61 protein-coding genes and 2 tRNA genes (1 of these 63 cut by a window edge) are annotated in these 54,799 nt (G+C 55.6%); 12 read left to right on the top strand and 51 right to left on the bottom strand.

Features of this window, described 5'->3' with window-relative positions; genetic code table 11:
* Positions 1–715: the 3' portion of a hypothetical protein gene (locus AC3WJN_RS12565; RefSeq protein ID WP_241764835.1), read on the top strand. Its footprint begins 563 nt before the window's first position; only the last 715 of its 1,278 coding nucleotides appear in the window; its start codon lies beyond the left edge, outside the window; its stop codon occupies positions 713–715.
* Positions 716–933: 218 nt separating this feature from the next.
* Here AC3WJN_RS12565 and AC3WJN_RS12560 read toward each other — a convergent pair whose 3' ends face one another.
* The 4 genes from AC3WJN_RS12560 to AC3WJN_RS12545 all read right to left on the bottom strand — a co-directional run bounded on the left by AC3WJN_RS12560 (position 934) and on the right by AC3WJN_RS12545 (position 3,728).
* A complete protein-coding gene (locus AC3WJN_RS12560; RefSeq protein ID WP_327920326.1) occupies positions 934–1,194 on the bottom strand; it encodes a DUF2573 family protein in 261 nt (86 codons plus the stop codon).
* An 81-nt stretch (positions 1,195–1,275) separates the two neighbouring features.
* Entirely contained in the window at positions 1,276–1,719 is a 444-nt protein-coding gene (locus AC3WJN_RS12555; RefSeq protein ID WP_005828934.1) for a small multi-drug export protein, read from the bottom strand.
* Between the two features lie 87 nt (positions 1,720–1,806).
* On the bottom strand, positions 1,807–2,802 hold the full coding sequence (locus tag AC3WJN_RS12550; RefSeq protein ID WP_007784592.1) for a DUF2705 family protein: 996 nt from the start codon (positions 2,800–2,802) through the stop codon (positions 1,807–1,809).
* Positions 2,799–3,728: an ABC transporter ATP-binding protein gene (locus AC3WJN_RS12545; RefSeq protein WP_122953055.1), complete on the bottom strand. Its 930-nt coding sequence runs from the start codon at positions 3,726–3,728 to the stop codon at positions 2,799–2,801. The genes AC3WJN_RS12550 and AC3WJN_RS12545 overlap by 4 nt, the downstream gene beginning before the upstream one ends.
* A gap of 130 nt (positions 3,729–3,858) precedes the next feature.
* Between AC3WJN_RS12545 and AC3WJN_RS12540 the strand changes: the two genes are divergently transcribed.
* Positions 3,859–4,647, top strand: a complete 789-nt coding sequence (locus AC3WJN_RS12540; protein ID WP_005828940.1) for a GDSL-type esterase/lipase family protein — start codon at positions 3,859–3,861, stop codon at positions 4,645–4,647.
* On the opposite strand, the gene AC3WJN_RS12535 is transcribed toward AC3WJN_RS12540, so the two are convergent.
* The 9 genes from AC3WJN_RS12535 to AC3WJN_RS12495 all read right to left on the bottom strand — a co-directional run bounded on the left by AC3WJN_RS12535 (position 4,639) and on the right by AC3WJN_RS12495 (position 13,594).
* Positions 4,639–5,874 carry an MDR family MFS transporter gene (locus AC3WJN_RS12535; protein ID WP_492329275.1) on the bottom strand — a complete coding sequence of 412 codons (1,236 nt, stop codon included), beginning with the start codon at positions 5,872–5,874 and terminating at the stop codon, positions 4,639–4,641. The genes AC3WJN_RS12540 and AC3WJN_RS12535 overlap by 9 nt on opposite strands.
* 229 nt (positions 5,875–6,103) lie before the next feature.
* Positions 6,104–6,952, bottom strand: a complete 849-nt coding sequence (locus AC3WJN_RS12530; protein WP_005828944.1) for a YtnP family quorum-quenching lactonase — start codon at positions 6,950–6,952, stop codon at positions 6,104–6,106.
* A gap of 68 nt (positions 6,953–7,020) precedes the next feature.
* A complete protein-coding gene (locus AC3WJN_RS12525; protein ID WP_005828946.1) occupies positions 7,021–7,317 on the bottom strand; it encodes a hypothetical protein in 297 nt (98 codons plus the stop codon).
* 164 nt (positions 7,318–7,481) lie between these two features.
* A complete protein-coding gene (locus AC3WJN_RS12520) occupies positions 7,482–9,524 on the bottom strand; it encodes an oxidoreductase (protein ID WP_369750403.1) in 2,043 nt (680 codons plus the stop codon).
* Between the two features lie 164 nt (positions 9,525–9,688).
* On the bottom strand, positions 9,689–10,156 hold the full coding sequence (locus AC3WJN_RS12515) for a hypothetical protein (protein ID WP_005828949.1): 468 nt from the start codon (positions 10,154–10,156) through the stop codon (positions 9,689–9,691).
* A gap of 86 nt (positions 10,157–10,242) precedes the next feature.
* On the bottom strand, positions 10,243–10,554 hold the full coding sequence (locus tag AC3WJN_RS12510; RefSeq protein WP_005828950.1) for a hypothetical protein: 312 nt from the start codon (positions 10,552–10,554) through the stop codon (positions 10,243–10,245).
* 204 nt (positions 10,555–10,758) lie between these two features.
* Positions 10,759–12,231 (bottom strand): LCP family protein, encoded by a 1,473-nt coding sequence (locus AC3WJN_RS12505; protein ID WP_005828952.1) that lies wholly within the window; start codon positions 12,229–12,231, stop codon positions 10,759–10,761.
* Between the two features lie 217 nt (positions 12,232–12,448).
* Positions 12,449–12,586, bottom strand: a complete 138-nt coding sequence (locus AC3WJN_RS12500) for a hypothetical protein (protein ID WP_005828954.1) — start codon at positions 12,584–12,586, stop codon at positions 12,449–12,451.
* Between the two features lie 54 nt (positions 12,587–12,640).
* A complete protein-coding gene (locus AC3WJN_RS12495; RefSeq protein WP_005828955.1) occupies positions 12,641–13,594 on the bottom strand; it encodes a carbohydrate kinase family protein in 954 nt (317 codons plus the stop codon).
* 261 nt (positions 13,595–13,855) lie between these two features.
* Between AC3WJN_RS12495 and AC3WJN_RS12490 the strand changes: the two genes are divergently transcribed.
* Positions 13,856–15,073, top strand: a complete 1,218-nt coding sequence (locus AC3WJN_RS12490) for an MFS transporter (protein WP_005828957.1) — start codon at positions 13,856–13,858, stop codon at positions 15,071–15,073.
* Positions 15,074–15,156: 83 nt separating this feature from the next.
* Here AC3WJN_RS12490 and AC3WJN_RS12485 read toward each other — a convergent pair whose 3' ends face one another.
* The 7 genes from AC3WJN_RS12485 to AC3WJN_RS12455 form a co-directional block, all read right to left on the bottom strand.
* Complete coding sequence (locus AC3WJN_RS12485; RefSeq protein WP_025848964.1) at positions 15,157–17,226, bottom strand: YecA family protein; 2,070 nt, start codon at positions 17,224–17,226, stop codon at positions 15,157–15,159.
* A gap of 81 nt (positions 17,227–17,307) precedes the next feature.
* A complete protein-coding gene (locus AC3WJN_RS12480) occupies positions 17,308–17,580 on the bottom strand; it encodes a hypothetical protein (protein WP_005828962.1) in 273 nt (90 codons plus the stop codon).
* On the bottom strand, positions 17,577–18,569 hold the full coding sequence (locus AC3WJN_RS12475) for a hypothetical protein (protein WP_007784604.1): 993 nt from the start codon (positions 18,567–18,569) through the stop codon (positions 17,577–17,579). The genes AC3WJN_RS12480 and AC3WJN_RS12475 overlap by 4 nt, the downstream gene beginning before the upstream one ends.
* 204 nt (positions 18,570–18,773) lie before the next feature.
* Positions 18,774–20,330 (bottom strand): YcdB/YcdC domain-containing protein, encoded by a 1,557-nt coding sequence (locus tag AC3WJN_RS12470; RefSeq protein ID WP_005828966.1) that lies wholly within the window; start codon positions 20,328–20,330, stop codon positions 18,774–18,776.
* 191 nt (positions 20,331–20,521) lie between these two features.
* The gene (locus tag AC3WJN_RS12465) at positions 20,522–21,472 is read right to left on the bottom strand and encodes a 3'-5' exoribonuclease YhaM family protein (protein WP_007784610.1); all 951 of its coding nucleotides are present in this window, start codon (positions 21,470–21,472) and stop codon (positions 20,522–20,524) included.
* A 16-nt stretch (positions 21,473–21,488) separates the two neighbouring features.
* Positions 21,489–22,019, bottom strand: coding sequence for a YkvA family protein (locus tag AC3WJN_RS12460; RefSeq protein ID WP_005828969.1), 531 nt, complete (start codon positions 22,017–22,019; stop codon positions 21,489–21,491).
* Positions 22,016–22,642, bottom strand: a complete 627-nt coding sequence (locus tag AC3WJN_RS12455) for a DedA family protein (RefSeq protein WP_005828971.1) — start codon at positions 22,640–22,642, stop codon at positions 22,016–22,018. The genes AC3WJN_RS12460 and AC3WJN_RS12455 overlap by 4 nt, the downstream gene beginning before the upstream one ends.
* Before the next feature lie 188 nt (positions 22,643–22,830).
* Between AC3WJN_RS12455 and AC3WJN_RS12450 the strand changes: the two genes are divergently transcribed.
* Positions 22,831–23,319 (top strand): DUF2062 domain-containing protein, encoded by a 489-nt coding sequence (locus tag AC3WJN_RS12450; RefSeq protein ID WP_005828972.1) that lies wholly within the window; start codon positions 22,831–22,833, stop codon positions 23,317–23,319.
* 82 nt (positions 23,320–23,401) lie between these two features.
* Here AC3WJN_RS12450 and AC3WJN_RS12445 read toward each other — a convergent pair whose 3' ends face one another.
* The 3 genes from AC3WJN_RS12445 to nadE form a co-directional block, all read right to left on the bottom strand.
* The gene (locus AC3WJN_RS12445) at positions 23,402–23,623 is read right to left on the bottom strand and encodes a hypothetical protein (protein WP_005828974.1); all 222 of its coding nucleotides are present in this window, start codon (positions 23,621–23,623) and stop codon (positions 23,402–23,404) included.
* A gap of 66 nt (positions 23,624–23,689) precedes the next feature.
* The gene (locus AC3WJN_RS12440) at positions 23,690–24,511 is read right to left on the bottom strand and encodes an MBL fold metallo-hydrolase (protein WP_005828976.1); all 822 of its coding nucleotides are present in this window, start codon (positions 24,509–24,511) and stop codon (positions 23,690–23,692) included.
* A 1-nt stretch (position 24,512) separates the two neighbouring features.
* Positions 24,513–25,265 (bottom strand): NAD(+) synthase, encoded by a 753-nt coding sequence (gene nadE, locus AC3WJN_RS12435; protein WP_007784620.1) that lies wholly within the window; start codon positions 25,263–25,265, stop codon positions 24,513–24,515.
* Positions 25,266–25,399: 134 nt separating this feature from the next.
* Here nadE and map point away from each other — a divergent pair, with 134 nt between their 5' ends.
* Positions 25,400–26,146, top strand: coding sequence for a type I methionyl aminopeptidase (map, locus tag AC3WJN_RS12430; RefSeq protein WP_005828979.1), 747 nt, complete (start codon positions 25,400–25,402; stop codon positions 26,144–26,146).
* Positions 26,147–26,348: 202 nt separating this feature from the next.
* On the opposite strand, the gene AC3WJN_RS12425 is transcribed toward map, so the two are convergent.
* Positions 26,349–26,588, bottom strand: a complete 240-nt coding sequence (locus tag AC3WJN_RS12425) for a hypothetical protein (protein ID WP_007784622.1) — start codon at positions 26,586–26,588, stop codon at positions 26,349–26,351.
* Positions 26,589–26,941: 353 nt separating this feature from the next.
* Here AC3WJN_RS12425 and AC3WJN_RS12420 point away from each other — a divergent pair, with 353 nt between their 5' ends.
* Together AC3WJN_RS12420 and AC3WJN_RS12415 are read left to right on the top strand one after the other, a co-directional pair.
* Complete coding sequence (locus tag AC3WJN_RS12420; protein ID WP_005835467.1) at positions 26,942–27,952, top strand: LLM class flavin-dependent oxidoreductase; 1,011 nt, start codon at positions 26,942–26,944, stop codon at positions 27,950–27,952.
* Position 27,953: 1 nt separating this feature from the next.
* Positions 27,954–28,589, top strand: a complete 636-nt coding sequence (locus AC3WJN_RS12415; protein ID WP_007784624.1) for a TetR/AcrR family transcriptional regulator — start codon at positions 27,954–27,956, stop codon at positions 28,587–28,589.
* A 242-nt stretch (positions 28,590–28,831) separates the two neighbouring features.
* Here the strand turns inward: AC3WJN_RS12415 and AC3WJN_RS12410 are convergent, their stop codons facing one another.
* Both AC3WJN_RS12410 and AC3WJN_RS12405 read right to left on the bottom strand, forming a co-directional pair.
* Positions 28,832–29,005 (bottom strand): hypothetical protein, encoded by a 174-nt coding sequence (locus AC3WJN_RS12410; RefSeq protein ID WP_005835464.1) that lies wholly within the window; start codon positions 29,003–29,005, stop codon positions 28,832–28,834.
* A 198-nt stretch (positions 29,006–29,203) separates the two neighbouring features.
* Positions 29,204–29,551: a PspC domain-containing protein gene (locus tag AC3WJN_RS12405; protein WP_007784626.1), complete on the bottom strand. Its 348-nt coding sequence runs from the start codon at positions 29,549–29,551 to the stop codon at positions 29,204–29,206.
* 178 nt (positions 29,552–29,729) lie between these two features.
* Between AC3WJN_RS12405 and AC3WJN_RS12400 the strand changes: the two genes are divergently transcribed.
* On the top strand, positions 29,730–29,972 hold the full coding sequence (locus tag AC3WJN_RS12400) for a hypothetical protein (protein WP_005835460.1): 243 nt from the start codon (positions 29,730–29,732) through the stop codon (positions 29,970–29,972).
* 77 nt (positions 29,973–30,049) lie between these two features.
* On the opposite strand, the gene AC3WJN_RS12395 is transcribed toward AC3WJN_RS12400, so the two are convergent.
* The 5 genes from AC3WJN_RS12395 to AC3WJN_RS12375 all read right to left on the bottom strand — a co-directional run bounded on the left by AC3WJN_RS12395 (position 30,050) and on the right by AC3WJN_RS12375 (position 34,659).
* On the bottom strand, positions 30,050–30,676 hold the full coding sequence (locus tag AC3WJN_RS12395; RefSeq protein WP_007784630.1) for a flavin reductase family protein: 627 nt from the start codon (positions 30,674–30,676) through the stop codon (positions 30,050–30,052).
* A gap of 24 nt (positions 30,677–30,700) precedes the next feature.
* Positions 30,701–31,858 (bottom strand): homogentisate 1,2-dioxygenase, encoded by a 1,158-nt coding sequence (locus AC3WJN_RS12390; RefSeq protein WP_005835456.1) that lies wholly within the window; start codon positions 31,856–31,858, stop codon positions 30,701–30,703.
* A 24-nt stretch (positions 31,859–31,882) separates the two neighbouring features.
* Positions 31,883–32,812, bottom strand: coding sequence for a fumarylacetoacetate hydrolase family protein (locus AC3WJN_RS12385; protein WP_005835454.1), 930 nt, complete (start codon positions 32,810–32,812; stop codon positions 31,883–31,885).
* 340 nt (positions 32,813–33,152) lie between these two features.
* On the bottom strand, positions 33,153–34,079 hold the full coding sequence (locus AC3WJN_RS12380) for an RluA family pseudouridine synthase (RefSeq protein ID WP_005835452.1): 927 nt from the start codon (positions 34,077–34,079) through the stop codon (positions 33,153–33,155).
* Positions 34,080–34,161: 82 nt separating this feature from the next.
* A complete protein-coding gene (locus AC3WJN_RS12375; RefSeq protein ID WP_005835450.1) occupies positions 34,162–34,659 on the bottom strand; it encodes a hypothetical protein in 498 nt (165 codons plus the stop codon).
* Positions 34,660–34,791: 132 nt separating this feature from the next.
* On the opposite strand from AC3WJN_RS12375, the gene AC3WJN_RS12370 reads away from it, so the two are divergent.
* A complete protein-coding gene (locus AC3WJN_RS12370; RefSeq protein WP_005835448.1) occupies positions 34,792–35,328 on the top strand; it encodes a GNAT family N-acetyltransferase in 537 nt (178 codons plus the stop codon).
* Between the two features lie 17 nt (positions 35,329–35,345).
* On the opposite strand, the gene AC3WJN_RS12365 is transcribed toward AC3WJN_RS12370, so the two are convergent.
* The 5 genes from AC3WJN_RS12365 to AC3WJN_RS12345 all read right to left on the bottom strand — a co-directional run bounded on the left by AC3WJN_RS12365 (position 35,346) and on the right by AC3WJN_RS12345 (position 38,514).
* Complete coding sequence (locus tag AC3WJN_RS12365) at positions 35,346–36,044, bottom strand: MBL fold metallo-hydrolase (RefSeq protein WP_005835447.1); 699 nt, start codon at positions 36,042–36,044, stop codon at positions 35,346–35,348.
* Between the two features lie 2 nt (positions 36,045–36,046).
* The gene (locus tag AC3WJN_RS12360) at positions 36,047–36,679 is read right to left on the bottom strand and encodes a TetR/AcrR family transcriptional regulator (RefSeq protein WP_005835446.1); all 633 of its coding nucleotides are present in this window, start codon (positions 36,677–36,679) and stop codon (positions 36,047–36,049) included.
* A gap of 211 nt (positions 36,680–36,890) precedes the next feature.
* A complete protein-coding gene (gene tpx / locus AC3WJN_RS12355; RefSeq protein WP_005835444.1) occupies positions 36,891–37,412 on the bottom strand; it encodes a thiol peroxidase in 522 nt (173 codons plus the stop codon).
* An 88-nt stretch (positions 37,413–37,500) separates the two neighbouring features.
* The gene (locus AC3WJN_RS12350; RefSeq protein ID WP_005835441.1) at positions 37,501–38,034 is read right to left on the bottom strand and encodes a hypothetical protein; all 534 of its coding nucleotides are present in this window, start codon (positions 38,032–38,034) and stop codon (positions 37,501–37,503) included.
* 48 nt (positions 38,035–38,082) lie between these two features.
* Entirely contained in the window at positions 38,083–38,514 is a 432-nt protein-coding gene (locus AC3WJN_RS12345) for a gamma-glutamylcyclotransferase family protein (RefSeq protein ID WP_005835440.1), read from the bottom strand.
* A gap of 129 nt (positions 38,515–38,643) precedes the next feature.
* On the opposite strand from AC3WJN_RS12345, the gene pyc reads away from it, so the two are divergent.
* Positions 38,644–42,090: a pyruvate carboxylase gene (gene pyc / locus AC3WJN_RS12340; RefSeq protein ID WP_007784636.1), complete on the top strand. Its 3,447-nt coding sequence runs from the start codon at positions 38,644–38,646 to the stop codon at positions 42,088–42,090.
* 73 nt (positions 42,091–42,163) lie between these two features.
* Complete coding sequence (fliD, locus tag AC3WJN_RS12335; RefSeq protein ID WP_005835439.1) at positions 42,164–43,414, top strand: flagellar filament capping protein FliD; 1,251 nt, start codon at positions 42,164–42,166, stop codon at positions 43,412–43,414.
* Positions 43,415–43,483: 69 nt separating this feature from the next.
* Here the strand turns inward: fliD and ytfJ are convergent, their stop codons facing one another.
* The 13 genes from ytfJ to AC3WJN_RS12270 all read right to left on the bottom strand — a co-directional run bounded on the left by ytfJ (position 43,484) and on the right by AC3WJN_RS12270 (position 52,607).
* On the bottom strand, positions 43,484–43,942 hold the full coding sequence (gene ytfJ, locus AC3WJN_RS12330) for a GerW family sporulation protein (protein WP_005835438.1): 459 nt from the start codon (positions 43,940–43,942) through the stop codon (positions 43,484–43,486).
* A gap of 116 nt (positions 43,943–44,058) precedes the next feature.
* Positions 44,059–44,724, bottom strand: coding sequence for a DUF2953 domain-containing protein (locus AC3WJN_RS12325; protein ID WP_007784639.1), 666 nt, complete (start codon positions 44,722–44,724; stop codon positions 44,059–44,061).
* Between the two features lie 66 nt (positions 44,725–44,790).
* Positions 44,791–45,762, bottom strand: coding sequence for an S-layer homology domain-containing protein (locus AC3WJN_RS12320; RefSeq protein WP_007784641.1), 972 nt, complete (start codon positions 45,760–45,762; stop codon positions 44,791–44,793).
* A gap of 217 nt (positions 45,763–45,979) precedes the next feature.
* Entirely contained in the window at positions 45,980–46,627 is a 648-nt protein-coding gene (gene sleB / locus AC3WJN_RS12315) for a spore cortex-lytic enzyme (protein WP_025848941.1), read from the bottom strand.
* 101 nt (positions 46,628–46,728) lie between these two features.
* Complete coding sequence (spoVAE, locus tag AC3WJN_RS12310; RefSeq protein WP_005835433.1) at positions 46,729–47,079, bottom strand: stage V sporulation protein AE; 351 nt, start codon at positions 47,077–47,079, stop codon at positions 46,729–46,731.
* 16 nt (positions 47,080–47,095) lie between these two features.
* Positions 47,096–48,100 carry a stage V sporulation protein AD gene (gene spoVAD, locus AC3WJN_RS12305; protein ID WP_492329274.1) on the bottom strand — a complete coding sequence of 335 codons (1,005 nt, stop codon included), beginning with the start codon at positions 48,098–48,100 and terminating at the stop codon, positions 47,096–47,098.
* Between the two features lie 3 nt (positions 48,101–48,103).
* Positions 48,104–48,577 carry a stage V sporulation protein AC gene (spoVAC, locus tag AC3WJN_RS12300; protein WP_005835430.1) on the bottom strand — a complete coding sequence of 158 codons (474 nt, stop codon included), beginning with the start codon at positions 48,575–48,577 and terminating at the stop codon, positions 48,104–48,106.
* Between the two features lie 18 nt (positions 48,578–48,595).
* The gene (locus tag AC3WJN_RS12295) at positions 48,596–49,456 is read right to left on the bottom strand and encodes a DUF421 domain-containing protein (protein WP_197187543.1); all 861 of its coding nucleotides are present in this window, start codon (positions 49,454–49,456) and stop codon (positions 48,596–48,598) included.
* Between the two features lie 70 nt (positions 49,457–49,526).
* Positions 49,527–49,733 carry a DUF1657 domain-containing protein gene (locus tag AC3WJN_RS12290; RefSeq protein ID WP_005835427.1) on the bottom strand — a complete coding sequence of 69 codons (207 nt, stop codon included), beginning with the start codon at positions 49,731–49,733 and terminating at the stop codon, positions 49,527–49,529.
* Positions 49,734–49,888: 155 nt separating this feature from the next.
* Entirely contained in the window at positions 49,889–50,092 is a 204-nt protein-coding gene (locus tag AC3WJN_RS12285; RefSeq protein WP_005830919.1) for an alpha/beta-type small acid-soluble spore protein, read from the bottom strand.
* Positions 50,093–50,146: 54 nt separating this feature from the next.
* Positions 50,147–51,301: an MGDG synthase family glycosyltransferase gene (locus AC3WJN_RS12280; RefSeq protein WP_005830917.1), complete on the bottom strand. Its 1,155-nt coding sequence runs from the start codon at positions 51,299–51,301 to the stop codon at positions 50,147–50,149.
* Entirely contained in the window at positions 51,301–51,882 is a 582-nt protein-coding gene (locus AC3WJN_RS12275; protein WP_005830916.1) for a YkoP family protein, read from the bottom strand. The genes AC3WJN_RS12280 and AC3WJN_RS12275 overlap by 1 nt, the downstream gene beginning before the upstream one ends.
* Positions 51,883–51,956: 74 nt before the next feature.
* Entirely contained in the window at positions 51,957–52,607 is a 651-nt protein-coding gene (locus tag AC3WJN_RS12270) for a TerC family protein (RefSeq protein WP_005830914.1), read from the bottom strand.
* Between the two features lie 216 nt (positions 52,608–52,823).
* Here AC3WJN_RS12270 and AC3WJN_RS12265 point away from each other — a divergent pair, with 216 nt between their 5' ends.
* On the top strand, positions 52,824–53,993 hold the full coding sequence (locus AC3WJN_RS12265) for a sensor histidine kinase (RefSeq protein ID WP_221843266.1): 1,170 nt from the start codon (positions 52,824–52,826) through the stop codon (positions 53,991–53,993).
* 527 nt (positions 53,994–54,520) lie between these two features.
* Here AC3WJN_RS12265 and AC3WJN_RS12260 read toward each other — a convergent pair.
* Positions 54,521–54,594, bottom strand: a tRNA-Gly gene (locus AC3WJN_RS12260).
* Positions 54,595–54,606: 12 nt separating this feature from the next.
* Positions 54,607–54,694: transfer RNA gene (locus AC3WJN_RS12255), tRNA-Leu, on the bottom strand.
* Positions 54,695–54,799 lie beyond the last annotated feature (105 nt).

Raw genomic sequence — 54,799 nt, 5'->3', positions numbered from 1 at the left:
CGAGGGAGAGGCGTCCATAGCTTCCCGCAGCGTTCCGACAGGTTCAGAGGAACAAGGCGCAAACGCCAAGGCAGCCCTGGCAAAAGAGGCAAACGGAGCCGAGAACAACCTGGTCGCCGGGAAAAAAGCCAGAGCCGCCGCAGAAGACCAGCAAGCCTATGGGATTACTGCCATGGGCGAACCGGAAGCCAAACAAGCGAAACAAGCGGAAAGCAGTGACAGCGGCCTTGTAGGGCCGACGCTGGCTATGACAGCCAAGCAGCCGATCACGCTGTCGACCTTCTCGGACACGGATACAGCCGTCCAGGCATCGGATATGCCTGTTCCCGTGCTTGCGCAAAACGCGAACAGCTTTTCCTTGAGTACGATCTCTGTCCAGTACGAATCGGAGACGAGCCAAAAGGTCACGCGCCTCTCAGCGGATTACAAGCGCAACGACGACTGGATTCGCATCGAGGTAGTTCGCAATGCGAAAGGCAAACGCAGCCTGTCGATCCCCGGCACGTTCTCCGCTACCCAGCTCTTTGCCGTAAACGGCGAGCAGGCCATCGCCGTCTCGTTTGACAATCCGGACAAGAAAAGCTCTGTCGCCGAGCACGCCGTTCATTTCAACGCCCAGTCCAATAACCAGTCGCTCTACGTAGTAGTAACCGCCCACGGCATTTCCTTGGACGAATTGATCGAAACTTCCAAGCAGATGACCTGGAAGCCTTAGCCGCAACCGGAAGACGCGTTTCTGGCAGACACGACCTGTCGCATCAGGTGCGTGTCTTTTTTGTTGGCTCGCGCGCGGATTTTGCCCCCATGCGGCATCTAGAAATTCGCCTCGCCTCGCCCCGCCAGCAACGGCTGAATCGTGACGACTTTTTTTCGCAAAAAAATACGCCGTCTTTTGCCCTGCATCGCAAAAAGACGGCGTTTCTTCTTTATAAGCTAGTGAGTCTGGTTTTTCGCCTGGTTCCACTGCTTGATTTGCTCGATAATTTCCCGGATTTGATTGCGCGCAGCCTGGTGCTCCGGCTCGCTACCCCAATGCAGGATGAGCGGCGGCATCGCTTTTGCCATCGTGGTGTACAGGCACCATACTTTTACCATCTCGACGCGCTCCGGCGTCGCTTCACCCGTCAACAGCTCGGTAAACTTGTGCAGCAGTTCATCCAGTTCGGGCACCAGCGCTTCTTTTTTCTCACTCATGGATCATCCCCCGCTTTCCTTTCCTTTTTCATTTCTTGGAACATTGTATGCAAGATTTCTGCCCGGCAAAAGGGAGATTTTTCAGCCCATCGGTTTTGGTGTCAAGAACTGGAGCAGACCGTAGGCGACTGCTGCCGTAAGGATGACGCTCCAGATCACGATGCCAATCGACATCCACCACATCAGTTTGCCTGTCGGTGCGCCGAGCGAAATGCCGATCGCAGCCCCCAGCGGAGCGCCTGTCAACAGCGGAGAAGCCAATCCGAGGCCGATTACGCCGTACTTCTCCCAGATGCGGCCCATCCGGCTCTGGCGCCCTGCTTTTTTCTCCACGCGCTTCATCAGCCAGCTTCTGAGCGAACCGCCCAAATAGATGACAATCCCGGCGCTGGCAATCGCGCCAAGGGCACTGAATATCCCGGTAAGCAACGGAGGCAGTTGCAGCATGAAGCCAATCGGAATCGCTCCCCACAGTTCAAGCATACTCGTCAGTGCAACCGTCCCGCATTTCCATAACATGTCCATAATCTCACGCCAATCTCCTCTCGGTGCCATTCTTGGTCCTTCCATGAAATACGAATGAAACGGAAAAAGGTAGCGTTTTTTTCCAGATCAGGAAGTTACGTCTCTGCGGGTAAAGACGGTGTATGCTACAATCAGCGCCGCGACTGCCCAGATCGTCAGTACAGCCAACGAGAACGGCAGCGTCATTCCTTTGATCGGAGGCAGCGTGCCATTGAGGTAGTCGGTGAGCTGCAGGTTGACGACAAACAAGTATTTGGACGACTCCCACGACGAAGCCATCTGCGTCAGGATCGTCCCGCTGATGAGCGCCGCCATCATGATGCCCATGCCTGCGGCGGCGCTGCGAATGAGGACGGAGACCATGAACGTAACGGTTCCGACGACGATGCAAACAAACCAGCCGAGCCCATACTGCATGAGCAGAAATTGCCACTGCGGCAGCATGAACGCTCCCGACGTCACAAGCTCCCCGCCTGTCACCTCGAAGCCTGTGAGAATCGGCAAATCCCAGCCGGAATAGCCAAACACGACACCCGACAGCAAGTAGGCCAAGATGAGCGTCATCAGTACCGTAAGCGAGGTGAACAGCAACAGCGTGATGTACTTGCTGGTCAGCACCTTCCAGCGCCGCACGGGTCTGGTCAAAAGCAGCTTGATCGTCCCTTCGCTAAACTCGGCCGACACGATATCGACCGCCAGCACGACGATAATCATCGGCAAAAACATGGAGATCGCCTGATCCATGAAGCCGCGGGCAAATGTCGGGCCTCCGGGCGCCATCGGATTGATATTGTGGTCGAGGTAATACTGCTGCTGCTGAATCCGGATTTTGATAAAATCGCGCCATTCTTCCGGTAGACGGCTGGACGCGAGCCGGTTTTGCATGTCGACGATCTGCTGGGTCAAGAGCGGCCGCCAGTCCGTCGTGCCCATCCGCTCCTGAGCCGTCACGACCGAGCGGTACTGGGCGTATGTAAAAATCGGGATCAGAATGGCCAGGATGAGCACGACCACGAGAAAGCGGCGGCGGCGCAGCAATTTGACGGTTTCGTTTTGGACGAGGCCCAGCATGCTTTGATTCATTTCTCTCCCCCTCCCCCTGTCAGCGTCAGGAACAAGTCTTCCAGCGTCACGGTTTTCGTGGCAATCCCGATTACCGGGACTCCCGCCTGCACCAGCTTCTGGTTGACTTCGCCTACCCGCTCCATATCCATCCGCGTCTTCACGCTTTCCTCCCCGACCGCCAAAATATCCGTCACGGCGTTGTGCCCGCGCAATACATCCAGCGCTTTTGGCAGGTGGGCGTGCGGGATCGTCCATTCCACCTGGTCGGCAAACTGCTCCATCAACTCGCGCACTAGTCCGACCGAAATGACTTTTCCCTGGTTGATAATCGCCACCCGGTCGCACATCATCTCGATCTCGCTGAGCAGGTGGCTGGAAATGAAGACCGCAAGCCCCTCCTCCTCGGCCAGACGGCGAATGAACTGGCGCAGCTCGCGAATCCCTGCCGGGTCAAGCCCGTTTGTCGGTTCGTCGAGAATCAAGATTTTCGGCCGGTGCAGCAGCGCTTGCGCGATCCCCAGCCGCTGCCGCATCCCGAGCGAATACGTTTTGACTTTGTCGTCAATCGCCCGTTCCAGGTCGACGAAGCGGACGATTTCTTCGATCCGCTCCTGCGTAATCCCTCCGCTCATGCGGGCAAACTGCTCCAGGTTTTCCCTGCCTGTCAAAAATTTGTACAGCTCGGGATTTTCCACGATGCAGCCGACTTGCGCAATCGCCTCCGGGAAGTTCTCCGAGAGCGATATCCCGCCGATGCGGATATCTCCCCCGTCTGCTTTAGCCAGACCGACCAGCATGCGAATAGTCGTCGTCTTGCCCGCGCCGTTCGGCCCCAAAAAGCCAAACACTTCGCCAGCGAGCACGTCGAATGTAATATCGTGAATAATCTGCTTTTTGCCGATCGTTTTTTGCAATCGCGATACTGCGAGGACTGTGTCGCCCAAGGTGCGCCCTCCTGTCTTTGTTCCGCTTCCCGCAACTGACGGCAGCGATTCGTTTATGGTACACTGGCATAAGATGTCCCACCACATTATACCATGTCTACCCACTTCCCATCGAATAGGAGGATAGCCGATGCGCACATCCGGCAAACTTCTCTGGCGCACTACAGGGTTGTTGTCGCTTCTGTCCTTTTTATTGTTTGCCGCAGGCTTTGTCCTGGCGATGAACCCGCAGCAGTTGGCCCCGACCACGGGAGCGCCACCTGTGGAAACCGAGGAACCGCCTGCCCCTTTGCCAAAAGAAGGCGTCCACAAAGTCGTCGCGCTCGGAGACTCGCTCACCCGCGGCGCTGGCGATGCGAACGGCCAAGGCTATGTCGGCCTCGTCCGGCAAGCGCTGGAAAAAAAGGCGGGCCACCCGATTACGTTTACGAATCTCGCCATTAACGGGCAAGAGTCGTCCGACCTGCTCAAGCAAATGTCCGAAGCGCAAGTCAAAACGCTGCTCGCCGAGGCCGATCTGATCCTTTTCACCATCGGCGGCAACGACTTGTTCAGGCAAACGGGCGGGCTCTACACGATCGACAAAGAAAAAGTGGCCGCAGCCACGGACAGGCTTGCGACCAACTACGAGGAAATCATCCGGCAAATTCGCCAGTTGAACAGCAAAGCGACGATTGTTTACACGTCGTTGTACAACCCTTTTGGCAATACGGAAGCGGCTGTCGATACGGTGCAGCCCGTTCTGGACTGGAACAGCACGGCCTCCGCGATTGCCTCCCGCTATCCGCAGGTGTTCGTCGTGCCGACGTATGACATGTTCCTGCGCAAAGAGCAGGCGTATTTGTACACCGATCATTTTCACCCGAATGCAGAGGGCTATGCCCGCATCGCGGAGCGCATTTTGCAGGCGCTAGAGTGATTCTGCCCTGCTCTGATTGAGCGACTTGCCGTGGGTAGCGAAGTACACCCGTTGGCCCGCCCACTGGAATGCGCTGCTCACCATGGAAAACGCCGCTACGGTCAAGAACAGTGTCGTGCCGCCGTAAAGCCCGAGCAGCAGGCCGCCCATCCACGGGCCGATGAACTGTCCGAGGTTGCTGAAGCTTTTCGCGCCGTAATAGCTGCCGCGCATTCCTTCCGGGGCCATGCGGTCAATCAGGACGTCACCTGCGGTAAAGGTCAAGATTTCCCCAAACGTAAACAGCACCATCCCGATAATAAAGACGATCCAGGAGTTGGCGTAGGCAAAGCCGACGTCGCCCAGCGCATACATGACGTTTCCCACCACAATGGCGGTGAGAGGCGTCTTTTTTTCGGCCCATCGGGTCAGCGGCATCTGCATGAGCACGACCACGACAGCGTTGACGCTCATCAGGATGGCAAACAGTTCTGCGCCGGACGCAACGGTCATTTCCGTGAACTTGGCGAGGGTAGACGACATCTGCGAATAGCCGATCGCGCCCAGCACGCCTGCGACCATGTAGTAGCGAAACGCCTTGTCGTGCACGATCACGCTGAAGGCCCGCTCAAAGGTGACCGTCTCTTTCTTTTGCCCTTCAATTTGTTTGATCCCGAACTTGTTCAACAGCCCTTGCAAGCTGATGACGTACACGAGGTAAATGAGCGCGGTAATCAGAAACGGCAGGGCGACGGACGTCTTCGCCAGCACGGCGCCTGCGATCGGGCCAACTGCGACCCCGACGTTGATCGCGGTGTAGCGCAGGCCGAATACCCGGAAGCGTTTCTCAGGCGGCGTCACGTCTGCCATCAGCGCCTGCGACACCGGTTCGTAAAACGAGCGACAGAGCCCGCCTGCCATGTTGAGCAAAAGCAAAATCAGCGGGTTTTTGCTGAGCGCAAACCCGACGAATACGAGCGTCCAGACGTACAGCGCCCCCAGCATGACCCGTCTGCGGCCGATCCGGTCGGACAGCGTCCCGGCAATGAAGCCGCCAATCGTTCCGGCGAGCGGCCCGGCCCCGATGGTCAGGCCGATCATTGCCAGGTCCATATCGGTTTGGTTGGATAAGTATAAAAACAAAAACGGCATGCTCATCGAGCTGGCAGCCCTGACGAACACGGTCCCGACGACCAGCGACCAGACGATCGGGTGGTACTCTTGCATACGTGATTTGATCCAGCTCATTGTCTCTCTCCCCGCAACTGTTCTGCTTCGTCCTGCCTACCAGAACAGATGCTCTGTGATGTTCCTATTGTAGTGAGCCGTCTATCGTTCGTCAATGAGCATTCGAAATTTTTGGATTATGAAAAATTTCTATGAGGCTTATCGAAATTTCGATAGCTTGAAAAATGTTTGGCGTGGCTGGAGTATCTTTTTCCCGCCTGCAAGCAAAAAAACCGGGAGCATCCCGGTTTTACTCTACAATCTTTCTATAATCAATAAGTTCTCCCTTGTCGTTCCACTTCACGGCCCGGTAGACATTATCGTGGTAAAAGGTGAACCACGCCTCTTGGCGGATGCCGCCGTGAATCCATTCTTCCTTGGCGAAGATCGAGGTCATCGGGTAGTCGTCGTAAGCCATGACCCACAGCGGATTTTGGTGGGCGTGCGTCGGCATGATATCGGCGAGGTGCAACAACAGGTGGCCTTGGCTTTCCATGCGGACGATGGCATGTCCCTGGCTGTGGCCGCCTGTGTGGTGCAGGGTAATGCCGGGAACGACCTCGAAAGTGGCGCCGTACGTCTGCACCTGCGACTCGATGGGACGCCAGTTGTCCTCCCAGTATGTATTGCGCGAACGGATGTTGGGCTCTCGCATCTCGGCCCACTCCTGCTCCTGTACGTAGATCACTGCGTTCGGAAACGTGGAAAAAAGCTGGCCGTCCCGCACCGAGACGAGGCCATTCGCATGATCGTAGTGCATGTGCGTCATGATGACGATGTCGATGTCAGCAGGCGTCAAGCCTTTTGCCGCCAGCCCTTCCTGGACTTGCGATTCTTCCACCAGCCCAAAGTTGCGCTTCTGCTTCTCCGTCAGTCGGTCTTTGCCGATACCGGACTCGATCAGGATGCGTTTTCCGAAAGCTTGTACCAAAATCGGGTCCGCTCGCAGCGGAATCTGGTTCAAATCGTTCGGAGGGTAGCGTTTGCTCCAGAGCGGCTTGGGAACCACCCCAAACATCGCGCCTCCATCGAGCTGTGTCAGACCGCCTTTGAGCCATGCCAATTGCAGCTCGCCTACTTGCCATTCGTTACCTGCCAATTCATCCAGCCTCCTCGCCTGCATTTTCTGTAAAGAAAAAAAGCGAAAAGCACCCCGCCAAGGGTGCCTTACTGCTTCTCTGCCACACTCACGGTTCTGGTCGCAGGGGCGATTTCCAGCAGGAGCTCGCTCGATACGGCCTGAACGGTAACATCCGAGTCGGAACGTCTATGATGAAGCACGAGTTGAGCAACCTTTTCATTTTCGCGGTACATACTGATTAATGTCTGAAGTGGGTTTGCACTACCACCTGCAATCATCTTAAACCCCGGGGCAATCGTAAACGTCCATCCCTCCACCTCTACTACCTGCGCAGTGGAGTACAGGAAGTAACGCTTTCCTAAAAGAATGCTATTGTGGTTCATCAAGGCGAAAGCCCCCAATCACATGAATTTAAACAGTATGCCTTCATTGTGCAAGAATTTAAGTATGTTGAAAAGCGATTCGACAAAAGTTCCGAAAAGACGACATCTTTTTCTCATCATACACGATCCAGCCTATTTTCGGAATAGAAAATCTTTTGCGAACATCAAATCGCTCTGCCAACCTGTGCCCCTTCCAGGATCGCCCGCTTGGCGTCCAGCTCTCCCGCCTCTTTTGCCCCGCCGATCAGATGAACCGGGAGGCGGTTCGTCAGTGCGTGATACAGCGATTGGTTCGGCGTAGCGCCAGCCGCGATAATCACCGTATCGGCAGGCACGAGCTGCTCTTCGTCGTTTACGCTGATGTACACCCCTTCCGGAGCGATTCGCTTGTACTCGATTTGGGTCAGCATCTCCACGCCTCTTTGCTTTAATTGCGCCAATGTCGCCCAGCGGGTCGTTTTGCCCAAGCCGCTGCCGACATGCTTGCCTCTGCGCAGCATGAACACTTTTCGCTTGCTCGCTTGCAACCTGTGAATCGTCTGTTCGTCCACGATCCGGTAGGAGAGCAAATACTCCGCCGTTTGCGCGGAAATGACTTCATTGTGGACGAGCAAATGCGACAAGTCACAGGCGATTCCCCCTGCTCCCACAATCGCCACCTTGTTTCCGACCTTCGCCTTTTGCTCGAACACTTCGTTGTACATGACGACATGCCCAAGCTCCCGGCCAGGAATCTCCGGCACACGCGGGACGACTCCCGTGGCGATGACAACTTCCGCAAAGCCTTCCGCCACCAGCGCATCCGCCTCTGCTTCCGTCCCCAGCCTGATCTCTACGCCCAGCCGCGCAAGCTGCGTGCGATAGTAGCGCAGCGTTTCGTTGAATTCCGCTTTGCCCGGCACTTGCCGCGCGTAGTTGAGCTGGCCGCCAATCCGCGTTTGTTTTTCGAACAGGACGACCTCGTGCCCGCGCTCTGCCAGCACGCGCGCCGCCTCCAAGCCCGCGGGACCCGCGCCCACGACCGCCACCTTTTTCCGAACTCCCGCCGGAACAATCGCCCATTCCGCCTCTCTGCCGACCTGCGGATTGACCAGACAGGAAGCCACTTTGCCGTCAAAAATATGGTCGAGGCAAGCCTGGTTGCAGGCAATGCACGTGTTGACCTCGTCATACCGTCCTTCCACGCTCTTCGCCACGATTTGCGGGTCTGCCAAAAAAGGCCGGGCCATGGAGACGAGATCGCAATGCCCTTCCCGCAAAATTTCTTCGGCATGGCGCACATCGTTAATCCGGTTGCTGGCGATCACCGGGATGCTGACAGCCTGCTTGACCTGCCGGGCGACCCACACGTACGCTCCGCGCGGGACCATCATCGAAATCGTCGGTACTTTCGACTCGTGCCAGCCGATTCCGATGTTGAGCGCATTCACGCCTGCGTCCTCCAGCATGCGGGCGAATTGCAACGTCTCCTCCATGCTCGTGCTGTCCGGAATCAGATCGAGCCCGGACATCCGAAACACGACAGGAAAATCAGGCCCAACCGCCTCGCGCACCCGCTTCGCCACTTCGATGCCAAACCGCGCCCGGCGCAAAAAGTCTCCCCCCCAGTCATCCTGGCGATGGTTGGTGACTGGAGAGAGGAACTGGTTGATGAGATAGCCTTCCGAGCCCATGATCTCCACCGCGTCAAATCCGGCCTTTTGCGCGCGGACCGCTCCGGCGGCAAAGGCAGCAATCGTCAGTTCGATCTCCGACGCATCCAGCTCCCGCGGCTTCCAGCGATTGATCGGGGCTTGCAACGGCGACGGCGCTACCGGATCAAGCCCGGTTGCCTCCTTGTACGCATAGCGGCCTGCGTGAAAAAGCTGCAAGGCAATTTTGCCGTTGGCCTGGTGAACTTTTTCCGTAATCACCCTCAGTTGCTCGATGTGCTCATCCAAGTACACGTTGCAGTACACTTCGCCCATGCCGCCCTCTGGCAGCACAGCAGCGCCTCCCGTCACGATCAGCCCGGCTCCCCCTCTGGCCCGCTCCGCGTAAAACTCGGCGAGCCGTGCCACACCGTCCGGCAGTCGTTCAAAACCGACGTGCATCGACCCCATGATGATTCGGTTCGGCAGTGTCATCGCCCCAATTTGGACAGGTTCCTGTACGTTTGCAAGCTTCAAAATATGCCCCTCCCTCAATACGAATGAATACTCATTCATTTTCTATTGTATTCGATTCTGCACACCAGCTCGCAAATCCTGCCCGTTCTGCTGGCAAAACCAAACAAAACTCACCGTGCGGGGGAAGAACATCCAAAAAGGCCCAGGAGCACTTCTCCTGAGCCTGTGTGTCGCAGCCTGTGTGTCGCAGCCTGCCTGTCTGCCTACCCGAGCTTGACCAACTCGCCCAAATCTGCCGCGAACCTTTCCAATGTCTCGTTCAAGTCTGCTTCTTCCGCTGCGCTCTGCGGCGTCTGGACGACAAAGTGATAGTCCACCTGCACGCTCGTCTCGGCGAGCTTGCCTGGCTCTATGTAACGGCGCTTTTCCGACAGCGAGCACTCCGCCACCCGGCTTCTGGCCTGCGCCCACAACGCCTGGATCTGTTCTGCCGCCAGCTCGTACGGATACGCGATCTCGACCTCTACCTCGCAGCTTTTTTCATCTTCCAGCAAAAACAGATGAATGGTAGCTACAGGCTGTTCTTCTTCAAAGGTGCCCGCGAAGGAAATCATCACTTCACGCATTTCCTCGTCTTCGAGCAAAGAGCGGTCCGAGCGCAAGACGATATCCGTAATCATTCCTCGCGCAGACAGCAGTTGATTTAGTTTTTCGACCAATAATTGCAGCACGTAAATGGTTCCTCCTGTTAGTTGCGTTATTCCTTATCCAGCTAGAAGTATAGCACGATTGCCCCGGACACGAAAAACCCCTTCACTCAGGAAGGGGTCGGTGTATTGTTCATATTTTTTTGGTTCATAAATTCAGAGAGCCACGCGCGTCTTACTTCCTTGTTCGGGCAATAGCCTAAAATGTAGCTTTCCCCGCGCATATATTTTTCCTTAATCCACTCTTTGTGCTTGCGGAAAAAGGCGTGTTGGAAATCGATCGGCATCTGCTGATATTCTTCCAGCGCTGAGGGGTTCTGGAGGAAAAAATCTTCGTCGTACACAAGCTCTTCATTTTGTTGGCGGCTGATGAGGTACACAAAGGCAATCACCAGAAACAGGTTCACCAAGAAAATCGTCATCCAAATCCCTCCAGTCAGGTCCTTAATTATCTGATTAATCTGTCTTATCAGCATATTATTATTGTACCACGAAATTGGTGTTTTCTAAACCTTTCGTTTCATTTTTCGTAAAAAAAAATCTATTGAAAATAGAAATGCTTGGCTATGTCGAAAAAAAAGCACCCGCTCTTCCGAAAGAAAGAAGCGAGTGCCTGTTTGGCGTACTTATGATTTGCTTGTCGGGCTGCCTTGCGTCGCTCCGCTGTCCTGCCCGGTGACAGGAGGGGAAACGATGTCTGGCGGCGGCGCCGGTGTTCCGGTATTGCCTGCTGGTGCGGAAGGCGGCTGGGTCGCATTCCTATTCGAAGCTGGCGTCTGCGCGTCAGGCACAGTGGTCTGGCCTTGAGGCTGCTCGGGACTGACTACATCCGGGGGAGGAGCGGCGCCCTCTTCCGCAAGCTCCTGTCCTTCCGCTACTTCGATCGGCTCCGTCTGCTTTTTCGGCTCCTCTGTCGCTTTCGGCTTGGAAGTCGCCGGAGCCGCTGATTCTGTCGTTCTATTTTTGGTCGACTTGCTGCTGCTGGAGGCAACCGATGATTCACCCGCTCCGAGGATCGGGGAGTTGTTCAACTGTGCGACTACTTTGCCGGACAGGCCCATCTCCGCCTGCAAGGAGCTGCGGATCAGCTCCAGCTTTTCTTTTTCCAGGAACGTATATCCGCCCTGCCAGTACGCTCCGTTGTCGAGCGTGGTCAAGGTAGAAGCGTTGAAGCCTTTGAAATCATAGGCCAACCCTTTGATCTGCTCTTTGGACAGGTCGGTATGGATGTGCTTCGCGCCTACTTCCATGATGTTAAAAATTTTGGTCAAGCCGTCCAGGGAACCGACTTTGTCGACAACGGCGCGGATCACTTCCTGCTGGCGGCGGTTGCGATCGAAGTCGCTAGAGTAGTATTTCGTTCCGCGATTGTCGTGGCGGTGGCGCACGTAGCCAAGTGCCTGCTCGCCGTTCAGCGTCTGGAGTCCCGGATTCAGATTGATGTGCGTGTCGTCGGTCGGATCGTCGTACACGAGCTTGCGGTCGACGTTGACCTCGACTCCGCCCAGCTCGTCGATTACCGCCTTGAAGCCGTCAAAGTCGACAGCGACGTAATGCTCAATCGGAATCCCCAAAATTTCGTTCAACGTTTTCTTCGTCAAGGAAATGCCGTCTTCGGTCGGCGTCTGGTTGTTGCGCTCTGCCTGTCTCCGCTCTGCCTCGCCGTTGGCGTAAACCGAGTTGATCTTGTGGTAGTCGCGATATCCCGGAATTTTCACCCGTGTATCGCGCGGGATGGATACCATCGTCACTTTTTTCGTCTGTGGATTGGCGACCGCGACGATCATGACGTCCGTGTTCATCGAGCCTGTCTCGGGACGCGAGTCGGAGCCGAGCAAGATGAAGGACATCGGCTTGTCGGCGTGGTAAACCGGGTCCGCATTTTTCGAAGCTTCCGAAGCAAAACCATTTTCTACCGGCTTTGTTACTACATCCAGAGTGTCTTCAATTTTCCAATAAATTGCTCCGGCAACTCCGCCTACCAACAACAGGACCGTCAATGTGAAAATCATCAGGAACCTGCGCAGCTTGCGGCTGCGGGTCGGCTGTTTTTTCTTGCGTGGAGCAGAAGCGCGTGTTTTTACAACAGTTTCTGGCATATGTATCAATCTCCTTGTTTGCGCACGCTTTTTGACAAAAGAAAAGGGAGGCACAATTGTGAACAGTGCCACTCAACCAGATGCACTAATATTTTCTTCTGTTGGTAATCATCTGATTCAGATATTGTATCACAGGATTGTCTTCATTTGTAGAAAAATGTTCCTTACAAGAGAAACTCCCCCACCGTTTTTGTCGATGGGGGAGGCTTTTTGTTTGTTATTGCAAGCCTTTTGGCGCCTGGCTAAAACCTTGTACGGGACCCTCCGGCTGCTTTTGCTTGGAGCGGTGAGAATCGCCGCCTTGGCGCACGTGACTTTCCTGCTTGCCGTTTACGTCGTTCGATTTCTTTTCCATGTACACTCCTCCTCGCTGCTGATACGCAAGTAGTGTACGTCATCTTATGTATTCTCATTCCCGCTCGAAAATCTGCATTTCTTTACCGGCAAAAAACTCTTTTCGCTGCAAAAGCGCGCGCAGGTCGTAATCGCCCGTTTTGTGCTGGCTCAACTCGGCGAGCGCCATTCCGTAAGCCGCTTGCTCTCGGAGCAGGGGCGTCATCCGCTGCGCGTAAATAATCCCCGCGGCAAATGCATCACACGCCGCTTCGCGGATCGGCGTAGGAGGAGCCGCTACCCAGATGGACTCTTCCTGGCGGCACAGATACAGGCCAGCCTCGCCGCAGTTCACCATAAGCTGATGGAGTCCCTGCTCGAGCAGCCGCTTTGCACACGCTTCCACGTCGCTAAAGGAGTGAAGCGATTGGCCGCACAGCACCTCGACCTCGTCAATGCTCGCAATCAGCACGCGGACTCCCGGCAAAAACGGCCGCCATTTTTCCGCCTTTTTCACAGAGACGGGATCGACCACCACGATTTTTCCCAATCGGTTTGCTTCGTCTACAAAAACGCGCATGACAGCAACAGGCAGGTTCGCATCCATAAACAGCCCCGCTGCATGCGGCAGGCGCTCCAGGGCATGCTGAACCAGCTCGTCTGTCCACGCTTCATTGACTTCCATATCGGCCACGGCTGTGTACAGCTCGCCATCGAGGTCGCGAATCGCCAAATACCGTCCTGTCGATTTGCCGGCGATTCGCACCATTCCATGCGTCGCTACTCCGCTTTTGGCCGTCACTTGTCTCAACCATTCTCCGTCAGCGTCTTCCCCTACGAGAGCGAAGAGCTGCACTTCTTCCCCCAACCACCCCAGATTTTCCGCCACATTTCGAGCTACTCCGCCTGCCACTTGCTGAACATGCCCTGGATTGCTCGTCCCAGGCAGCAATCTGGCAGAAGTGACTCCTTGCACGTCCACGTTGGCTCCACCCACGCATAGCCAGTATTCGGTCATCCCTTTCAGCACTTTGGCACTCCTCCCAGCCTTTTGCTCATGGTCTAGTCCATCTTCTTTCCCATCTTTTTCGACAACGCTCTGGCATTTACCTACCGGGTTGAAAACTTCCTCGCCAGAAAGCCGTTATGTCTTGCCGCCATATGCCGTCCAGACAGTAATGACGCCTCCCTCTATTCCGTGCTACAGTGAGAAAAAGTGCGTGGGCGAACAGAGGGTACATGGTTAATTGCGCTGTTTTTTTACACTACAACTAAATGGAGATGAACTGACATGAGTGCCACATCTACGCCGCTCCAGGCATCCGGCGGGGGGAAAGCGGCACCTACCGTCTACCGCATGCTGTTTGCCATCAGCCTCGTTCATTTGCTGAACGACAGCCTGCAAGCGGTCATTCCCGCCCTGCTTCCGATCGTGGAAAAAAATCTTGCGTTGACCTTCACGCAGGTAGGGGTCATCCTGTTGGTCATGAACTTGACTTCCTCCGTCCTGCAGCCGGTAGTCGGCTACTATTCCGATCGCAAATCGCAACCGTTTTTGCCGCCGCTCGCCTTGCTCGTCTCGGGGATCGGGATGCTCGCGCTCGCGTTTGCGGGCAGTTACTACCTCGTGCTCGTCGCCGTTGCCTGCGTCGGAATCGGCTCGGCCGTCTTCCACCCGGAGGCGTCCCGCTTCGCCCATCAGGCGTCTGGCCCTCGCCGCGGCCTGGGGCAATCGATCTTCCAGGTAGGGGGAAACGCCGGGCAAGCGCTGGCACCGCTGATGACCATTCTCGTGTTCGCCAATCTCGGCCAGCCTGGCGCAGCCTGGTTTTTGCTGCCAGCCGTATTGGCAAGCTGCGTCCTGCTCTACGTGGCGCTCTGGTATCGCGGCCAGCAACGAATGAAGAAAACGGCTGCCGCCGTCGTCGCGTACACGAATCGCAAGCAGCGGCTGATCGCCCTCTGGCTGCTGATTCTGATCGTCAGCGTCCGCTCGTGGATGAACGCAGGCTATCAGAGCTTTTACCAGTTTTACTTGATGTACATCAAGCACATGGACTATTCCAGCGCCCAACTCGTCGTGTTCGGCTTCCTGTTCGCCGGAGCCGTCGGGACCTTCTTCGGCGGCCCGCTCTCGGATCGGTTCGGAAAACGCAATCTGCTGATTCTCTCGACGCTCGGATCGCTGCCGTTCACCTTGTTGACACCATACGTCTCCGGGTTCTGGGCCTTTCCGCTCTTGGTCGTAAGCGGCTTTATCATGCTTTCCAGCTTTTCGGTCACAGTCGTCTACGCCCAGGAGCTTCTGCCGGGCAAAATCGGCACCGTATCCGGCCTGATTATCGGCCTGGCATTCGGGATGGGCGGCATGGGCGCGCTCGTGTTCGGCTATTTGGCAGACATCTTCGGCCTTGGCTTCGTCATCACGCTCTGCTCCGCGTTGCCGTTGATCGGCTTCGTCGGACTTTTGCTGCCAAAAGACAAGACGCTGCGAGAATGGGCACGGTAAGCGTGTCCTGGCATCAGGAAGGAAAGAAAAAACCCGAGGAGCCTTTTCCTCGGGTTTTGTTTGTTTGTCGATCAAGCTGTTGGTTAGACCAACACGCCAGTCCGCACTCCCAGCAGTTGGGCAATGACGGGCGGGTACAGCTCAGGCGTGCCATACAGGCGCCAGAGGCCGTCCTCGCCTTTGCCGACCAGACCGGAGACGATCCAGTCAGATGTCAGCACGTCTTTCACATCTGCCGCTACAGCCAGCGTCATTTTCTCGCCGTCAGGGCGTTTGACTACCAAACCGTCGGCGTCGGCGCCAAGCACGACCAGCGCTTCTTCTGCGACATCCTTCGGCACAGTCGCCTGGCCGTACAGATTCTGGTTCGCTGCTTTTTCCAGCAGACCGCGCATGCGGTAGGCTTCCGGCAAGCTTTCTTTCAACTCGGCAAACAAGGACTGCATGTTCGCATGCAAGCTTGTCTTGCTGTGCTTGTCCAGCCATTTGAAGAAAGCGGTCATGACCGACAACAGGTTCGTTGCCAACGTCTTCGTCACGGCATCCGCGCGTGTGTAAATATCGTGCACGAGGAAGTAAGCCAGATCTTCCTTGCGCAGTTGTTCCCATGTAAACGAAGGACCGAACGCGCCTCTTACAAAAGAGCGGAAGTTGTTCATAACCTCGTCGTACTTTTTGACAGTTGCTTCCGACTTGCCGTCCGTCATCTCCTGAACGAAGCGGTTGATGTCGGCGAGCCTGTCCGGGTGGACCGTGTACACGCTCTCCGGCAAGCCTTCGATCAGCGGGCGGGTGAGCAGGTTGTTCACGTGCAGGCTGTCGTTTTGAAGCGACAGACGCGGGCGCAACATATCCATCCGAATGTAGCGCGCAAGGCCTTGTCCTACTTTATGGTCTTGCTCCAACTGCTCCAGCAGGCTCTCCAGCTTGGCGTGCAGCTCTTTGCTGTCGGTTGCCGCAACCAGGACAGGGGCCAGCTCTTCCAACGCTTCGTGTGGCGTCACCAGCCATTTTTCCGCAAAATACGTTTGCACGGCCCACTGCAAAACCTTCGGCGGCAGCGTAGGCTGGCTGGTAATAAACAAGGTGCCTTTGGACAGCTTGGAGCCGGTCGAGGTCAGGACGCGAATCTCTTCCTCCTGCTCGTAGGCAAGCAGCAACAGCAACTGCGCTACTTCCTCCAGATCCGGTGCGTATCCTTCCAGATACAGCTTGTCATCCTCAAGCAGCACCTCTGCCTGCACTTCATACAGCTCCAGGAGCGCATCCTTCAAAGCCGGGAACAGGTGCTCTTCCTTGCGCGTGGCATACACCCACACTTCTTTTGTACCGTCGGACTTTTTCAGTTCGAAAGCAGGGTTTGCCTCAATCGCCTTGAGCAGTTGCTCGCGATTTTGCAACGGATACGTGCGACGGAGCAAGGAGCTTTGGCCCGCTCCTGCCTGTCCGTTGTCCGTTCCGCCAAACTGGACAATAAAACGGTACAGCGCCGTGGTGTACACCCGTTTGCTCGTGTCGGCCGCCGCTTCTTCGACTTCCGGATGCTCCTTCAGCCATTCCAGCAAGCTGTCCTTGACGTGCGGCTGCAAAATGATGCTGCCGGAAAACAGCATGTTGCGCAGCCCCAGGTTCAAGAGACGTCCCACGATGATTTGCCCAGGCATGACGCTCAGGCTGTTGGATCGCAGGATGTAATGCTTCTCCAGCGTGAGCGGCTGTTGAACGGTCATGACATCCCGCTCAACCTCCATGATTTCGTACACATTCAGATGCAAGTCGGCAAAAGCACGGCGAAGATCAGGCTCCATCCGGCGACCGTGCTGCTTGATGTAGTTCTCAAGCAACGTGCTTCCGCCTGTTCTTACATCCAGGACACACCAGTTGAAGAAATGCGCGGCCCACTCTGGACGCGTGACCTCTTCTTCGGTCAGGCCGACTTCTGCCGCAAACCGGCTGCGCGCTTCCTGAATCGTCTCGCTGGTCACATTGCCGCCAACGAAATGATTCAGGCGCTCCACCCAGCCCGCGTATTCCTTCTGCAATTTTTGCTCGTGACGGCTGCGCAGCTCCGCAATCGGAGTGACTACCCCACAGCATTTCTTGTATTTTTTTCCGCTCCCGCAAGGGCACAGTTCGTTTCTTCCTACTGACATAGAGGGTTTGGATCTCCTTTCCATCCCACGCGGCATGCGCGGGGAATCCTGCACAATCCCCCTATTTTACCGCATTTTCCATCATGTGTTCAAGTGTTCTCGTTTTGGTTCATGAGCGATTCCCACATCACTTTTGCCTTCCCATTGGCTGATAAACAGCTCCAGGCGGTTCATCAACCGGACGATGCGCTGCTTCTCGCTCATGCATGCAGAAATAGCAGAGAGCTGGTTGGCGGCAAAAAGTTCCACCACTTCCTGCTCCATGTCTTGAAGGCGAATCCGATAACTCGCGATGACGTCGCGCAGCAAATCAAATCGCTGTTCCAACCGGATCGTGGCCTCAAGCTTACTCATTGTTGCTCACTGGTCGCCAGTACTTGCTGAATGCCAAGCACGATCTGCTCATGCTTATGTTTCTCTTTCATCAGCACTTCTATAGCTTGCATATTGCTTTGTTGAAAATGGGCGACAACCTCCTGGGACATCTCCTGGTTGCGGCCTTCCAGGCGGCTGATCGCCTGTTGCAGCAATTGTTGTACTTCCTCCAGCACTCGCGTGTTCGTAGCGTTTGTCATGTTCGTTTCCTCCTTAGTAAAAATTGGTTCCTGCTGTTCGGTTGCCTGCTGCAAAAGATTCACTGATTCGGGGGCAACTTCCTCTGTTTCATTCTCGATGATGGCTATCGATTCAGAAGAGTCTGCCGCTGCGATTTCTTCCGCAGCCAGCTCCTCATCGGTCACATCACTGCGCGCAATGATATACAGCGTATCTCCCTCAATCCGGAAACGGTCGTCCAGCATGGGCAGAAAAGCAGCATCTGCCGCTATCCTCACTTCTTGCTCCAAAAAATGAACAAGCGAGCGGGCAGCTACTTGCGTGATACCATTGTCCCGGCAAAAATCGTACACCTGGTCATTCGCTTGTGTCCACTCTGCCAAAAACCATCTGTCGTCACCTTGGTACTGCACAAAGCGAGGGTCGCGTTCCAGTTGCAACATGCGAAGGATCTGGTTCCAGCCAAACTGCGTCTGACGGCGCAGCTCTGCGACGATCTGCTCCAGCTTTTTCGGCGCTTGCGTGTCGCGCAAAAAGCGATACGCCAGGTCGTACACCTGATGAGGCTGGTAGGTGATCTCCACAATCGCCTCCGAGCTGGCAACCCGCACTGGCGACTGCTCCATCTTCAACACTTTATCAAGTAGTGTCGAACTGTCCAGATCCATCAAAGCAGTCAGCTCATTCGCTTCCATCCGGGAACAAATCTCCGTACGTGGGAGGGAGCGCTCACCGGACCGGAATACCTTCTTGACAATACTTGGTAGGGTATAGGTTGGCCGTTTCATGCACTTTCTCCTTCTCGTGATCGGCATTTTTGCCAAATCAAATGGGAATCAAGAAGTTATTCTACAAAAAGAAAAAAAATCCTACCAGCCGTGAAGTGTTTGTCTATTTTGAAAAGAAAAGCTGCAAGCCCGGCCATTTGCGAAGGAATAAGCCCGCATAGAAGAACCCGGCACGCTCTGTCGCGATGCCGGGCCACTGCCTGTCTAGTATGATGCTGTCCACTCGATCCAACTGTCCACGACTTCGCCTGTAGCCGCGTCCACCTGCATCGCTTCCGTATCGGCCGTTGGCAAATAGACGAGCTGCGGAGTGGTCGCAGTCTGTCCCCCCACCTTCGGGTAGTCGTACGCCAGGCGCAGGACCATGCTTTGCACAAAAGCTTGCTTCGCTTTTTCCTCGCCGATGACGCCCGACTGATCGATGGTCGCAGGCATGGCTGGGATTTCGTTCACCTTTGCTGCCACGACCGTTCCCTTTTTCGCGTCCACCTCGACCGTGAACAGCGGCGTTTTGGCCGGGATGTCATTGCTGTGCGGGAAGAAGGCGTAGCTGTAGATCGGCCGGACGAGATTTTGGTCTGCCCAGCCAGGCAAATTGTCAAGCTGGCTGGTTTTTCGCACCACGAAGGACTGTTCCTTGGTCAGCAAATGCTTCTCGGCAAATTCGAGCGCCAGCGCCTTCGCCTCTTCGGCTTGCAACGGCTTTTCCAGCTCTTTCTCTGCCGATCCGTCGAGCCTGAACTCGATGAGCGACTTCGTTTTGCGGTCGACCAGAACAGAGGCGCTCTGGTACATTCTCGCGTTCCACTCGTACAGATCGGTATCCCGCTTTTTCGCTTTCTCCGATGGCGCCTGGAACGTCAGCGTATTCACGCGCAGCTTGAACGTCGCCTCCAGCCACTGCTCCATTTTTTTGCGGTCGCCCCAGATGCTGTTGTCAGCCGAGCCTTTCAGCTTGAGAACCTCGCTCTCTTTGCTGTACACAGCAGGGACGACTTCTCCGGTCACGGCGTCAATTACCGGCAGCTCTGTCGGCTCGTACACCAGCTTGCCCGCGGCCGCGTCGTACACGAGTTGCATGCGAAGCTGGTTTTCCCACTCGCGTTTCGCTTTCTCCAGCGGAATCGCTTTTTTCGGGTCAGCCACCTCCGACGCCAGCGGCAGCTTGATTTTTTCCTGATGAAACTGGACAATTTGCCCGGACGCGTCTATGAACGCGCGGCCCATTTCTTTTTTCACCCAGACATCGTTGAGCAACGGGTAAAACGACACGACGGCCAACTGGTCGAGCTGCGACCTCCGATCCGTCGAGAGCATCGGTTGGGCAGCGATGACGTGGCTGACAGGCACCTGCTCGCGGATAAAATCGCTCAGCTTTTGATAGCTTTGTTTTTTGTCCCATTTTTTCGACTTGTCCCGATCTGCGCCTTTCAGCTCCAGGGACGTAATGTTGCCGTCAGCATCGACGACCAGTTCCAAAGATACCCCTGCCGTAATGACGTTTTTCCTGTCGGACAGAGAAATGATCGTCTCGGATTTGCTGCCTGTGCCGATCGAATCGACATGCAGCTCCGACAGCGCTGGCACGTAATCGTCCCGCAGCTCGACCAATAGCTTGCGCATGTCGTCTGGCAACGGAATGATGTCGAGATCAGATTTGCCGTCGTAGGCGTAAACGTGAGCCGGCGCAAACGGAACTCCCGGCGCGGCCAGTACGCTGGCTGCCAGCAAAAGCACAGCCATTTTGCTCCTTTTTTTCACAGATTCTCCTCCTTTGCAAAGCCAATCATCTAGTAAGACGCCCTTGCAAGGAAAAGGTTTCAGAAAACTTGCGCCGCCAAAGCTCCCGGAAAAATCCCTGTCCGTCCGGCGGCAAGTAAAAAGGCCAACTGTCTGATTCGCGCAGTTGGCCTTTGTCCTCGTCTCGTTTCTCTAGCAAGGCTGCGGATACGTTAATAGCCCCGCCAAACTTTTCGTCTGAGCGCTCCGGCGTACGCCCATTCTTCGTCTTCGCTCATGTCGGCAAGCGTCTGTCCGAGCGCATTCATTTTACTGTCAATCTGGTCGAGGTAGTGGAACAGGACCGCAGTCGGCGTCTTGCCGGATACTGCGCTTCCCCAGCCGTTTTCCACTTCCCCGTGGTGGCTCAGGATGCAATGCTTGAGATGCAGCACTTCGGCATCCCCCAGCGGAATGTCGAGCTTGCGGCAAATGCCGCTCACCATCTCTACGCCCATAACCAGATGGCCGATCAGTTGGCCTGGCGTGGTGTAATCCGGGGCGATCGGGTCAGACAGCTCGTACAGCTTGCCGATATCGTGCAGGATGCAGGTCGCGTACAAGACGTCCCTGTCGACCTGCGGATAGAGCGGCAGCAAGCTTTGCGCCGCTGTCAGCAACGAGACGATATGCTCCAAAAGCCCGTGATAGTAGTTGTGGTGCATCCGCACCCCTGCCGGGTAATGGCGGAGCCGGTCCCTGATCTCCTCCGTGGCGAGCGCCTCCCGGATGATCGCCTTGAGCGTGTTGCTCTTCAAGCTGTCCACTGTCGCTTCCAGCTTCGCCCACAGCTCGTCCACCGGAACAGGCGACACAGGGATGAGCGACTCCATCGCGACTTCGTCTGATGCCGCTGCCGGGCGGATGCGCTGGATCACCAGTTGCTTTTTCCCCCGGTACAACTGGACGGTGGCATCAATTTTTACGACCGATTTGACGGCGATCCACTCTTTCATTTCCGGGCTGACGTCCCACAACTTCGCCATGATCGTCCCGGAGCGATCTCCCAGCTCCAGATTCAAATACTCGCTCTGGTTGCTTGCGACCCCGGCTTCCTTGTTCTTCACCAGGCAAAAAGCGACAACACGCTCTCCCTCTTGATAATCAAGCAAATATTTTGTCATCTGTGTCCCATCCTGTTTATTTTTTTCGGAACAAAGTTTCTTCCAGCTTTTTCACGATTTTTTTGCCGACGAGGTCATCCGCCGACTTCACGACCTTGGTAATGACGGCGAGCAAGTCATCTTTGCCGTTCCAATGCTCGCGAACGATTTTTTCGTCCACGTCCACCAAAATCCGGCGCAGGGCGTAGACGGCCAAAATGACGTCGTCCAGCAGGCCAAAGCCTCCCACAAGCGCCTCCGGAATAAAGTCGATCGGCGTAATGAAGTACGCAACAGCCACTCCGGCAACCGCCTTGGACTGGACGCCGACGCGCTTGTCGAGCAGCAGGCGCGCAAGCAGCACGAACAGGTCGGGCGCGAGCAAAATATAGCTGGCGACCGTGTCGTTTACGCCCTTGTCTTTAATAAATGCCTCGATCTTGGCTCGCAGTTTATCGTAAAAGCGCTGGTGCACCTCCGGCAATTCGATCGGAACGAGCTGCTCCGGCTGGCGCACTGCCGGAAGCTGGCTTGCCTGCTGGTTTTCCTGCCGATTCTCTTCACTCATTGCATTCCCCTCCGTTTTTGCTTTTTCAAACTCGCCTGATGCCGAAAGTACGACCAGGCCGCAATGATTGCGAACACCGCGATAAAGAAGATCGCCAAATTGCGCGAGATGAGATTGAACAGCTCGTCCCAGCGCTCTCCCAATTGCCAGCCCAAGGTGACGAACAGCAGGCTCCAAAACAGTCCGCCCGCATACGTGTACAGCAGGAAGGTCGGAAATGGCAGTCTTGTAATCCCTGCAAAGTAGGCGGTAAACTGGCGCACGCCCGGAATAAAGTAGCCGAGCGGCAGCGCCCATTTTCCTACGCGGTTGAACCATTCTTCCGTTTTTTTATAGACGGTGTAGCCCATTCCGAGCCGTTTTCCGTAGCGCTCCAGAAAAGGGAAGCCCAATGTCCGGCCGATCCAGTAAGCCGTCGTCATCGCCGTTACAGAGCCCAAGAAGCAGACCAGAAAAGTAGGCCAGTATGCGAGTTGGCCAGTCGAAACCAAAAACCCGGAGAAAACAAGCAAGGTCTCTTCCGGCAGCGGCATCCCCAAAATTCCCAGAAAAAACAAGCCAAACAGAGCTCCATAACCGTACTGCGCAATATAGTCGCCAAATGTTCCCATAACCTCTGTCATGAAAGTCCACCACTTTTCTTGCAGATCTGCCCTCTCCATTATGCCAAAAGATAGTACCATTCACAAATGATACGCTTTTGTTGGCGGCGGGGACGGGGAAAGCTATGAATCTATAGAAAACTGGACATACTCTTGTTGATCCGACGAAAACGGCAGCACATGACCACACGACAAACGAGGGACAGCGGATGTGGACCAAACTGTATCGAAAACTGAAACTCGAATACTACAAGCTGATCCGCATGAAGGGTGCCCCGTCTTTTGTCGCCCGCGGCTTTTCGGTAGGAATTTTTGTGGAGTTTATCACCTTGCCTACCTTTGGCCTCGCCTTTTTGCTGCTCTTTCCGCTGGTCAGGCTGTTTCGCGCCAGCTTGCCGGCCGGCTTGATCGCGTTTGTCATCGGAAAGCTCGTCCTGCCGATCTTCATGGTCATCAACTACAATATTGGGTACGCTTTAGTCGGCAAACCGTTACAGCATCCCACAGGCCCGCATCAGGCCGCCTGGCGGGAGTGGCTCGTCTGGATGCAGGACAAGGGGCTGGCTTACTTCACGGGAAGCGCCGTAATGGGCCTCTTCGTCGCATTCGCCAGCTACTTTTTGGTGCACGGAGCTTTGCAGTTGTATCGCCGGAAAAAAGGGCGCCGCTCGCTGTCGCAAAGCCGCACGTCGCCTTGACGGCCACAGCGCTTCGCTTCGGACAAATAAAAAAGGCCGGTACCGACAAATGCTTGTCAGTCCGGTCTTTTTCCTGTGCAGCTTATGCGAAGTAGCCTTTATTCCGCAGTTCCTCAATGATTTCAGCAACAGTATAGCCTTGTGTCAAGAGCTCCATCGTAACTTCCACTTGTTCTGGGGACAGGCCGTTCGCTCCGAGGCTTTCCTTTACCAACACGTCGTTAGGACGGCGGAAATACGTTTGCAACGTACGCTTCACGCGGCCTTCCAGACTTGTTCGCAGCATCAATTCAGTCGTCGACATCTGTTCCACCTCTTTCCTCGAAAGTTTTGTGCGTAACCTCTATTATCGTACAAAACCGCCCAATAATCAACCCGTAAGCGACTTGGCTTCCTTCATCAGTTGCACCCGGTTCTGCTCGTGGGCATCGCGCAAATGTTCGTTGATCGGCTGGCCGTCGTAACAAATTTGCCCAAAACGCTCGGTCAAGGTCTGTTCGTCCAGTCCGGCTGCCACCCCTTCGAAGATGAGCGTTCGCGTATCGTGCAGATACTGCTGGTCGCGCCTGATCCGGTGCATGATTTCCTCGCGCCCTTTCGCCGGAACGCCGTGCCCCGGCACGACCTCCGCGATCTCGCCGTCCTCCACCAGCTTCTGGATCGCGGCCAGACTGGCTGCATAGTCGCTACTGTCCGCAATAAAAGGAAACTCGAGATTGGAGAGCATGTCGCCTGCCACGAGCAGCTTTTGCGCGCAAAAAAGCGTCGCCAACTGGTCTTGCTTATGCCCGGGCACGGGGAGAAATTTTACTTCCTCCCACGCTTCCGTCTGCTCGACCAGCTTGTCAAACAGAGGGGGAACCAGCTCGTACGGGCGATGCACATAGTACGAGCCGTCAAATCGGTTTGTTTTCCGCAGTTGTTTGGCAAGCCGCTCAGGCGACGCAATCTGTTTGTGCCCGATCAGCCTGGCGTCCGGGAAGCGAGGGTAGCCCGCGATGTGATCCCAGTCGCCGTGCGTCAGGACGAGAACGAGCTCCCGCCCGTCTCGCACGCTTTGCACGTAGTCGGCAATCGCCTCGATCTCGTGCGGAAAATAGGCCGGGTCAAACAGGTAGAGCCGATCGTCCGTCGAAACGACGGCGCTGGTCGTCTGCCACAGGCAACTGGTAAACAGCTTGTAGTCGGCCATATTAAATACCTGGCATCAGATTGCGCTTGTGCTCCGAGATGCGGTGCAGGTAGTCGATCCGTTCTTTTGCTTCCGGTCTGGTCTCGCCTGTAATCAGCAGGCGGTCGAGGTCCTCGTACGTAAAGCCCATTTCCTGCTCATCTGTCTGGCCTTCCCACAGATCGGCAGAAGGTGCTTTGGTAATAATCGACTCCGGCACGCCAAGCTCGGCTGCGAGGATGCGCATTTCGTGCTTCGTCAGGCTTGCCACCGGGTTGAAGTCGGCCAGGCCGTCTCCGCCTTTGGTCATATAGCCGACGTGAATTTCGCTGCGGTTGCACGTATCCGCGACGAGGTAGCCTTTTTGATTGGCAATCGCGTACAGCACGGTCATGCGCAGACGGGCTTTCGTATTTCCTTTTGTCTTGTCGCCAAGCGCAAGCACGCCTTCAATGGCGGGCACGAGCGCATCGTAGGCAGGGCCTACATCGACGGTGTGCAGGTTGAGTCCGATCGCTTCCGCCAGGCGCTGCGAGTCTTCCGCATGGACGTTTTGCGAGTACGCGGGCAACCACACGCCAACGACGCGATCGCGGCCGAGAGCGCGTACACACAGCGCAGCCGTTACCGCGCTGTCGATACCGCCGGAAATGCCGACAACCACACCGCCGAGCCCGTTTCCGTCAATTTGCTCGCGAATAAACGCAATCCGTTTTTCGATATCGTCTTTTACATGAATCTGGTAGTTCGCCAGATACTCTTGAAACTTGTCCACGCTACCTACCCCCCGGTTGTTTCGTTCTTCCTCATCCTACCATGCGGTTTTGCCTGTGGCAATTAGCCCCAAACAGGTCTACACTATATACTGTAGAGAGCAAGAGAACTAACGCGAGGACAAGGAGAGAGTCGATGATTATCCTCAAGACACCCGAAGAAATCGAACTGATGCATGCCGCAGGCAAAATTTTGGCCGCCTGCCATCGCGAAATCGCGTCGATGATTCGTCCCGGGATCACGACCTGGGAAATTGATGAATTTGTAGAAGAATTTTTGGCCAGCCATGGCGCCACTCCTGAACAAAAAGGCTTTCACGGCTATCCATATGCCACCTGCGCGTCGGTGAACGACGTGATTTGCCACGGCTTCCCGAAAAAGGAGCCGCTGCGCGACGGAGATATCGTCACCATTGACATGGTCGTGCGCAAAAACGGCTGGCTGGCCGATTCCGCCTGGTCGTACGAGGTGGGCACCGTCTCCCCGGAAGCGAAAAAACTGCTTGAGGTCACGGAAAAGTCGCTGTACCTGGGGATTGAACAAGCTGTTGTCGGCAACCGGATCGGGGACATTTCCCACGCGATCCAAACGTACGCCCAGGCGCAAGGCTACTCGGTTGTCCGCGACTTCACGGGCCACGGGATCGGGCAGGAAATGCACGAGGAGCCGTTCGTTCCGCACTTCGGTCCTCCGGGCAGAGGCCAGCGCCTCAAGGAAGGCATGGTCATCACCATCGAGCCGATGCTCAATATCGGCACTTACCATGCGACCATCGACGAGGACGGTTGGACGGCGAGAACGCGCGACGGCAAGCTGTCGGCCCAGTACGAGCACACGATTGCGATTACTGCGGATGGGCCGCTTATTTTGACCAAGCAGTAGGCACCTGCAAAAATGTGCGGTTGCGCAGCTTGGCTTGCGCTTGAAAGGGGCTGTCTCAACAGTCGATTTTTCGACTTTGAGACGCCTCTTTTTGTATTTCGGAAACGTTGCTCCGTCATCGACCGATGATGAGGTGGACAAGACCGCCCGTTTTCCCAGACGATACGCGCGTGTAAAAGAAAAAAGCACCGCATGGGTGCCTTCACTCGTTATGTTCATTAGCCATTGCATTGAAAATGATTAAATACTCATTGTTGTCTATTTTCACTTCTTGAGATACCTCCACTTCTGCGTATCCATCCTCTTGGAATGTTTGGATCATCTCTCTTAGCAAATCAGAAAATGGACCCGTTTTTCTGTTCATTTTCAAATCTACAAACAGTTGCGTCCGTTTCATTCCCTCACCTAATTCTTCACATATAGTGGAAATTGCGTTATTCATTACTACCCTATGGCCCCTTGCAGGAATGTCATTCTTCCTAATTTTACCACCAAACTCTTTGGCTTCGCCAGCAACGCTCCAAGTCTTCCTTATATGTTGAAAGACTTTAGACAGTTCCTTTTAGCTTTTTTTATATTCTTTTTAGATCAGCAAAAACTCAGAGTTCGTCTTATTTTACAAATAATGGAATATAGTACTAAAGAAAGGAATGGTTTAACGGCAAACTTTATAAAGGACGCAAAGTGCCGCCACAGCCGATTGAAACATTGACAGCCCCCTTCCCTCTTCGTAAGATGCAAGTACGTTTGTTACCGATCAGTAACAAAATTGACCCTCAGAGGAGGTTTCTTTTCATGACAAAAGCATTGCGCGACATCCCGCTGTCTGTTCTGGATCTCGCTCCTATCGTAGAAGGCAGTACGGCTGCCCAGTCGTTTCAAAACAGCCTGGACCTGGCGCAAAAGGTGGAAAAGTGGGGATTTCACCGCTACTGGCTCGCCGAGCACCACGCCATGCCCAGTGTCGCCAGCTCAGCCACCGCTGTGCTGATCGGCCACATCGCGGGCGGCACCTCGACGATGCGCGTCGGCTCCGGCGGGATTATGCTGCCCAATCACGCCCCGCTGATTATCGCCGAGCAGTTCGGCACGCTGGAGTCGCTCTATCCGGGACGAATTGACCTCGGATTGGGACGGGCTCCCGGCGCGGACCAGCGCACGGCCCGGGCATTGCGGCGCGACCTGCGGATCGGCGGAGACGATTTTCCCGAGCTGCTGGAAGAACTGCGCGAGTATTTGCGTCCGCGCACCAGCGACAATGCCGGCGCGCTGCGGGCTATTCCCGGCGAAGGCTTGAACATCCCGATCTGGCTGCTTGGCTCCAGCGATTTTTCGGCGCGTCTCGCAGGGCTGCTCGGACTGCCATTCGCGTTTGCCGGTCATTTTTCGCCCAATTACACCTTGCCTGCGCTGCAAACGTACCGCCACTGCTTCCGTCCATCCGATGTGCTGTCCGAGCCGTATGCCATGGTGGGCGTCAACGTCATGGCGGCCGACACGGATGAGCTTGCCGAGCGGCTGGCGACCTCGCACTACCAGGCGTTCCTCAACCTCATCCGCGGCGATCTGAAACCGATCCAGCCGCCTGTAGACAATATGGATGAGCTGTGGAGCGAGTTTGAAAAAATGTCCGTGCAAGCCCAGCTTCGCTCCTCGATCATCGGCAGCCCGGACACCGTCAAGCAAAAGCTGCAGGAGCTACTGGAGGCGACCCAGGCGGATGAATTGATGATTACGACCCAAATGTACCGCCACGAGGATCGCGTGCGCTCCTTCGAGATCGTCGCAGACGTGTGGAAAGCGTAAAATGGGGTCTGATTCGCCGATGACGTCCACGAAGCGAGTCCGGGTCCCCCGCGAAAAAGCGCAGGAAATGATTTTGCAGGCGGCCGAGGAGCTTTTTTACCAGGAAGGCATCCACGCCGTCAGTGTCGACGCCATCGTGGAGCGGGCCGGAATGAACAAAATGAGCGTCTACCGCCAGTTTTCCTCGAAAACAGCGCTGATCCTCGCCTACATGCAAAAAAAGCAGGCGGCCTTCTGGCAAGAGTGGGAGGAAAGCATGGCGAAGCATCCGGAGCGGCCGCGGGAACAGCTCGTCCAATTTTTTGCCGATCTGGCGGCCCGCGCGTCCTCCAAACAGTTTCGCGGCTGCTGCTTCCTCAACGTCGCCGTAGAGTTTCCCGACCCTGCCCATCCTGTGCGCGAGCTGGTCTGCGCGCATCAAAAGCGGATTTCCGACGCCTTTTTGGAGCGCGCTGTCGCCCTCGGCGCAGCGAATCCGCGCGAGCTGGCCTACACGCTGATCTTGCTGATGGAAGGCACTTATGCGGACAGCCAGACGTACGGAACCGACAGCGCCGCGATTCAGTTGCTCCCCGGGATCGTCGAGAAACTGCTCGCTGCCGCTGTCTGCACGGACGCGGGTGCAGATGCGAATTAGCGAAACGCCAAAACGCCGTGATGCCGCCGTCCCGCTTTTGCGCGGCGGCGGCGGGCAGCTTTCGGGGGCAAAAAGGCTCGATTCCGTTGCCCGAGTCTCTCTTCCTTTTGCGCAGCAGCCTGTAGACAGGCAAGCTTTTGCTTTCCCCATCCGGGACCAATGTAAAAAGTGGCCGTCTGCCTTTTGCGCAGTCGCCACTTTTTGCTGTTTGGGGACCTTCTGTCGTTGTCAGCGATCGGTTATCACTGGCCGCTGGTTGCGTACTTTTCTTTGTTCGTCATCGCTTCCAATGCCTGGACATCTTTCTCAAGCTCTTGGATGTCTTCTTCAATCAGCTTTTTCAGGTGCTGCTTTTCCCGCAGCATTTTGCGGGTTTGCTCCAAACGCTGATTCAAATCGAACACGCCGAGATACACTGCTTCTCCCTCCCTATGTACATTCTCCCACCTTACAAGTTATGCCGAAAAGCGCAGAAGTTGCCGATTTCGTTCCGCTGATTTTTCGCCGCCGACAACGCCAGGAAGGGCTTCTTGTGTCGGCAAAAAAGAGACGTGCCTTGTCGGCATAGGAAAAAGGCCCCCCGCACGCGGCAGGAAGCCTCTCCCCTCGACTTTCTACAAGCCTTTGTACTTGCTCAGTTCTTCCCGCAGGCGATAAACTTCCTGCACCAGCGCCCGCTTTTCCAGGCGATCGATTTCCGAATCGAGGTCGTTCATGCGCGCACGTCCTGCCATCGGAGCATCGTACATGCCGAACCCGTCACCCGCGTAAGCCCAGTGCGGTTCTTTTGGCATAATCATCGCCAAAAGGATGTAGAGCAAAATCGGGATTCCCGTGCAAACGGTCAAAATGACGACCCCTACGCGCACGAGCGTCGAGTCCACGCGCAAAAACTGGGCGATCCCTCCACAAACCCCAAACAATCGTTTATCTTGCGAAGAGCGATATAGACGTCTTTCCATCGTACCATTCCTTCCTCTCTGCAGTGTCCGCTTGCCTTCTATGTCTTTAAGGATACCCGAGAGCGCCCAGCGGCAAAATGGCCCGCAGAGGGATTTGTCCTCCGTCCCTGGACGGATATGCGCTTCGCCCGTATGAAATCGGGACAGAAAAGTCACGCTACATACGAGGTGATCGACTATGCCGCTACTTGTGCTCCTGTTGCTGGTCCTGTTCACAGGCGGATGCTCCCCGGCTGGCTGGCAGGACCGCTCCTACATTCAAAGCGATCGCGAGCTGTACTACCAGCAAAGCGTGGTTCATCCGCTCGGGCTGGAGCCGAACGCCACCCCTTACGGCACGCCTGCCAATGCCGGGACCGCCTCCGACTACAACAGTTGGATCAGGCCGGACGCCATTTCCCGCTATCCCGGCCTGAACTAGCGATCGCGAGCGGACACGAGAAAAACCGTTCCAGCCGCACACCGGAACGGTTTTTCTCTGTTTGCACAACATCTGCGCTATTTGGACCCAGCGGAAGGATCGTAGACAGGACGCGGACGGTCAAACAAATCGCCCAGCGTCGCATACGAATGCCCCGCCAGCCTGCTCACAGGCGCAAAGGCGTGCGGGTCAATCCTGCCCGCGTGATACAGCTCGTCGGCAGCATGCACATGCACGACCTCACCGATGATGAGATCGGAGGTGGTGGGGGTGCCAAGCTCGACAATCTGATGCAGCCTGCATTCAAAATGAATGCGCGACGAAAGCAGCCTTGGAACCTTGACCGCCGCAGACGGGCCAACCTCCAGCCCGAGCGCGTCTACCTCGCTTACGTCTGGCGGATAGTCTGCCGAGGTCTGGTTGACCGCATCGACATTGTGGATGTCCACCATATTGACGACAAATTCGCCTGTCTGCAAAATATTTCGCGCCGTATCTTTTCTGACGCTGCCCGGCTTGCGCATGACGGCGACAGAAACCATCATCGGCTCGATGCTCGCGACATTGAAGTAGCTGAAGGGAGCGGCATTGACGACTCCCTTGTCATCGTGCGAAGTTACCCATGCGATCGGCCGCGGAATGATGCAGCCGATCAACAGCTTGTATTTGTCCTGTCGCTCCAGTTCGCGAATCGCGATTTCCATTCCTATCCCGCCTTTTTACGTCGTTCACTCGGACGGCAGCCAGCTCGACATGTACGCTTCGTCCTCTACCGCCAACGCCTCTTTCGTGACGTAAAGCGGCTGGAACGTATCGAGCATCACTGCCAGCTCCTTCGTTTCTTTTTTGCCGATGCTGGCCTCCACCTTGCCAGGGTGCGGCCCGTGGGGAATTCCCATCGGGTGCAGCGTAATCGAACCTTCGTAGACTCCTTTTCGGCTCATGAAGTTGCCGTCGACGTAGTATAACACCTCGTCGCTCTCGACATTACTGTGGTAGTAAGGCGCGGGGATCGCCTGCGGATGGTAGTCGTACAGGCGCGGGACGAACGAGCAGATGACGAAGTTTTGTCCGGCAAACGTCTGGTGGACTGGCGGCGGCTGGTGAATCCGGCCGGTAATCGGCTCAAAATCGTGAATACTCAGCGCATACGGATACAAGTAACCGTCCCAGCCCACGACATCAAACGGATGGAAGTCGAAAAAGTAGCTGTAGACGACGGACTGCCGTTTGACGCGCACTTCGAAGTCGCCGCTCTCCACGTGCGTCACCAGCTTTTCCGGCACGCGTATATCCCGTTCGCAAAACGGCGAATGTTCCAACAATTGCCCGTGCTCGTTGCGATAGCGCTTAGGGGCGACGATTTCGTTTTGCGACTCGATCACCAAAAAGCGGCTCTGCACCGCAGGCACGATCCGGTACGTCGTGCCGATCGGGATGACCAGATAATCGCCAGGTCTGTACGCAATCGTGCCGAAGATCGTCTGCAGCTCGCCCTCGCCCTCGTGGACAAACACGACTTCGTCCCCGTCCGCATTGCGGTAAAAATAGTCCATCGGCTCAGTCGGCGAGCAGACGCCCATGACCACGTCGCTGTTCCCGAGCAAATAGCGGCGGCCAAAAATCGGATCGCCCCCTGGCGGCAAGTCAAACGTCTTGAAATGCTGATGCTTCAAATCCGCCTGCTCCACAAATTCCAGGCGCACGTCCGCGTATTTGCGCGTCTCGCGCACCTGTGTCGGCGGGTTGTGGTGATAGAGAATCGACTGAATCCCGGAAAAGCCTTTCGTGCCCATGACCTGCTCACGGTACAGCTCTCCATCCGGCTTGTAAAAAGTCGTGTGTCGCTTTTGCGGCACTTCTCCCATGCGGTGATAAAAAGCCATCCTGCTTCCCCCTTTTTTCCATCGTTATTCGCTGATCGTATTGACGAGCACGCCGAGGCGCTCGACTTCCAGCTCGACCACATCGCCCGGCGCAAGCCAGCCGTGCTGTTCCGGCCCCAGTTCCAAAATGCAGCCGGTGCCAACCGTGCCGGAGCCGATGACATCGCCCGGATACAGCATGCAATCCTGCGAGGCGCGCGCGATCATTTCCGCAAACGTATAGTGGATGTCGCGCAAATTGCCGCGGGAGTACTCCACGCCGTTCACCCGCGCCACCATCGCGAGATCGTAGCGGTCGCCTTTTTCCCCCGGCACACGCACAGCTTCCAGCTCGTCTGGTGTCACCAGCCACGGCCCCATCGAGGTAGCGAAGTCTTTGCCTTTGGCTGGCCCCAGCCCGACCTTGACCTCTTCGCGCTGGATATCGCGCGCGCTCCAGTCGTTTAAAATCGAGTAGCCCGCAATATGCTCGTGCGCCCGCTCTACAGGGATATCCGTCCCCGCCTTGCCGATGACGCAAGCCACTTCCAGCTCGTAGTCCAGCCACCGGGTCGTCTTCGGCCGCCGAATGCTCGCCTCCGGTCCGCTAAAAGCCGCCGTGTTGGAAAAGTAAAAGACGGGAAACTCGTACCATTCGGGAATCATCTCCAGCCCGCGGCGTGCTCGCGCCGTTTTCACATGCGCCTCGAAGGCGTAAAAATCGCGAAAGCTGGCGGGACGCGGCAACGGCGATCCAAGACGCACCCCCTGCAACGCCACGTCTGTTTCGGAAGCAGGTGCGCTTTCGGAAATCGACGCCAGCCGCTCCCTCCACGCGTCCCACTGCTCCAGCAGCTCCTGCATCGTGCTCGGCGCGCCTGGAAGTGCGCTTGCGATGTCCCTGACTGTTTCGCCAAGCAGCAGCCCTGCCCGCCACGCCGTTTGCTCGTCTGGCCGATAGGAGACTACTTTCATGCGCTCCACTCCTTTTCTTTGGGTGAGCAATCCTGGCTGCGTCAATGATTGGCACAGCCTTCGTTGCCCTTTTACTGGATAAAAATCTTATCCATGCTTATCTGTACAACAAAAAAACCCAGCTCACCCCGTTCGCTCATCCGGTGCATGACAAACAAGAGGGTTCCCCCTAGCTCTTGTCAACTATGCCGAAACATGCGTCAGGCGCAAGCTGGGTCTGTCTGCTACCGAAAAAAATCTTGCGGGATTTTTCCCCGCAGACAACCAGCGTATTTTCTGTTTCTTCTATCATATCGAAAACGCTTTCAGCTTTCCAGAGGAAATTGCCGAATTTTTTCGGCTACATCCCTTCCTTGTCATGCACAGGCAGCGCGGGAAAAAACTTTTGCAACAACGCCTGCATGTCGTCTGGCAGCGGCTCTGCAAACGCCATCGTCTCCTTGCTGCGCGGGTGGACAAAAGACAGCCGCGCAGCGTGCAGCGCCTGCCTGCCGATATGCTCCCGCCCGCCTGCGTACAAGTCGTCGCCTGCGAGCGAATGCCCGATGCTCTGCATGTGCACCCGAATCTGATGGGTGCGCCCCGTCGCAAGCTTCAGCTCCAGGAACGTCATGCCGTCACCGCGAGCCAGCACGCGATAGTGCGTGACGGCCGCTTGTCCATCCGGCCGAATCTGCCGCGTGATAAAGGAGTTTTCCGCAAGCCCGATCGGCGCATCAATCGTCCCTTCCTCCGAAGCGATGATCCCCTCGGCAATCGCCTGGTAATAGCGGTGCAGCGTCCGGTCCTGCTGCATCCGGCTGAACTGCTCGTGCGCCCACTGATTTTTCGCGACAATCATCAAGCCAGACGTATCTTTGTCCAGACGGTTGACGGCGCGAAATCTTCTCGCTTCGCCGCGCTTTTTCCAATAGGCGATCACACCGTTGGCAAGCGTGCCTCCCGGATGGTTGCCCGTCGGATGCACGACCAGGCCGGCCGGCTTTGCGATCACCATCAAGTCCTCGTCCTCGTAGCGGATACATAGCGGCATTTCTTCGGGAGCCACCGTCTCTTCTTCCTCTATGTCTACCATGACAGCCAGTTCATCCCCGGCTTGCAGCCGTTCGTTCACAAACACGAGCGTGCCGTTGCGCGTAATCGTTCCTTTGAATTTGGCCCGGATCAGCAAGCGGCGCGACACACCGTAGCGCTTTTGCAGCACTTCCCGTACCGTCTGGCCCTCATCTGCCTCGTCCGCCGTAAAGCGTATCAATTCTTCCTGCATGTTGTCTCTCCTTTAGGTCTTCCCTGCATTCCCTGCTGTCCAGTATAGCAAAAAGACCCGCCGCAAGGACAACCTGCTTCTGCTACAGCGGGCGCTGCTGCCCGTTTTGCCTGACCTCAATCACGAAGGCATGTCCCGCATCTCCCTGGCTCCACTGGCCGCGCACGTCGAACAAATACCAGCCTGGCTGCTCGGGCACCTTCCACTGGTTGCCGTTTTCCAGCAATTGCTCGATTCGCTTCGTCCCGATCCATTGCGCAACCGTCAACGATTCATCAGTAGGCGGGGGCGAAAACGTAACCGTCAGCACGGCTCCCGGACTCACCTGCAGCGGCTTGGGCTTTTGTTCGCCGATCACTTCCGGGGGAGCGGCCATATCTTTGCAGACCGCCTCGTTTTCGTAGCTCCAGCAGGATGAGGTCGGAACCGTCGCCGCTGTTTTTCCTTGCCACGCGATGACAGGCTCCGGCGGTTGGGCGAGCTGTTGCGAATGCGGCTGATGGACCCAGCCAATCTGGCAGCCTGCCAAGAGCAAGGCAGTTGCCACGTACAGCGCGGCTATCCTTTCTACCTTTTTCATCCAATCACCTCTCCCATTAGACGAAAAAAAGAGCGATTCGTTTCAACCGTTTTTGGAAATTCGTGCTATTCTATCTAGTAAATTCACCTGGAGGCGCGGCCATGCGCCTCGCAAAAGAATGGAGAGATAAGGATGACCGAACCGTCTGTCAGTGAACGCTCCGGCCTGCTCATTCGCGAGTTTGATCCGCAGCGTGACTCGCTGGAAGCATTGACCCGCCTGTTGAACACCGCTTATCAAACGCTTGCCGAAATGGGTTTCCACTTTGTCGCCGCGAGCCAGGACGCAGCCACTACCGCGAAAAGAATCGCCTCCGCTACCTGTCTCGTCGGCTTGCTTGACGGTCAAATCATCGCGACCATTTCTTACTATCCGCCAGCCAAGACAAAAGGCACGCCCTGGTACGACGAGCCGTTCGTCGCCAAATTCGGCCAATTCGCTGTCGATCACCGTTATCGCAAGCACGGCATCGGCAGCCTCTTCATCCAGCGCGCAGAAGAGCTGGCGATCGCGGACGGGGCCACGGAACTTGCGCTGGATACGGCCGAAGGGGCGGAACATCTCAGACGCTACTACGCGGCAAAAGGCTATCGCTTCATCGCGTACGCGCAGTGGAGCACGACCAACTACCGCAGCGTCCTGATGAGCAAAAGACTGTCGCACGACTGAGCTTTGCGCTTTTGTCCCTACTGTAGCGTGCTCGCCGGAATGGAAAAGGTGCGGGACATTTCGGCCAAATACCCGTCGAGTTGCTCGGCGGGATTGTGCACGGCATCGCCATGGCATACTTCCAGCCGCAGCGGCTGAAGCTGGCGCAAAATCCGGCTGCTTTTCACCGCCTCTGTCATGTCAGCGGTGAACATCGGCATGGGACGATGCAGCCTGCCTCGCTTCGACGTAAACAAGTCGCCCGCCAACAGCACGCGATCCTGCTCGTGATAGTAGACGACATGCCCTGGCGAATGGCCTGGCGTCCAATACGGCTGCAGTCCGGCGATGGCGGCCAATCCTCCGCCTTCTGCTTCCGGCAGCGGCTGCGCCAGGCCAGCCTGTACGTTGAACTCCCGTTTTTTGCGGCGCGGGTACAGCTCGCGGCCTTCCATGTACGGAATCTCGATCCGATGCGCATACACTGGCACTTGCTCCGCCGCGACGAGCTTTTGGACGGCCCCGACATGATCGGAGTGGCCGTGCGTCAGCAAGATGCGCTTCAGCGGGCCCGCGCCCTGTTTTTTCAAAAAAGCCGCAATGCCTTTTGCCATGAACGGCATCCCCGCATCGACCAGGGTCACGCCGTCCTCCTCCAGCACCGCCCAGACGCGCACGGGAATCAGCATCCACGCCTTGATGCACCATATATGCGCCGAGATTTGCTCTGCTTTCATCTTCAACCACTCCTTGTCATCAGTTGTTTGCTGCCCGCGAGGATGACGTCGACAGCGAGATCGAACGTCGGGGCCAATCTCTCCAGCAGACCGTCCAGCGTTTCCTCTGAATGCGTATAAGTCCCGACAATGCCGTGCAACGTATAAAAGTAAATCCGTGAAAACGCAAGCGCTTCCGCTTCCCCGACCTCTTCGGGCAAGGAGAGCTGCATCGCCCGGCGCAGCAGCGCAAACAAATGCGAGCGCAGCGCCTGGAGCTCTTTTTCCGGCTGCTCGACGTCGATGCGGGATGCTTTCACCATGAAAAACAGCGTGTACATGTTGCGGTTGCCGAGGCAAAAGCGGATGAACTGTCGGCTGATTTCGCGCAGCTTCGCCTCGGGGGGTACGGCTTCGTCTGCCAGCGTGCGCTCCATCTGCTCGGCCAGGCTTTGCAGCGGGCCTTTGGAGAGCTGATGCAGGAGCGCTTCCTTGTCTTTGAAATAAATGTAGAGCGTCGTATGGGAGCAGCCTGCGGCCTTGGCGATCTCGCGAATCGAGACGGCTTCGAATCCCCGCTCCGCGAAAAGCGCTGTCGCCGCAGCAAGGATGGCGCGCTTCGTTTCCTCTGAACGTACTTCCTGTCTGCTTGCCATGATTAAGCTTCACTCCTGATCTGATGTCCACCGAAGAAGTAACCAGTGGTTAGTAACCGTTGGTAATAATATAACCACTGGTTACTAAAATCGTCAAGCCTTTTTTCCAAACACAGAAAACGCTCTGGCCCAACCGCAGCAAAAGCAAAAACCCCCTCTCGTCTTCAGGACGAACAGGGGGTTTCCTCAATACCAGCTTATGGCGCGAAACTTACTTCGCAGCTTTCGCAGCAGCGATCGCAGCTTCGTAGTTTGGATGCTCGCCAGCAGCAGGCACGTATTCTGCATAGACAACCTTGTCGTTTGCATCGACAACGAAAACAGCGCGGGACAAGAGACGGAACTCCTTGATCGCTACGCCGTAAGCCGTACCGAAGGACAGGTCTTTGTGGTCAGAGACAGTTTTCACTTTGTCGATGCCAGCAGCACCGCACCAGCGGTTTTGCGCGAATGGCAGGTCAACGGATACAGTCAGCACAGTTACGCCTTCCAGACCGGCAGCCTCTTCGTTGAAGCGGCGAGTTTGCGCGTCGCAAACGCCAGTGTCGATGGACGGGATTACAGAGATGATGCGCACGGTTCCTTTGGAATCGTCCAGTGTAACAGGGGACAGGTCGCCGCCTACTACGGTGAAGTTAGGAGCAGTATCTCCCACTTTGATTTCCGGACCGAGCAGGGTTACAGGACCCCCTTTGAAAACAAATGCGCCTTGACGTTCAACAGCAGTTGTCATGATTTCTTCCTCCTCACCAAATCTTTCATATGTACCTCATTTATCATACCCTATCATTCACTTTTTTTCACTATGCCAATAGTAGAAATTACAGATTCACTTGCACTTTCCCCGACGATTTGGCATCGCCCTTCACGATCCGCTTCACTTCGTGCTCGTACTCCCAGTCGGTTTTCGCGTTCAGCTCGTGGCAACGCATCAGCGCGTGATAGAGGGCGAAGACGAAGTCGACATGCTTCATCTCGTAGCGGGTTCCGTGCGCTTTTGGCAGGGCGGTGTTGATAATTTCGATCTGATAGGTAGCCTTCTCCCGCTTCTCCCTGACGGGGACGATGTAGCCCATCTGCTTCAGCACAAAGCCGTAGTCAAACTGGCCCTCGTCGTCAAAGTCAATCGTGTCGTCAGACGTAGCCAAATACTCCAGCAGCGTGCCCATATCCAGCGTCTCAAAGCAGGCCGGCTTGGGCAGCGCCAAGACCGAGCCATCCTGGTTCACAAAATAAATATGGTCGCGATAATGGAAGATCAGTTCGTCTTCGGGAACTTCCTCGGAAAACATCCAGAAGCTTTGCGGAATCAGCAAGCGCCAGATTTGCGCAGGGTTCGCATTCATCAATTCCATGGCAGGGTCCCTCCTTTACCCTACCAGTTTTGGCAAAACGCGCCTCTGCTATTCAGCCGCCTCTTCCATAAACCTCCGCCAGTCGCCGTGCTCTACCTTGGTCCCGGCTTGTCTCACGTAGTCATGGTCCAGGTAGCGATAGACGTACACGGGCACCTCCTGCCCCGTTTCGGCCAAACGGGCAACAACGACAGTCCGCTCGTACTCGTTGCGCGGGTCCCCCTGTCCATAATACGTCTCCAGCTCGTCGAGGACAGCCAATGCCTTTTCGTACACCTCAGGGGCAAAGTCAAGAATCGCGCCTGTCACTTCCGCCCCTTCCCCCAGCAGCAAGCCGGGATAGCCTTCTGGCAAATGATAGATTTCTCCTTCGATCGTCGCCTTGGCTTCCGTATGGGGAAACGGCTTGACGCAAAGCGCATGATTGTGAAAACCTTTTAGCAATGTGCCGTAAACGAAAACGGGAAGCTGCTTTTGCACATGGACTCACTCCAATCTGTTCGCTGATGGTGAAAAAGAAAAAAGGGTGTCTTGTATAGCGAAAATTTTGTATATTTATGCTATATATATTTTTTCATGTCTCGTCATGAGACGGAGGGGGAGAGAAATTTGGCAAAGAGAAAGATCAATCGGTTACTGGTAGCAAACCGCGGCGAGATCGCGATCCGCATCTTCCGCGCTGCCACTGAGCTCGGCATTCGCACTGTCGCGATTTACTCCGAGCAAGACAACGTCTCGATTCATCGTTTCAAAGCGGACGAGTCCTACCTCGTCGGTGCCGGAAAAGGCCCGATTGAAGCCTATCTGGATATCGACAGCATCATCGAGATCGCCAAGCGCAACGATATCGATGCGATCCACCCAGGGTATGGCTTCCTCGCCGAAAATGCCGATTTCGCCAAGCGCTGCCAGGAGGAAGGGATCATTTTCATCGGACCTTCTCCTGAACTGATTGAAAAATTCGGTGACAAGGTAGAAGCGCGCAAGCTTGCCATCGAAGCGCAAATTCCGGTCATTCCAGGGACGCCGGAGCCGATCGAATCGCTGCAGGAAGCTCTTCTGTTTGCCAAAGAGTACGGCTATCCGATCATCATCAAAGGGGTTTCCGGCGGCGGCGGCCGCGGCATGCGCATCGTGCGCAGCCAGGACGAGCTGCAGGAGTCGCTTGATCGCGCCCGATCCGAAGCACGTTCATCGTTTGGCAACGCCAAAGTGTATTTGGAGCGCTATCTGGAACAGCCCAAACATATCGAAGTGCAAATACTGGGCGACAACCACGGCAACATCGTGCATTTGTACGAGCGCGACTGCTCCGTCCAAAGACGCCACCAAAAAGTCGTGGAAGTGGCGCCAAGCCTTTCTCTTGACGACAACCTGCGGGAAGAAATTTGCCAGGCCGCTCTCACCCTCATGAAAAAAGCTGGCTACTCCAACGCGGGGACGGTCGAGTTTTTGCTCACGCCGGACAAGCGCTTTTACTTCATTGAAGTCAATCCGCGCATTCAGGTGGAGCATACGATTACCGAGCTGATTACCGGCATCGACATCGTGCAGTCGCAAATCCGCGTCGCGGAAGGACACGCCCTCTCCGATCCGGAAATCGGGATCGCCTCGCAGTCCCAGATTCAAATGAGCGGCTATGCGATCCAGTGTCGCGTAACGACCGAAGATGCGGAAAACAACTTCCTGCCCGATGCTGGCCGCCTGTCAGCCTGGCGCTCCGGCGGTGGCTTCGGCGTCCGTCTCGACGGCGGAAACGGCTATCCCGGCGCGATCATCACACCGTTTTACGATTCGCTTTTGGTCAAAATCTCCACGTACGGAACCAGCTTTGACCAGGCCGCGCGCAAAATGCTTCGAACGCTGCGCGAATTCCGCATCCGCGGTGTGAAAACCAACCTGCCTTTCCTGGAGAACGTCGTGACGCATCCTGATTTCCTCAGCGGGAACTACGACACCTCCTTCATTGATACAAAGCCGGAGCTGTTCGTGTTCCCCGGTCGTCAGGACAGGGGTTCGAAACTACTATCGTACATCGGCAACACGATTGTCAACGGCTATCCGGGCATGGCAAAGCCGGACAAAAAGCCGCACTTTGACACTCCGCGCATTCCGCGCACGCCGTTTGCCCAGCCGTATCCGGACGGCACGAAGCAAATTTTGGACAAGGAAGGCGCCGCTGGCCTCGTCCGCTGGATTCAGGAGCAAAAGCAGGTGCTCGTGACCGACACGACATTCCGCGATGCTCACCAGTCTTTGTTTGCCACACGCGTGCGCACCTACGACCTCGCCTCGATTGCCGAAGCGACAGGCAAGCTCGGCGCGGGACTTTTCTCCCTGGAGATGTGGGGCGGCGCCACGTTTGACACGTCCATGCGCTTCTTGCAGGAATCGCCGTGGGAGCGGCTGCAAATTTTGCGCGAGCGCATCCCGAACGTCCTGTTCCAGATGCTTTTGCGCGGGGCGAACGCAGTCGGCTACACGAACTACCCGGACAACGTCATTCAGGCGTTTGTCAAAGCTTCTGCGGAAAACGGCATCGACGTCTTCCGGATCTTCGACAGCCTGAACTGGCTGCCGGGCATGCAGACAGCGATTGATGCGGTGCGCGAAACAGGCAAAGTGGCCGAAGCGGCGATTTGCTACACGGGCGACATTTTGGACCCGACCAAAACGAAATACACCCTGTCCTACTACGTCAACCTGGCAAAAGAGCTGGAAAAAGCCGGGGCGCACATCCTCGCCATCAAAGACATGGCGGGCCTTTTAAAACCTTACGCTGCCTATGAGCTCGTCTCGGCCTTGAAGCAGGAAATCGGCATTCCGATCCACCTGCACACGCACGATACGTCCGGCAACGGCGCGGCGATGCTGCTCAAAGCAGTCGAAGCAGGAGTCGATATCGTCGACGCGTGCGTCAGCTCCATGTCCGGCCTGACCTCGCAACCGAGCCTGAACGGCTTGATCGCGAGCCTCGCCCACACCGAGCGCGATACGGGCCTGTCGCTTGAGTCGTTCAACAAGCTGTCCGATTACTGGGAGGACGTCCGCCCGTACTACCAAGGCTTCGAGAGCGGCATGAAGGCCAGCAACACAGAAGTGTACGTCCACGAAATGCCGGGCGGCCAGTACACCAACCTGGAACAGCAGGCTAAAGCGGTCGGTCTGGAAGGTCGCTGGGACGAGGTGAAGCGCATGTACGCTGTCGTCAACCAGATGTGCGGCGACATCGTGAAGGTCACCCCTTCCTCCAAGGTCGTCGGCGACCTGGCCCTGTTCATGGTGCAAAATAACCTGAACGAAGAAAACATTTGGGAAAAAGGCGAACGCCTCGACTTCCCGGACTCTGTCATCCAGTTTTTCCAAGGCTACCTGGGCCAACCGCCAGGCGGCTTCCCGAAACGTTTGCAACAGCTCGTGCTGAAAGGCCGCGACGCTTTCACCGCTCGCCCTGGCGAACTGCTGGCGCCGATTGATTTTAACGAGGTCGCTGCTGAGCTGGTGGAAAAAATCGGACGCGAGCCGAGCGAGCTGGATGTGCTGTCGTACATCATGTACCCGCAAGTGTACCTGCAATATGACCAGCGCCTGAAAGAATACGGCGACCTGTCCGTCCTGAACACCCCTACGTTCTTCTACGGGCTGCGTCCAGGCGAAGAGACGGCGATTACGATTGAGCGCGGGAAAACGTTGATTATCAAGCTGGTTGCCGTCGGCGAACTGCATCCGGACGGCCGCCGCATCATTTACTTCGAGCTGAACGGACAGCCGCGGGAAATTTTCGTCCGCGACCAGTCGGCCAAAGTCTCGGAGACGATCCGGCGCAAGGCTGATCCGCAAAACTCCGCTCACCTGGGCGCCTCGATGCCGGGCAAAGTGTTGAAAGTGCTCGTGTCCGAAGGGGACAAGGTACGCAAAGGCGAACACCTCCTCGTCAGCGAAGCGATGAAGATGGAGACGACCATCCAGGCGCCGCAGGACGGAAAAGTCAAGGCCGTTTACGTCAAAGCGGGCGAAGCGATCGAAACTGGCGATCTGCTCATTGAAATGGAGTAGGCATCGTCTATAATGGAAAGTAGCAGACGATGATTTCCATCGTATTCCAATTGTTCGCAAGGAGGCGATCGACTTGAAATTGGATCGGGTCAGCCATATTCCGTATAGCCAGCGAGTCGGCCGCTACCATTTCCAGATGGTTCAGGCGAAGCTCGGCGCACCTGTCGAACCGATTTTTGGCTATAGCCTGCAGCCATACTACACCCGACAGCAACAGTGGATGGCTGATCTCTCCGATTCCTTGTCCCGCCTGTACCGCTTTTTTGCTGACCTGGACAACGCTGCGCGCGAGTTTGATCCGTCTCGGCCAAACAGCGCGATCAACCAGCGAGCTGTCGCCTCCTCTGCTCCCGAAGCGGCAGCCGTCCAGGCAGATTCGCAAGCAGCGAGCGGCACGCACCGTTTGCGCATCGTCTCGCTGGCGAGCGGACAGTCCCATACAAGCAAAGCGTTGCCGGGCGACGCTCCTACCGTCGTCTTGGAAGGCCCGCAGCAATTTGTCCTGCGCATGGGCGAGCAAGAGGAGCTGTTTTCCTACGATTCGCAAGCCAGCGACTCTCACGCGGACAGCCTCCGCTCCATTGCGGAAGCGCTGCGGGGCAGTTCCCTTGGCCTCGACGCCCGGATCGTCTCCGAAGGCCAGTCCATCGCCTTGACGGTATCGTCGCGGCAGAGCGGAGCCGCCGCGGCTTTTGAACTGTGGGATGTGACGGGAAATACCGTTCGCTCGCTTGGGCTGGACCGCGTCACGCAAAAAGCATCAGACGCTGTCTACTTGTGGGATGGCGTGCAGCACACAAGCCCGTCCAATCGCGTAACGCTCTCGGACGGTGCGGTGCAGCTTTCCTTGCGCCAAGCGGGGGAAAACGAGATTGCCATCACCATCTCGCCCGACATGGAGCAACTGCTGCGGCACACCCGCACGCTGGTCAACGGCTACAACCGCCTGCATGCGTTTTTGGCGGAGCAGTCTCCTGTACTCGCGACACAAAAGCTCGACACGTTCACGCGGATGGCGCAAGCATCCGGCGGAGCGCTCGGCAACTATGGGCTTCGCGTACAGTCGGATGGGCAGATCGCCCTGGATGAGTCGGCCTGGCGTGCGGCGGTGTCCGCGAACTTTCCCGGGTTTGCCAAGGAAATGGCGGGCCTGTCCCGCTCTTTTCGCGAGGAAGTCATTCGGGTGCAAAGCAAGCCGTTTGCCTCGTTCTCCCGCTCGTATGAAGCGGCGACGTCGGCCAATCCGTACGAACAGACGACAGCCTCTGGCATGCAGTTCCGCTTTGCCACGCGAACTGGCTTGTTTTTCAATCAATTGTGGTAAAGGCTTGCGAGCCACGCCAATAAAAAACAGGTATGCCCTGGCCATAGGCCGCATACCTGTTTTATTTTCTTATCCCCGGTCTATCAGCTCTTCCAAGTCGTGCTCGTCTACTCTCACCCTTACCGGCTGGGTATGAACAGGTGGTTCCTCCTGCTTTTTAAACAGCGACTGCATCTTGTCCACAAACTGCGGGACCGAATCGAGAATCCGGTCGTACAGATGTGTCGTATTTTCAAGCGGTATGGAGCGGATTCCTTGTTTTCCGACCACTAAAAAGGCAACCGGAGTAATCGAGACGCCGCCCCCGCTACCGCCGCCAAAAGGGTGGCCTGCGATTCCCTGGTGATGCTGGTCGTACTGAAACTCGCTTCCCCCTGCCGCAAAGCCAAATCCTACCTTGGAGATCGGGAGAATCACGCTGCCGTCAGGTGTCTCGACCGGATCGCCAATGATCGTGTTGACGTCGACCATTTGCTTGATGTTTTCCATCGCTGTACGCATTAAGCCCTGAATGGGGTGGTCTGCCATAATAAGCTGCTCCTCCTTCCTGTATGTCTCATCTGTTAACATTCCCCCAACGATTTCAGAGCATGTACTGCTGGCTTTCGTTATTATGCTGAACCTATGAGCAGACTTCTGCTTTTTTACGCCTGCGATGGCGTCGTTTGCCATTTGCGCTGGTTGCTTCTTCTGATCCGCAGCGCAATTTTCAATAAGGACAAAAGAAAATGACCCAAATAAAAATGAAAGACGCAGCGAAACGTCGTCTGGATGACGGCTGCGTTCCAGACTGGCTGGACGCTCATCGCCGGCATCGCCCGCAGCGAGATGGAATGCGACAGGACGCCGACAATCACGCTTTTGACGCCCCAGATGATCCCGGTCAGTGCCCCGGTCTCAGCCGCCTGCCCAGTGCCCAAAAGCGTATGCCACTCCAGCTTGGTGCAGTGAATCTGCTTGCACAAGTCTTTGATGAGCGGCAACAAATCCCGCACCCGATCGACAAGCTCCCGGTAGTTGTGATACAACTCTTTCACTTGCCTGCGGGTAAAGTCTTTGACCTTCTCCTGTATTTTGCTTCCTTGCTGGATCGTGTCCACCTGCGCTACCAACTCCTGGCCGGCAGGAGACACCTTGAACAGCAGCATCGGGATCTCGTATTTTCGGGAAAACAAGCCGTGCCATACCGTAATCTCGACTTCTAGCTGGTCGTCTTCCTCTTTTCGACTGTAGTAACAAGTGATTTTCACTGGCGTGACGGCAAGCAGCGCCAGCAAGGCAAACAATCCGGCAAATACCCAGCCCCACAAAAAAATCCCCTCTTTCCACCGTTAGTATGAGTGGAAAGAGCAGGAAATATGTTCGAAAACTTAGCGTTAATCCAGCACGTACACTTTCACGCCTTGCTTCATGCCGTAGCTGCGGGCTTGCTGCAAGGTCGGCAAATACAGGTCGACATGGCGCTGTTTGACTGCGCCGCCGATGTCGGCCGCGACCGCATAGCCGTAGCCGTCGATATACAGATGGCTTCCCAGCGGAATGACGGACGGATCGACAGCGACGACACCCTCGCGCAGCGGATACTCCAGGTACGAGAGGATCGGCTGGTTCGGATTGCTGTACGCGGTCGTCTGGACGGTCAGCGCTTGCTTGTAAGCGGTTCCGTTAAAAAGCTGCTGCGAACTTTTCGCGGCCTCGCTTTTGACCAGGTGCAGCGCCGCATACGTGGCTGCTTCCGCTCTCGTCATCGCGTTTTTCGGCTTCAAGGTACCGTCTGCATACGGGCTGACCAAGCCTTTTTCCAGCGCGTAAACGAATGCCCGCTGGTAGCTCTTGCCCACGCTTTGCCCATCGGGATACTTGGCCAGTGTCTGGATCGTCGTCGACCATTTCACCTGGTTGACGGCACCGCTTTCGCCCTTGGAGCGAAGCAAAATGGACACAAGCTCTTCTCTGGTGACAAGCTCATCAGCCTGCAAAAACAATTGGCTTCCTTGCTTCGTTCCGTGGACGATCCCGAGCCGATAAGCTGTTTCCGCAAAAGGAGCCATCCAACTGCTTGCAGGTATGTCGGCAAACGGCGACTGACTTGTCGTACCCGGCGCAATGCCCTTTGCTTTCACAAACATCGTCACCAGCTCGCCGCGAGTGACAGGATCGTCCGGGCGGAACGACTCGGCGTTGCCAACAGCCCCTGCTATGTAAAGTTTTTCAATTTCTTTTTTGGCCCAATGGTCGGCAATGTCTGTATAAGGTGTCGCATTCGTCTCGTTTGTCTTTGCCTCTGCGACTGGCGTGCCGATGACCAGCAAGGCTGCCAGCGAGGCCAGGATCAGTTGTTTCCTCATCATCATCCTCCAAAAAAGCGATTTGCAATCCTTTCGTTTCATTTTATCGAAACATTTCGGGAACACAATGTACAATTGTTCCCAATGGCCGCTTGGACAGAAAAATAGCGCTTTGGGCCGGGCAGCCCCGTACACCGGACCCGTTTGCCTTCGTGAAAAAAGGCCCCTGATCGGCGCATGGTGCGCCAAAATCAAGAGCCTTTTGTTCCGCGCTGCGTTATTTGGCGAAAATATGCTTGCCGATCTTCACGACTTGCGGACGAGACCAGATCCATTTGGAGGTGGCGGTCGATGGATTGAAGTAATAGAGCGCACCATTGGTTGGGTCCCAGCCTCTTACTGCTTCCCATGCGGCCCGGTAGGCCGTCTTGTTGGGGCTCAACCAGTACTGTCCATCAATGACCGCCGTAAACGCGTACGGCTCGAAAATGACTCCCTTGAGCGTGTTCGGAAAGTCTTTGGACTTCAGACGGTTCAGGGCTACCGCCGCGACGGCCACCTGCCCGGTAAAGCTTTCTCCCCGTGCTTCTGAATAGACCAACTGGGCGAGCATTTGCATCTCGTTTCGATTGACCGATACTTTTTTTAACGCCCGCCATGTATTTGTACCAGCGACGCCATCGACTGGCAGTCCGTATGCTTTTTGAAACTTTTTGACTGCCTGGACGGTGTTCGCTCCGTAGCTGCCATCCAGCCGGTCCGTATAATACCCCAACAGTTGCAGACGATACTGCAAATCCCACACATCCCCGCTCTCGCTGCCTCGCTTCAAGAGCGGCGCAGCAAAAGATTCAGCAGGGCAAACAAACGCGACGGCAAGCATCGCCGCGAGCAGGGTCGTCAATGTTTTTTTCATCCATGACATGAACATCCCCTCCTTACGCCACCATTCTACTAGCTGGCGAAAGTAGGTTCAATTCAAGCATTTTGGCAGCACAGGTAACATATGACGCGCTTTTTCCTCTTTTAGCCTTTTGGCCGGAAGATCAGGGCCATGAAAAAGCCAAAGACGATCGCCGCCGATATGCCTGCGCTGGTCACTTCAAAAATGCCGGTCACAATGCCGATCAGCCCGTGCTGCTCTGCTTCGGCCATCGCGCCGTGGACGAGGGCATTGCCGAAGCTGGTGATGGGAACGGTAGCGCCTGCCCCGGCAAACTGGACGAGCGGCTCATACAGCCCGAAGCCGTCCAGCACCGCCCCGGCGACCACCAGAGATGACATCGTATGCGCCGGTGTCAGCTTGACGACATCCATGAGAAACTGGCCGATCACACAAATGATTCCCCCTACGAGAAACGCCCATAAAAACGTCATGCTATCACTCTCCAGGTCACTCGGACTCGATGGCCACGGCGTGTGCGACACAAGGGATGCTCTCCCCTTGCTGATACGAGATGGGCGATAGCAGCGCGCCTGTCGCCACCACCAGCATCCGCTTCCATTCGCCTGCGCTCATCCTCCGTAGCAGGTGGCCATATGTAACGGTCGCAACGCAGCCGCAGCCGCTCCCTCCGGACCAGACATTCGGGTTGTCTCCATAGATGAGCTTCCCGCAATCAATGTAGCGCTGCAGCGGCACCATCACGTTATGTTTAGGCAATAGTTCCGACAAAATCGCATGCCCCACTTTCCCCAAGTCTCCCGTTACCACCAGGTCGTAGTGGTCGTGCGGGAGCTGGAAGTCGCGAAAATGCGTTTCGATCGTCGACAGCGCAGCCGGAGCCATCGCCGCCCCCATGTTGAACGGATCGGTCATCCCCATGTCCACGACTCGGCCAATCGTGGCGCCTGCTATGCGCAAGCCTTTACCTTTGTTGCCGACGACCGCTGCTCCTGCTCCCGTAACCGTCCACTGGGCGGTCGGCGGCTTCTGGGAGCCGTACTCCGTCGGATAGCGATACTGCTTTTCCGCCGCCCCGTTATGGCTCGATGTCGCTGCAAGCACATAGTCCGCCGCCTGGCTGTCCACGAGTTGCGCTGCCAGTGCCAGACCTTCCATGGCAGTTGAACACGCCCCGAAAATGCCGAGAAAAGGAATCGCCAGCGTACGTGCGGAAAAGCTGGCGGAAATAATCTGGTTCATCAAATCGCCTGCGAGAAAAAAGTTGACCTGCTCCTTCCTCAGCCCCGCTTTTTCGATGGCTTTCGAGCACGCTTCCTCCAGCAGCACTTTTTCCGCCTTTTCCCAGCTATCCTGCCCGATCATCAAATCTCCGTGCAGCGTATCGAAGTCCTCTGCCAGCGGTCCCTGCGCCTCGAACGGCCCGCCGATGGCTGCGTGGCCGAGAATAACCGGTTTCGAGGGAAACACCCACGACTGATGGCCCTGGCGCATGCGTCACCCTCCCATCGTAAACAACGTTTTTAACAGACCGATGATGAAAGCGGCAACAACCCCAAACACAATGACAGAGCCTGCGAGCTTGAACATATTGCCGCCGACGCCAAGCACCAGCCCTTCGCTTCTATGCTCGATGGCGGCTGAGGTAATCGAGTTGGCAAAGCCCGTCACCGGAACACTCGTCCCCGCCCCTGCCCATTGTGCAATCCGGTCGTAAACGCCCAGCCCTGTGAGCAGCGCCGAAAGCAGGATCAGGACAGCGACTGTCGGATTTCCGGCCGTTTTCTCGGTAAAGTCAAAGTATCGGATGAACAGCTCTGTAATCCCCTGGCCAATCAGGCAGATGAGGCCCCCCACGAAAAAGGCGCGGATGAAGTTGCGCACGAGCGGACGCTTAGGCTCATGGCGCATCGCCAACTGCTGATACTCTTGCTGCACGGGGGTCAGATTCTTCTTTTTTTGATCCGCCACTTTTCTCTCACTCCTTTTTTACCGTATCAAAAACGGCTTCAATTGGTCGATGACTTGCTGCAATTGCTCCGCGTCACGCTGATAAGTCTGTTTGGCCTCTTCGCTTTTCGTCGCAAGGGCAAACAGCTCCAGATCGGCCTGGCATTTTTTCAGTGTCGCAAACGTCAGCTTCATCGCTTGCGGGGCGGGCACCTGAATTTTGTCGTCATACAAATCGAGGTACAGCTCGCCGCCTTTGTCGACCTGGCCGAGAAACACGTTCTCCAGCGCCACGCCCGCTTTTTGCAATTGCGTGCGCACCCAACGGCGATTGTAGCCCGCTGTCGCCAACGGCTCGTCCATGATGACGCCATCCATAATGACGACCTGGTTTTCTTCTGCCGGCGACACGGTCAATTCCAACTGCTGCGGCGTCACGGGTTGGTTCTCGGACTTCAAGAGCACGCTCAGTTCCCCGTTTGTCTCCATCAGGGCGAACTCCACGTCCGCTACCCGGAACACGTTTTTGATTCGCAGTTGCTCCAGCAAATCTTCCGCCGTGAGACGTTCCTTTTTCAGATTGTCCTCCAAAATTTTCCCTTCTTTAATAAGAACGGTCGACTTGCCCTCGAAAAAGTCGCGCAGCACCTTGCTTTTGAGCGTCAGCCATTCCATCAGGACAGGGACAATCGCAAAAACACCCATGGCAATCAGACTGTGAACAATCGGTCCGTCCATCTCCGTCGCCATGAAGGCAGCGATGGAGCCGATCGTAATGCCGACGATGTATTCAATGAGCGAAAGCTGCTTGATTTGCCGCTTTCCAATGATTTTCGTCAGAATAAACAAGTATGCCAGCGCTCCCAGCGAGCGTAGCAAAATATTGAACCAGTCAGGCATGCTCCACCTCCGTCAGCCCTTAAAAGAAAAGCCAAGAGAGAGGGAGTCCCTCTCCCTCATTCACAGCAGGCTAGAAGCCTTTGTACTGTGGCTCTTCGTTCTCCAACTCTGTCACGCGTTGCTGCAGGTTGTTCACAATCGTTTGGGTTTGCTCGGCAGCTTCTGTGTACAGTTGCTTCGCTTGCTTGTTTTGCGTGCTAAGCGCGAACGACTCCAAATCTGCCTGCGCACCCTTCAGGCTGGCAAGCGCCTGTTTTACTTGTGCTCCAACTGTCATAATCCTTTCACCTCCCAACACCTATAGAATTAGCCTCTCACGCTGAAAATATGCGGTCGAGTTTGCCGTTTTTTCTGTAACTTGTTTCCAAATAATTCTATATGCATGAAAAAGGAAAGACACCCGCAGGTGCCTTCCCTCATCCAGCTATGCAATTAGCCACGGCCAGCCAATTGTTGTTCAGCGAAGGCAACAAGACGTTTTGTGATCTCGCCACCCACTGAACCGTTTTGACGGGAAGTGGTGTCCGGACCAAGCTGAACGCCGAATTCAGAAGCGATTTCATACTTCATTTGGTCCAGCGCTTGGTTTGCTTGAGGAACCACCAGATTGTTGCTAGAGCGGTTGTTGTTAGCCATCTGTAATCACCTCCTCGTCGTTGGTAGGTTTAATATGTGTGAAGTTTTCGTTGTTCATTCGCCTTTTTCATTTCCAAATTTAGACTCCAGTTGAAAAAGCAGCTCAGCGATATGGGTAGCCGCTGCCGGACGCCTTAGCTTGTCCATCTGCCGGGCGATCCTATCCTTTTGATCGGAGTGGCGCCAGCGCCTGATAATCTCCCGGATTTCCTGCGGCGTACTCGCCAGCACGGCTGCGTTTTGCTGCGTGAGAAAAGCGCTGTTATGCCTTTCCTGACCGGGCAGCGGCTGGTACAGGATCAGCGGCGTCCGCAAAGCGAGCGACTCCGCGCACGTAATGCCTCCGGGCTTGGTCACGTACACGTCTGCCGCGCCAATCCACTGCCACATGCAGTCTTCAAAGCCTTTGACGACAAGCTGGTGCCGCTGGCCGCTGTGCGCTTGCTCTGCCTCCAACTGCTTTTTTAGGCGGGCATTTTTTCCGGTTAGCGCGACGACCTGCAGCGGCTCCTCCTCTGTGAGCAAAGCGCGAATGACTTCTTCCATCTGACCGTAGCCGCCCTCGCCTCCGCCGATCAGCACCGTAAAGCGCTCCGGAGCAATTCCCAGCCGCTTTTTCCACTCGTGCCTGGCCGTCTTCTCTGCCAGGCTGAACGCATGGCGGATCGGAATGCCGCAGACGTGAATTTTTTCCGGGCGGATCTGGTAGCGCCGTTGCAGCCGCTCTGCCATCTGCTCATGCGCTACCATATAAGCGTCGATCTGCGGATCTACCCAAAAGCGGTTAATGTGAAAATCAGTCGGCACACTGACCAACCGAAACGGCTTGTCCGCCTTTTTCTTCGCATAGGCAAGCGCCGACAGGCAGTAGGCATGCGTCGCAATTACGACGTCCGGCTGTTCCGCCTGCAGCACCCGCCGAAGCAGTCGCGTCGAGAGCCACCAGCCAAGCGGCTTGGACAGCGACTTTCCCCACATCTCATCCTGTTCGTACATGCTGTGCCAGATGGGCTTGGCGTATTTGAGCATGTTGAAATAAAAAAAACGGGACAGCACGCGCAAACCCGGGCTGGCTGTCTGTAAGCCTCCGATCACCCGGGCTGATTCCGCACCGTCCATTTTTTGCAAAACCTCCTGAAGCGCCTCTGCCGCTACCCGATGCCCACTGCCTGCCCATTCCTCGGTGACCAGTAAAAAACGTTTGGCCATCAAAGCGTATCTCCTGTCGACGCGCCTTGTCCGTAACGCGCAAGCAACAACTCCTTGGACATGTAGACCCGTTTTAGCGGCATGTCGTGCTTCCACGTCTGCACCCGTCTTTTGCCGTTGGGATGAACCAGCCTGAGCATGAGCCGCAAGTACCAACGCTTGTAGCGGAAAAACCAGTTCATCGGCACGTCCGAGATGGAAAAGCCCAGCGGGGCGACTCCTTTGTGCAGCATGGTTGTGCCTACGATTCCTTTGATTTGCTCCCGCTCCTCCATCGCTTCCAGAAAGGCGGCCAACCTGGGCAGCGACTGCAAAATATGCCTGCGCAACAGCAAGGCGACCCGCAGCTCGTCCTGCACTCCCCGGCAGAGCGTAGCAAAGTAATAGTTGTGAATATGTATTTTCAAAATCAGATCGCCGTCATGAATGGTCCGCTCGTCTGACGTGCGTAATGTCTCCCCCCGATAACGCAAGGGAACGACCCGGAAGATGTTGTTCCCTTTTTCGATGTAGGTAAGTCTGGTGCACCGTTGGTAGATTTCATCCCAGTATCCCCATAGCATCAAGAGATTTGTGTTCATGTGCAACGGTTCCTTTCCAGCGATGTTTACTTTGTTTGTAGTATTCCCCAGTATCGCTTCCTTTCATTACCTCTTCAGGCCCTTTTCATCCGTCCCCACAGCATGATCGCTGCCGAGGCAATGGCCGGGAGCCACATGTGGTTAAGCATCAGCGGATTGATCCATTTCCACACGTACGGGTCTTCGAGACACATGTCCACCGCTGTAAAGGCCAACACCCCGCCGCCGAGAATGACCAGGCCTGGAAAACGGTTCATAAGCCTGGCGACCCATGTGCTTCCCCACATTAACAGCGGAATGCTCATTCCCAGTCCAAGCAAAACCAGCCATATATCGCCATGCGCCGCTCCACCAACCGCCAAAACATTATCCAGGCTCATTACAAAATCCGCCAATATAATCGTTCTGACCGCCTGGCCGATTGTCTGATTATGCGCTACCTCTGTCGTTTCCTCCTGGTTGCTCACCATCAGCTTGATGGCAATCCATAAGAGCAGTCCTCCCCCGACCGCCTTGACAAGCGGAATATCTAGCATCCAGGTCGTCACGCCCGTCAACCCGATTCGCAGGACAACAGCCCCGATCGTTCCATACAGGACAGCACGGCTTCGCTCCCGCAGAGGCAAGCCCCGACAAGCCATACCTATGATGACAGCATTGTCGCTGCTCAACACCAGATCAATCATGAAAATATGCACCAGACCCAGCCAAAAATGCTCTCCCATCCCTGCCTCCCTGGTCCATGTAAATGTTTGTCCATTCTACTTTATGCGACTAGAATCGGACTCATGATTGAATATTTTTCCGAATAAAGGCGTATTTCAGCGGATTTTGTCAATAAAAAAATCCCACAAAAAAACATTTTATCGCGAAATCGGGATAATTATACCTTGTCTAATCTTACCCTTTTCCCTTACGATTTTAGTGGGGTGGATAATGCGATGGTGGAGACTGTGACGCTTAATCTATTGAACGTTTCACGGAAAATTTTAGATTTGGCTCCAAGAATTACTACGATATGGTTACAGGAAATTGTTCGCAGTATGGAAATTCCTGTAACCATTCCTCGTGATTTTGCGGAGAAACGAACTGTGCTCTTAGCCCGTTATCTGGTGGAAGACGTAGATCAGGACATGCAGAACTGGGCACTGGATATGGGAGAGTGGCTGCGTTCGCAGGAGTTCCCCTTTTCCTCCATTTTGCGTACGTATCAGTTGTATCGAAATGTCTTTTGGCGCGTGCTTCAGCCTGAACTGCAACAATGGTCCCTCTCTCCGCAGGAGATGCACTATCTGGAGCGACAACTGGGGAAGGCGATGGATGAGAGTGTGTTCTGGGCTGTCTATCATTTCGAGCAGATGATAAACAAGGAGCTCGTGCAAAAGGAAGAAACGATTTCCTACCTGCACAATGACAAACTGACCATGCTGGGGAAAATCGCCGCCAACATGGCGCATGAGCTGCGCAATCCGCTGTGCGCGATTGAAGGCTTTCTCAAGCTGATTAGCGAGTCTACGCAGGAGCAGGCACAACTGCAGACGTACATTCAAGTCGTGATGCATGAATTCGAAAATTTGCACCGGCAAATAACAGGTTTTCTCAGCTTCTCCAAAAAACCGATTTTAGATGAAATTTTCAAAACTGTCCAAGTTGAGCAACTGCTCGCCGAAGTAGAAACGCTCATTACTCCGCGACTGGTAGGAGAAAACATACGCTTTGAAAAACAAGTCCACTCCTGCGCCCTGGCTTGTTATGAGGAAGGCTTAAAGCAGGTCGTCGTCAATCTGTTGAACAATGCGATCGACGCTGTGCAAAATCGAACAGACAAGTACATCCACGTCATTGCCACCGCTTCGGATGGCTGGCTCTATTTGAGCGTGGAAAACAACGGAGAAATGATTCCTCCCGACATTGTCGAGATTTTGTTCCAACCGTTCTTTACGACCAAGCAAAATGGGACAGGCATCGGTCTGTCTATCTGCAAAAACATTATCGACAAACATAATGGCACCATCCATTGTGATTCCAACGAAAATCGTACCCGTTTCGTCGTGTCGCTGCCGATTTTATCGCCAGAAGAAGCAGCCGTCCAGGCAGCGGTATCTACGTGAAAGCATTCATTTTCTCCGCTTCTCCGCGCAAAAAAGCCTCCTGAGATTCAGGAGGCAATGCAAGAGATCCGTTACCTATTCGTTCGGTAAGCGACCTTAGCCTTACTGTACACGAAAACATATGTTTCTACCACTGAAAACGTCAGACAGCTTTCGACATCTGTTTTATGCAGCAGTCTGTCCCTCTATAGATGATGAAAACGTTCGTGCTCTTAAGCCCCGTTTGCGGGCGTTTCCTATTGGGCTTGGGCGAATTAGCGAGCTTGGGGCTGGGCCTATACGCACACGCTTGCACACTCGCTTTCGCGCCCGCGTGCAAAAGGACCTGTGGCAAGGCTGAAGCGATATCGCCGCCTCGTCTCACAGGTCTTTTTCTGTGTGTGCTTCCTCCTTGCTTTTGTTCTTGCGTCGCTTTTGCCTCGGCCAAACGGTTCTGCCCAAGCTTGGCCGCAAGCGCTGTTTCGAGCTGAATCATCTTTTTTATTGCAAAAAAGCAGAGAGCCGATTGGTTCCCTGCTTTTTGTGTATGGAGCGGGTGATGGGAATCGAACCCACGCGACCAGCTTGGAAGGCTGGAGTTCTACCATTGAACTACACCCGCATCTGACTTATATGGTGCCGAGGACCGGACTTGAACCGGTACGGGAGAAACTCCCGACAGATTTTAAGTCTGTTGCGTCTGCCCATTCCGCCACCCCGGCAATTTCGTTACGAATCTTTGGGCAAATCATGGTCGGGAAGACAGGATTCGAACCTGCGACCCCTTGGTCCCAAGCCAAGTACTCTACCAAGCTGAGCTACTTCCC

Source organism: Brevibacillus sp. FW306-2-1A-C05A, assembly GCF_058781555.1.
This window is presented reverse-complemented; position numbering and strand designations above follow the sequence as displayed.

Coding starts and splice junctions, on each gene's coding strand:
- AC3WJN_RS12455 (WP_005828971.1), bottom strand. CDS start 22,642: ATGACAGAGGTTATGGGAACATTTGGCGACTATATTGCGCAGTACGGT.
- AC3WJN_RS12475 (WP_007784604.1), bottom strand. CDS start 18,569: ATGAAACGGCCAACCTATACCCTACCAAGTATTGTCAAGAAGGTATTC.
- map (WP_005828979.1), top strand. CDS start 25,400: ATGATTATCCTCAAGACACCCGAAGAAATCGAACTGATGCATGCCGCA.
- AC3WJN_RS12425 (WP_007784622.1), bottom strand. CDS start 26,588: ATGAATAACGCAATTTCCACTATATGTGAAGAATTAGGTGAGGGAATG.
- AC3WJN_RS12270 (WP_005830914.1), bottom strand. CDS start 52,607: ATGGGAGAGCATTTTTGGCTGGGTCTGGTGCATATTTTCATGATTGAT.
- AC3WJN_RS12390 (WP_005835456.1), bottom strand. CDS start 31,858: ATGGCTTTTTATCACCGCATGGGAGAAGTGCCGCAAAAGCGACACACG.
- AC3WJN_RS12395 (WP_007784630.1), bottom strand. CDS start 30,676: ATGGAAATCGCGATTCGCGAACTGGAGCGACAGGACAAATACAAGCTG.
- AC3WJN_RS12480 (WP_005828962.1), bottom strand. CDS start 17,580: ATGAGTAAGCTTGAGGCCACGATCCGGTTGGAACAGCGATTTGATTTG.
- AC3WJN_RS12510 (WP_005828950.1), bottom strand. CDS start 10,554: ATGACGATTTTCTTGGTGAACCTGTTTCTGGTGATTGCCTTTGTGTAC.
- AC3WJN_RS12275 (WP_005830916.1), bottom strand. CDS start 51,882: ATGAACACAAATCTCTTGATGCTATGGGGATACTGGGATGAAATCTAC.
- AC3WJN_RS12295 (WP_197187543.1), bottom strand. CDS start 49,456: ATGCCTGACTGGTTCAATATTTTGCTACGCTCGCTGGGAGCGCTGGCA.
- AC3WJN_RS12370 (WP_005835448.1), top strand. CDS start 34,792: ATGACCGAACCGTCTGTCAGTGAACGCTCCGGCCTGCTCATTCGCGAG.
- AC3WJN_RS12380 (WP_005835452.1), bottom strand. CDS start 34,079: ATGCAGGAAGAATTGATACGCTTTACGGCGGACGAGGCAGATGAGGGC.
- AC3WJN_RS12445 (WP_005828974.1), bottom strand. CDS start 23,623: ATGTCGACGACTGAATTGATGCTGCGAACAAGTCTGGAAGGCCGCGTG.
- AC3WJN_RS12350 (WP_005835441.1), bottom strand. CDS start 38,034: ATGGAATTGATGAATGCGAACCCTGCGCAAATCTGGCGCTTGCTGATT.
- AC3WJN_RS12320 (WP_007784641.1), bottom strand. CDS start 45,762: ATGAGGAAACAACTGATCCTGGCCTCGCTGGCAGCCTTGCTGGTCATC.
- AC3WJN_RS12485 (WP_025848964.1), bottom strand. CDS start 17,226: ATGTCAGTAGGAAGAAACGAACTGTGCCCTTGCGGGAGCGGAAAAAAA.
- AC3WJN_RS12450 (WP_005828972.1), top strand. CDS start 22,831: ATGTGGACCAAACTGTATCGAAAACTGAAACTCGAATACTACAAGCTG.
- AC3WJN_RS12290 (WP_005835427.1), bottom strand. CDS start 49,733: ATGACAGTTGGAGCACAAGTAAAACAGGCGCTTGCCAGCCTGAAGGGT.
- AC3WJN_RS12440 (WP_005828976.1), bottom strand. CDS start 24,511: ATGGCCGACTACAAGCTGTTTACCAGTTGCCTGTGGCAGACGACCAGC.
- AC3WJN_RS12360 (WP_005835446.1), bottom strand. CDS start 36,679: ATGGCAAGCAGACAGGAAGTACGTTCAGAGGAAACGAAGCGCGCCATC.
- AC3WJN_RS12505 (WP_005828952.1), bottom strand. CDS start 12,231: ATGCCAGAAACTGTTGTAAAAACACGCGCTTCTGCTCCACGCAAGAAA.
- AC3WJN_RS12540 (WP_005828940.1), top strand. CDS start 3,859: ATGCGCACATCCGGCAAACTTCTCTGGCGCACTACAGGGTTGTTGTCG.
- spoVAE (WP_005835433.1), bottom strand. CDS start 47,079: ATGACGTTTTTATGGGCGTTTCTCGTAGGGGGAATCATTTGTGTGATC.
- AC3WJN_RS12285 (WP_005830919.1), bottom strand. CDS start 50,092: ATGGCTAACAACAACCGCTCTAGCAACAATCTGGTGGTTCCTCAAGCA.
- AC3WJN_RS12490 (WP_005828957.1), top strand. CDS start 13,856: ATGAGTGCCACATCTACGCCGCTCCAGGCATCCGGCGGGGGGAAAGCG.
- tpx (WP_005835444.1), bottom strand. CDS start 37,412: ATGACAACTGCTGTTGAACGTCAAGGCGCATTTGTTTTCAAAGGGGGT.
- AC3WJN_RS12405 (WP_007784626.1), bottom strand. CDS start 29,551: ATGGAAAGACGTCTATATCGCTCTTCGCAAGATAAACGATTGTTTGGG.
- AC3WJN_RS12415 (WP_007784624.1), top strand. CDS start 27,954: ATGGGGTCTGATTCGCCGATGACGTCCACGAAGCGAGTCCGGGTCCCC.
- AC3WJN_RS12465 (WP_007784610.1), bottom strand. CDS start 21,472: ATGACAAAATATTTGCTTGATTATCAAGAGGGAGAGCGTGTTGTCGCT.
- AC3WJN_RS12365 (WP_005835447.1), bottom strand. CDS start 36,044: ATGAAAGCAGAGCAAATCTCGGCGCATATATGGTGCATCAAGGCGTGG.
- AC3WJN_RS12400 (WP_005835460.1), top strand. CDS start 29,730: ATGCCGCTACTTGTGCTCCTGTTGCTGGTCCTGTTCACAGGCGGATGC.
- AC3WJN_RS12555 (WP_005828934.1), bottom strand. CDS start 1,719: ATGGACATGTTATGGAAATGCGGGACGGTTGCACTGACGAGTATGCTT.
- spoVAD (WP_492329274.1), bottom strand. CDS start 48,100: ATGCGCCAGGGCCATCAGTCGTGGGTGTTTCCCTCGAAACCGGTTATT.
- AC3WJN_RS12525 (WP_005828946.1), bottom strand. CDS start 7,317: ATGAACCACAATAGCATTCTTTTAGGAAAGCGTTACTTCCTGTACTCC.
- AC3WJN_RS12460 (WP_005828969.1), bottom strand. CDS start 22,019: ATGAGTGAAGAGAATCGGCAGGAAAACCAGCAGGCAAGCCAGCTTCCG.
- sleB (WP_025848941.1), bottom strand. CDS start 46,627: ATGTCATGGATGAAAAAAACATTGACGACCCTGCTCGCGGCGATGCTT.
- AC3WJN_RS12500 (WP_005828954.1), bottom strand. CDS start 12,586: ATGGAAAAGAAATCGAACGACGTAAACGGCAAGCAGGAAAGTCACGTG.
- AC3WJN_RS12520 (WP_369750403.1), bottom strand. CDS start 9,524: ATGAATGAGTATTCATTCGTATTGAGGGAGGGGCATATTTTGAAGCTT.
- ytfJ (WP_005835438.1), bottom strand. CDS start 43,942: ATGGCAGACCACCCCATTCAGGGCTTAATGCGTACAGCGATGGAAAAC.
- AC3WJN_RS12280 (WP_005830917.1), bottom strand. CDS start 51,301: ATGGCCAAACGTTTTTTACTGGTCACCGAGGAATGGGCAGGCAGTGGG.
- AC3WJN_RS12375 (WP_005835450.1), bottom strand. CDS start 34,659: ATGAAAAAGGTAGAAAGGATAGCCGCGCTGTACGTGGCAACTGCCTTG.
- AC3WJN_RS12265 (WP_221843266.1), top strand. CDS start 52,824: ATGGTGGAGACTGTGACGCTTAATCTATTGAACGTTTCACGGAAAATT.
- AC3WJN_RS12385 (WP_005835454.1), bottom strand. CDS start 32,812: ATGAAAGTAGTCTCCTATCGGCCAGACGAGCAAACGGCGTGGCGGGCA.
- AC3WJN_RS12535 (WP_492329275.1), bottom strand. CDS start 5,874: ATGAGCTGGATCAAATCACGTATGCAAGAGTACCACCCGATCGTCTGG.
- AC3WJN_RS12550 (WP_007784592.1), bottom strand. CDS start 2,802: ATGAATCAAAGCATGCTGGGCCTCGTCCAAAACGAAACCGTCAAATTG.
- AC3WJN_RS12560 (WP_327920326.1), bottom strand. CDS start 1,194: ATGAGTGAGAAAAAAGAAGCGCTGGTGCCCGAACTGGATGAACTGCTG.
- AC3WJN_RS12420 (WP_005835467.1), top strand. CDS start 26,942: ATGACAAAAGCATTGCGCGACATCCCGCTGTCTGTTCTGGATCTCGCT.